The following is a 57,054-nucleotide window of genomic DNA, read 5'->3' as shown; positions in this document are numbered from 1 at the left end:
GGAGTAGATGATAGTACTTCTGCTCCAGTAGTAACCAATTCGGGTAACACATATTATTCTGTAAACGTAACAGCAGCAGGAAACCCATACGATGTAAATGTTAGTCAAAAGTTAGAAATAATTCAAGGTAACACATATACATTAAGTTTTGATGCTTGGTCAGATGTAAACAGATCTATCATAGCAGGTATAGGATTAAGTGCAGATCCATGGAATAATAATACAGAAACAGTAAACATAACATCTAGTGTTTCAACATATACATTAACATTAACAGCTACAGATTTTGGTGCTACAGATGCAAGAATAATATTCGATTTAGGTGCAGAAGTAGGAGAAGTTAATATAGATAATGTATCATTGTTTGTTAACTAATAATAGATGTTATTGTAATTATTAAAAAAAGAAAAAGATGAAAAATTTAAAAATAAATCTATTATTTATTCTTGCAATGTCGTTTTTGACATTTAGTTGTCAAGAAGACGATGCAGAATTTGGAGAAATTATAACACCAACCAATTTGCAAATAAGTGCAGAAATTATTGGTGTAGATGCAAATAATCCTTATGGTGATGGAAGCGGTATGGTTATATTAACTGCTACTTCTGATAATGCTATTACTTATGATTTTGAGTTTGGTGATGGACAAAATCAAATGGTTCCTTCAGGAGAAGTTAACCATCGTTTTAATCTAGTTGGTGTAAATTCATATAACGTAGTTGTAAGTGCTGTAGGTACAGGTGGTAATGCAACTACAGGAAGTATAACTATTGAAGTTTTTAGTTCTTTTGATGATTTTGAAGCTAAAGAATTATTATCAGGTGGACCAGGAAGCTCAAAAACTTGGTATTGGGCTGCTGCAGAATCTGCACACCTAGGTGTTGGACCTGCTAATGGATCAGTTGGTGATGGCTATTGGTATCCACAATGGTACGCAGCTCAACCTTTTGAAAAAGCAGGTTCAGCTGAAAGTAGTTGTATTTATGAAGATCAATTAGTTTTCTCTTTAGATTCAAACGAGCAATTAACTTATCAACTTAACAATAACGGGCAAACTTACTTTAACGGAGCTTATGAGTCTGTTGTTGGTGGTAGCGCTGGATATGATTTTTGTTACGATTTTGATACTTCAGGAACAAGTTTAGTGTCTCTTGCGCCAACTTCTATAGATTGGAGTACTGTGCCAGATGCAGATTTTACATCTAGAGGAACAGTAATGAATTTCTCTAACAATAACTTTATGGGATATTATGTTGGAGCTTCTAGCTATGAGATTATCGAGTTAACATCGTCTTTATTAAGAGTAAGATGTATAGATTCTCAAAATCCAGATTTAGCATGGTACCATACCTTTACAACTCAAGAACCAACGCAAGGTTTTACTTCAGATTATAATACACTTGCTTGGCAAGATGAATTTGATGTAGATGGTGCTCCAGATCCAACAAAATGGACTTATGATTTAGGAACTGGTGTAGATGGATGGGGAAATCAAGAAGCCCAAACGTATACAAGTAATACCGAAAATGTTGAAGTTTCTAACGGAAACTTAATCATTACTGCAATTAATACGGGTAGTGGTTATACATCAGCAAGAATTAAGTCAGAAAACTTATACGAATTCACTTACGGAAGAGTAGAAGTAAGAGCTAAATTACCAACTGGTGGCGGAACTTGGCCAGCAATTTGGATGCTTGGCGCTAATTATGATACTAATGCTTGGCCAGCTTGCGGAGAGATTGATATTATGGAGCATGTTGGAAATGATCAAAATACCATTCATGGTACCTTACATTACCCAGAAGCGTTTGCAGGTAACGCAGATGGTGGATCTACTACTGTAGAAACAGCAAGTACCGAATATCATAATTACACAGTAGAATGGTCTCCAACAGCAATTAAGTTTGTTGTAGATGATGTGGTGTTTCATACCTATGCTAACACAGGTTCATCGCCATTCAATAGTGATTTCTTCTTGATTTTAAATGTAGCAATGGGTGGAACTTTTGGAGGAGATATAGATCCTGCATTCACTCAAAGTTCAATGGAAATTGATTACGTAAGAGTGTACCAATAAAATGAAATATAATATTTTAAATGTATTATTGATTTGTGTTATTCTCGTTACGTCTTGCAAAAATAGTAGCGAGAGTAACCAATCAATAGACGATATAAAAACATCTAAAACACTTTCTGTTGAAGATAAGGTTGAGGCGTTACTTTCTAAAATGACCATAGAAGAAAAAATTGGTCAAATGAACCAGTATAATGGGTTTTGGGATGTAACTGGACCAGCGCCTTCAGATGGAGAAGCCGAAAAAAAATATGAGCATCTTCGTAAGGGTTATGTAGGTTCAATGATTAACGTTAAAGGCGTTAAAGATGTTAGAGCTGTTCAAAAAATAGCTGTAGAAGAAACTCGTTTAGGTATTCCTTTAATTATAGGTTTCGATGTTATTCATGGTTTTAAAACTACAAGTCCTATTCCTTTAGCAGAAGCAGCAAGTTGGGACTTAGAAGCTATTAAAAATTCTGCAGAAGTTGCAGCTAAAGAGGCAGCAGCATCAGGTATAAACTGGACGTTTGCGCCAATGGTTGACATTTCAAGAGATGCACGTTGGGGACGCGTTATGGAAGGCGCAGGAGAAGATCCGTTTTTAGGTTCTAAAATTGGTGTAGCTAGAGTACAAGGTTTTCAAGGTGAAGATTTGTCATCGCCATTAACTATTGCAGCATGTGCTAAACATTTTGCGGGTTATGGTTTTGCAGAATCTGGTAAAGATTACAATACTGTAGATGTTGGTACTTCAACACTAAATAATATTATTTTACCGCCTTTTAAAGCCGCTTCAGATGCAGGTGTAAGAACATTTATGAATTCTTTTAATGAGTTAAACGGAATTCCTGCAACCGGTAACAAGATGTTACAAAGAGACATTTTAAAAGAAAAATGGAACTTTGACGGGTTTGTAGTTTCAGATTGGGGATCAATTGCAGAAATGATTGTTCATGGTTACGCTAAAGATGGTAAAGAAGCTGCAAAATATGCTGCAAACGCTGGCTCAGATATGGACATGGAATCGTATTTATACGTAGAACATTTAGCTGCTTTAGTTAAAGAAGGTGAGGTAGATGAAGCCTTAATTGACGATGCAGTAAGACGTATTCTTAAAGTAAAATTTGAATTAGGCTTATTTGATGATCCTTACAAATATTGCAACGCAGAAAGAGAAAAAGAAGTTATTGGTAGTGAAGCAATCAACAACACAGTTTTAGATGTGGCTAAAAAATCTATCGTTCTTTTAAAAAATCAAAATCAGTTATTGCCTTTAAAAAAAGAAGGTCAAAAAATAGCAGTTATTGGTGCTTTAGCAGATGATAAAACAAGTCCATTAGGAAACTGGAGATTAGCTGCAGACGAAGGTACAGCAGTTTCACTTTTAGAAGGTTTAAAAAACTATACAGGTAATACAATTACATACGCTAAAGGCGCAGATGTAATCACAGAAAACACGTCATTTGCAAAAGAAGTAAAAATTAATGAAGATGATACTTCTGGTTTTGCAGAAGCTGTAGCTTTAGCAAAATCTTCGGATGTTGTAATTATGGCTTTAGGAGAGCATGGTATGCAATCTGGTGAAGGTAGAAGTAGAGCAAACCTTGGTTTACCTGGTGTACAACAGCAACTTTTAGAAGCGGTTTACAAAGTAAATAAAAACATAGTTTTAGTATTACATAACGGTAGACCATTGGCAATAGATTGGGCAGATCAAAATATTCCTTCAATTTTAGAAGTGTGGCAATTAGGTAGCCAAAGCGGTAATGCTATAGCGCAAGTATTATTTGGTGATTATAACCCAAGTGGTAAATTACCAATGACGTTTCCTAAAAACGTAAATCAAGTACCTATTTATTACAATTATAAAAGTACAGGAAGACCAAATATGCCAGCGCCAGACGAAGTGTTTTGGTCACATTACACAGATCAAACCAATTTACCATTATATCCATTTGGCTATGGTTTAAGTTATACGACGTTTAAATATGACAACTTAAAAGTAGAAAACACTTTTGCTGAAAATAAAACCGTTAAAGTTTCTGTTGAAATTAGCAATACTGGTAACTATAAAGGAAAAGAAGTTGCACAATTGTATATAAGAGACTTATTTGCAAGTGTAACAAGACCTGTAAGAGAATTGAAAGGTTTTGAAATGATCGAATTAGAACCAAACCAAACAAAAACTGTAACTTTTACTTTAACAGAAAATGAACTTGGGTTCTATGATAATTTAGGTGAATTTATTATTGAAAAAGGAGATTTCAAAGTATTTGTTGGAGGAGATTCTTCAGCAAAATTATCATCAGAATTTAAAATTTAAATGAAATATTTATTATTTATAATTAGTCTAATAACAATATTTTCTTGTAAAGAAGAAAAGCAGGAAAATATTGTTTTTTTTGAAGATTTTAACGCTGAAAATCTAGATAAAACATATTGGAATTACGAGTTAGGTAATGGTTGCCCAACCCTTTGTGGTTGGGGAAATAACGAAAGACAATTTTACACTAAAGACAATGTATCTTTAAAAGATGGTAATTTGGTGATTACTGCGACAAAAGATTCTACTAAATACTATTCTGGAAGAATAACAACTAAAGATAAAGTTCAGTTTACTTATGGAACAGTAGAAGTAAAAGCAAAACTACCTAAAGGACATGGTTTATGGCCAGCAATTTGGATGCTAGGATCAGATATTGAAGAAGTAGGTTGGCCTGCTTGTGGCGAAATTGACATAATGGAGTATGTTGGTAAAACACCTCATGAGATCCATACAACCTTACATACACCATCTAGTTTTGGTCAATCTATAAATACTAATGTAGAAACTTTAGAGAATATTGAAGAAGGTTTTCATGTCTATAAAACAAATTGGAGCAAAGATGCTATTCAATTTTATATAGATAATCAGTTGGTGTATACTTTTTCACCTGAAGAAAAAAATGAAAAGAACTATCCTTTTAATAAACCATTTTTTGTTATTCTAAATATGGCTATTGGAGGTAGTTTTGGTGGACCAGATGTGGACGATTCAATTTTCCCTCAACAATTTATTATAGACTATATAAAGATTTATCAATAATTAAAATTTACCTGAATAACTAACTATAATAAAAAAGGTGCAAATATATTTTTGCACCTTTTTTTATTTAAAAATTCTTTTCACTGTTTATTCAACTCTAAGTAAACCAGTTTCATCTTCAATTTTTATTTGCTTTCCTTTTGTACTAATTAATCCTTGTTTTTTAAATTGAGATAAGATTCTAATAGCACTTTCTGTAGCAGTACCAACAATACTGGCATAATCTTCTCTAGATAAGGTTAGTACCAAAAAACCATTTTCATCACTCCCAAATTTTTGATGAATGTAAACAAGCGTATTAGCAAGACGTTGCTTTACCGTTTTTTGTGCCATGTCTACAAGCTGATCATCTGAGTTTTTTAAATCTTTGGCCATATTTTTTAATACGTCCATAGAAAAATCAGGGTTTTTTTGTAAATCTTGGATAATTTCACTTCTAGGAACAAAGCAAACTTGCATATCATTTACAGCAGTAGCAGTAAGGTTAGATGGTTCTCCACTAACTAAAGAGCGTTGACCAATCATTCCGCCTTTAAGTGCAAGTTTTACAACTTGGTCTTTACCATTCTCACTTAATTTAGTCATTTTGCACACACCATCTCTAATGCAATAAATACCGTTTAGCGTGTCACCTTCTTCAAAAATGGTGTCACCTTTCTTAATTACCTGCGTTGTTTTACACGCAGATACACGCATTAACTCATCTTTTGTTAGAGTTTTTAAACTATTAAATTGCCTAACAATACACTGCTCACATTTGCTCATACCTAATAAAATATTCTTTCAATTCAAAAATATGTATATTATGACAAATATCATAAATTTAAAGGAAGGAAATTGTAACCTTTGTTACAGGTAAAATGAGCAAATTATGGACGCAAAAGTATGTTATCATTGTGGTGATGCATGTTCTGACACTAAAACAACAAAAGAAGAAAAAGTGTTTTGTTGTAATGGTTGTAAGACGGTTTACGAAATCCTTTCGGAAAGCGATTTAACATGTTACTATGACCTTCAAGCTTCGCCAGGAGCTGTTCCTAAAGAGATAGAAGGTAAGTACGATTTTCTTTCACAAGAAAAAATTATCGAAAAATTAGTAGAGTTTGACGATGGCAAAACACAAATTGTTACGCTTTACATTCCGCATATCCATTGTAGTTCTTGTATTTGGATTTTAGAAAATTTAAACAAATTAAATCCTGCTATTTCTCAATCTCAAGTCAATTTTGGAAAAAAAACTGTACGAGCAACGTATAATACAGAAACGTTTAGTTTAAAGGAACTTGTCTTGCTTCTTAGCTCTGTAGGTTATGAGCCGTACATTAGTTTAGACGATTATAAAACAGGAAAAGAAAACGTTAACCGAAGCTTAATATACAAGCTTGGTGTTGCTGGTTTTGCGTTTGGTAACGTAATGTTTTTATCGTTTCCTGAGTATTTTGAGGTAGACGAGTATTGGCTAGAAAAATACAAACATCTCTTTAGATGGTTGATGTTTGCGTATTCTTTACCTGTTGTGTTTTATGCGGCACAAGATTATTTTATTTCGGCGTATAAAGCTATTAAAACCAAGATTTTAAATATTGATATACCGATTGCTTTAGGTGCAATAGTATTGTTTTTAAGAAGTACGATAGAAATTATTTTCAACTACGGATCAGGATTTTTTGACAGCTTAACAGGGTTGATTTTTTTCTTATTACTTGGTAAATTCTTTCAGCAAAAAACCTATTCATTTTTATCTTTTGAGCGTGACTATAAATCGTATTTTCCAATTGCGGTCACAAAAATTATTAATAATGAAGAAGTGCCAGTTCAAGTTTATGATATTGAAAAAGGTGACCGATTATTAATAAGAAATCAAGAGTTAATTCCCGTAGATGGTATTTTAATAAATGGTAGCGCAAAAATTGATTACAGCTTTGTAACTGGCGAGTCTGAACCTGTAAAAAAAGCATCTGGAGATAAATTATTTGCAGGTGGAAAACAAACATCTGGAGTTATAGAAATGGAGGCCATAAAGTCTGTAGAGCAAAGTTATTTAACGCAATTATGGAGTAATGATGTCTTTAATAAAAATAAAGAAGATGGTTTTACAACGCTAACAAACGCTATAAGTAAGCGTTTTACAATCATTATTTTAAGTATAGCTTTTGTTGCAACTGCATATTGGCTTTATGCAGACTCTTCTAAAGCGATGAATGTGTTTACTGCTGTTTTAATCATTGCTTGTCCTTGTGCTATAGCGTTATCTGCTCCATTTACTTTCGGAAACTTGTTGCGTATTTTTGGTAAAAAGAAATTCTATTTAAAAAATGCCTCGGTAATAGAACAATTATCGCATATAAACACGATTATTTTTGATAAAACAGGAACCATTACTTCAAACAAAAAAAGTGAAGCAAAATATGAAGGTTTGCCACTTACTACTGAAGAAGAAATCTTACTAAAAAATACATTAAGAGGATCTAATCATCCTTTAAGTAGAAGTCTTTATGATATTTTAGACGAGCATAATATTATTACTTTAGATACTTATAAAGAACATTTAGGACAAGGTATAGAAGCTTCTCATGCTTCAAAAAACATAAAAATAGGATCTGCAAAATTTGTAGGTTATCAAACAGAAACAGAGGTTTTAAATACAGCTGTTCACGTAAGTTCTAATAGTATTTATAAAGGAAAATTCACCTTTTATAATAGCTATCGTAAAGGATTGTCTAAACTATTTAATAAGCTAAAAAAAGATTACGACTTAGCGATACTTTCTGGGGATAATTCAGGTGAAATGGAAAATCTTAAAAAACTACTGCCATCAAAAACCAAGCTGCTTTTTAATCAAAAACCAGACGATAAGTTAGAATACATAAAATACCATCAAACTGAGGGTGCAAAAGTACTTATGGTTGGTGATGGATTGAATGATGCTGGTGCATTAGCACAAAGTGATGTTGGTGTTGTGATTTCAGAAAATATAAATGTGTTTTCTCCGGCTTGCGATGCTATTTTGGATGCTTCTAAGTTTAATCACTTGTATAGTTATATCAAGGCTTCAAAAAGTGCATTAAAAATTATAAAATGGAGCTTTTTACTGTCATTCTTTTACAATGTTATAGGATTATATTTTGCTGTTACAGGACAATTAGCGCCAGTAATTGCAGCAATATTGATGCCTTTAAGTTCTATAAGTATTGTGATTTTCACAACAATAGCTACAAACTGGATTGGCCGAAAACTAAAATAATTTTAAACATGATAAATATCATCTTTTAAACAAGACATCTAAAGTAATTTTGAAACATAACTTCTAATTAGGTATGAGTGTTATATATATATTATTAACGGTAAGCATTATTGTAGCTGTAATTTTCTTTGTAGCCTTTATTATGGCTGTAAGAAACGGGCAATTTGACGATGGTTATACACCATCTGTAAGAATGCTTTTTGAAGACGAACTTATAAAAACAAACAAAACAATAACTAAAAACAACAAAGACTAATCACAATTATTATGGAAATGCAACAATTTTATTACGATAACAAGATTGTTAAAAAGTTTCTCTATGCAACAATGCTCTGGGGAGTAGTTGGTATGCTAGTAGGACTAATTTTAGCTTTCATGTTTTTATTCCCAAATATGACAGATGGGATTTCATGGTTAAGTTTTGGTCGTTTAAGACCATTACATACCAATGCCGTTATCTTCGCATTTGTGGGTAACGCAATTTTTGCAGGTGTTTATTACTCTTCGCAAAGATTATTAAAAGCCAGAATGTTTAGCGATTTACTAAGTAACATAAACTTTTGGGGATGGCAGTTAATTATTGTCGGTGCTGCAATTACTTTGCCTTTAGGGTTTTCAACATCAAAAGAATATGCAGAGTTAGAATGGCCAATTGATATTGCAATAGCACTTATATGGGTTGCATTTGGAGTTAATTTAATTGGTACTATGTTAAAACGTCGTCAACGTCACTTATACGTTGCAATTTGGTTTTACATAGCAACGTTTGTTACTGTTGCAGTATTACATATATTTAACAGTTTAGAATTACCTGTTAGTGCATTTAAGAGTTACTCAGTTTATGCAGGTGTACAAGATGCATTGGTACAATGGTGGTATGGTCATAATGCGGTAGCATTTTTCTTAACAACACCATTTTTAGGTTTAATGTACTATTTTGTGCCAAAAGCAGCCAATAGACCTGTATATTCTTATAGATTATCAATTATACATTTCTGGTCTTTAATATTTATTTATATATGGGCTGGTCCACACCATTTATTATATACCGCTTTACCAGAATGGGCTCAAAGTTTAGGAACAACATTCTCTGTAATGTTATTAATGCCTTCTTGGGGAGGAATGATTAATGGATTATTAACACTTCGTGGTGCTTGGGATAAAGTTCGTGTAGATCCAGTGCTTAAATTTATGGTAGTTGCTATTACGGGTTACGGTATGGCTACATTTGAAGGACCAATGCTTTCTCTTAAAAATGTAAATGCAATTGCTCACTTTACAGATTGGATTATTGCTCACGTCCACGTTGGTGCTTTAGCATGGAATGGTTTCTTAACCTTTGGTATGATTTATTATTTAGTACCAAAGTTATTTAAAACTAAATTACATTCGGTAGGATTAGCTAATTTACATTTCTGGATTGGTACCTTAGGTATTATAATGTATGCGTTACCAATGTATGTTGCTGGATTTACTCAAGCTAGTATGTGGAAACAATTTAATCCAGATGGTACGTTAGTGTATGGTAACTTCTTAGAAACTGTTTCAGAAATTATCCCAATGTACTGGATGCGTGCCATAGGAGGTACGTTATACCTTACAGGAATGTTAATCTTAGTATACAACATTGTTGTTACTATTGCTAAAGGTAGTAAAGTTGAAGACGAACTTGCTGAAGCAGCAGCATTGCAACGTGTATCTAAAAAACGTGTAGCTGGAGAAGGTTGGCACACTTGGTTAGAACGTAAACCAATTAGATTAACTATTTATGCTACTATCGCAATTTTAATTGGTGGTATTATTCAAATTGTACCGACAATAATGGTAAAATCTAATGTTCCAACTATTAGTAGTGTAGAGCCTTATACACCGTTAGAGTTAGAAGGTAGAGATATTTATATACGTGAAGGTTGTGTAGGTTGCCACTCTCAAATGGTACGCCCATTTAGAAGTGAAGTTGAGCGTTACGGTGAGTATAGTAAAGCAGGAGAATTTGTTTACGATCATCCATTTCTTTGGGGAAGTAAGCGTACAGGTCCAGATTTACATAGATTAGGAGGAAAGTATAATGATAACTGGCACTTCAACCATATGTATGATCCACAAAGTACATCATCAGGATCAATCATGCCAGCCTATAAATGGTTAATTGATAACGAGCTTGATAAATCTCAAACCGAAGCTAAAATGCGTGCAATGGTATCTTTAGGTGTGCCTTACACGGACGAAGATATTGCAAATGCTCAAGCTCAAATGACTGAACAAGGTACTCAAATAGAAAAAAACCTTTACAGCGATCCAGATTTTGCTTCTGCTTACGAAGCAAGTAAGAAAAATGCTGGTGCAGACTTTGTAGAAATGAAAAACAGAGAGATTGTAGCTTTAATAGCATACTTGCAACGTTTGGGTACAGATATTAAAGTAGAACAAACAGAAGAAACAACAGCTCAAAACTAATACGTCATGTTGAAATTTGTAAAAAATCATTTAGAGACAATAGCAGGTGTAGAGATATACCCAATATTATCACTTCTTATATTCTTTGGATTTTTTGTAGTTCTTTTTTGGTGGGTAATCACCGCCAAAAAAGACTACATCTCTAAAGTAAGTAATATACCGTTAGAATTAGACAACCAAAACGAATCAGAATCATGAGAAATTTATTCCCATCATATGTAAGAGTTCCTGTAATATTCTTCACAATATTCGGATTAATCGAGTATTTCGTGGATTCAGGAGACGAGCCAGCTTTTTTAAAGTATCCTGTTATCATGCTGTTCTTACTATTAATTTTATTAGTACTTATAGCAATAGAAGGAATAGTAGGTTCTATAGAAAACGTGCTTTTCCAAAGTTTAGATGAAGCTGGTAAAGAACGTTACTTAGCTAGTAAAACAAAAACGCCTCAATTTAAAGCCTTAAATAACATTTACGATAAATTAAAAGGTAAACAAAAACCAATTGAGGAAGAACATGAAATTATCCTAGACCACAATTACGATGGTATTAAAGAGTTAGATAATAACTTACCACCTTGGTGGGTATGGTCATTCTATATTTCAATTGTATTTGCAGCAGTTTACTTAGTAAGATTTCATGTTATTGGAACAGCAGATTTTGCAGCAGAAGAATTAGAAAAAGAATATGCACAAGCTAAAATTGAAATAGAAGAGTATAAGAAAACAGCTAAAAACTTAGTCGATGTTAATACGGTAACTCTATTAACAGATGCTGCCGATTTAAAAGCTGGTCAATCAATCTTTAATGCTAACTGTGTAGCTTGTCACATGGCAGATGGTGGAGGAGGAATTGGTCCAAACCTAACAGATAACTACTGGATTTTAGGAGGTGGAATTAAAAATGTATTCCATACCATTTCAGAAGGTGGACGATCTGGAAAAGGAATGATTTCTTGGAAAAACGATTTAAAACCAATAGAAATGGCGCAAGTAGCTAGTTATGTATTGTCTTTAGAAGGTACAACACCAGCAAATCCAAAAGAACCAGAAGGAGATATTTGGAAACCAGAAGGTGTTGATAATGTAGAAGTGCCAGAAGAAGTTATAGAAACAGAAGTTATTGAAGTAGAAACATCTACTCCAGCAGAAAATAACGATTAATAATAAGTTAAAATGGAAGCTCCAAACAACGAGAGTTTTAGAGACTCGATTGCAACAATAAACGAAGAAGGAAAACGCGCTTGGATTTTTCCAAAAAAACCAAGCGGTAAGTTTTATGATTACAGAAAGTACGTAAGTTACTTTTTGCTAGCCTTCTTATTTACAGCACCGTTTATTAAAATAAATGGCAATCAGTTTTTAATGTTCAATGTTTTGGAGCGTCGTTTCAACATTTTCGGCTTTCCGTTTTGGCCTCAAGATTTTCACCTGTTTGTAATCTCAATGATTATAGGTGTAATTTTTATTACTCTATTTACTGTAGCTTTTGGTCGTATTTTTTGTGGTTGGATTTGTCCGCAAACCATTTTTATGGAAATGGTTTTTAGACGTATAGAATATTGGATTGATGGTGATAGAGGAAAACAATTAAGACTTAAAAAATCTGGATGGACTAGCGAAAAAATAAGAAAAAGAGTTCTTAAACACACTATTTTTGTAATTATTTCATTTTTAATTGCCAATATCTTTTTAGCTTATTTAATTGGTAGTGATAAGCTTTTAGGATATATAAAAGAAGGTCCGTTAGCACATTTAGGTACATTAATTCCGTTACTAATATTTACAGGTATTTTCTACTTTGTTTTCTCTTGGTTTAGAGAGCAGGTATGTATCATTGCTTGTCCTTACGGTCGTTTACAAGGTGTGCTTTTAGACACTAAATCTATTGTTGTAGCCTATGACCATAAACGTGGAGAAGGCGAAAATGGACGCAAAAAATGGCGTAAGGATGAAGACAGAGAAGCTTTAGGACATGGAGATTGTATTGATTGTTTTCAATGTGTACATGTTTGTCCTACAGGTATTGATATTAGAAACGGTACACAATTAGAATGCGTTAACTGTACAGCTTGTATTGACGAGTGTGATACAATAATGGAAAAAGTTGGCTTACCAACAGGACTTATTAGGTATGCAAGCGAAGATAATATTGAAGACAAAGAGCCATTTAAGCTTACAGCAAGGCTTAAAGGTTATATTGTAGTATTAACAGTTTTAATAGGTGTTTTAATTGCAATGCTTCAATTAAGAAACGAACTTGAAGCACGCGTATTAAGGTTACCAGGACAGTTATACGAGCATAAAGAAAACAATATAATAAGTAACGTATTTACCTATAAATTGGTAAATAAAACAACAGAACCAGTTGAAGACGTTAGCTTTAAATTAAAAGATTATAAAGGTACAGTAAAACTAGTATCTACAGAAAATACAGTAACAGTGCCTAAACAAGGTTTAGAAGAAGGAACTTTATTTATAGAGCTTGACCAAAGTTTATTAAAAGGTGATAAGACCGAATTAACTATTGAAATTTTTAGCAAAGACAAATTAATAGAAACAACTAAGGTTAACTTTTTAGGTCCTAGAAGTTTCTAAAAAATAAACATTGAAAGAATAAAAAAATAATGGCAAGTATACCTTGCATTAAGGATTGAGGTATTGTTGGAGCGCCTTGTAAAGCGCGACTACCGAAAGCCTGACCTGAAGCTTGCGTAAGGTAATGCCATAAAAATATTAGAGATATGAAACTTAATTGGGGAACCGGAATTGTAATTGCATTTATTGGCTTTATTAGCTTTATAATGTACTTTGTTATCAATATGAATACTGACAAGAAGTTAGATCATGATTTAGTTACAGAAGATTACTATAAACAAGAATTAAAATACCAAAACGATATAGATAAAGAAAAAAATGCCAAAACACTGTCTGCTAACTTGAAGTGGCGAAAAACAGAAGAAGGCATGCTAATCAGTTTTCCTGAAAATTTAGAGCCAAGAAATATTTCAGGTAAAGTGTTCCTATATAGACCATCTAATAAACAATTGGACTTTGAAACCACAATTTCTCTGTCTAACCACAATTTGCTCATACCTGACAAACGTTTGTTAGATGGTCGTTGGAACATTAAAATAGATTGGAATTACAAAGGTAACAACTACCTTTATAAAGAAGAAATTTTATATTAAAATGCTACTTACGGCTATCATATTTGGTTTATTAGGAAGTTTTCACTGCGTAGGAATGTGCGGTCCTATTGCCTTTATGTTGCCTGTTGATAGAAGTAATTCTTTTAAAAAAATATCTCAAATTACAGCTTATCACATTGGTCGTTTACTAGCTTATAGTATTATTGGTTTAATCTTCGGTTTAATTGGTAAAAGCTTATATGTTTTTGGTTTACAGCAACGACTTTCTATCATTATTGGCGTTTTAATGATAGTTGTTGTTGTGTTTCCGTATAAAAAAATAGGACAAAACTTTGTAGTAAAACCTATTTACAAAGTGGTAGCTTTTGTAAAAAAACAAATGGGTGAAGCTTTAAAAAAGAAAACCGCAGATACTTTTTTAACCATTGGTTTTTTAAACGGGTTTTTACCTTGCGGATTAGTTTATATGGCAGTTTTTGGAGCAATAGCAACTGGTACATCTTGGCAAGGTAGTTTATATATGTTCTTTTTTGGATTAGGCACAATACCCTTAATGACTAGCGCTATTTATTTAGGTAAATTTTTAAATGTACAAGCCAAACAACGCATCCAAAAGGCAATACCTGTTTTTGTTGTGATTATTGGTGCGCTATTTATTTTAAGAGGTTTAGGTCTTGGTATTCCTTATATTTCTCCAGCTCCTGTTATAGAAATGGTAGAAGGCGCTATTAATTGTCACTAATTTCTTCTTATCTTTATTTTTTGAATTTCATGCTGAATTGAAATCTCAAAACCAATCTATTTTATATGAAAAACATTCTGTTACTTACTGATTTTTCTGAAGCTTCAAAAAACGCGATTCATTATGCTTTACAGTTATTTGAAAATAATGAAACAACGTTTCATTTAGTTTATGTGCATAAAGCATCTGCATTTACGTCTGCAGATTTGATGACAAGTAGCACAGATAATTTGTATGCAAGTATCGTAAAGTCGCCACAAGAAGATTTAGAAGACCTTGTAAACAGTTTAAAAACGTCATATAAAAACGATAAGCATACTATAAACTCTCATGTAGATTACGATGTGTTTACAGATGCAATCAATCAGTTAATACAGCTTCAAAATATAGACCTAATCGTTATGGGAACTAACGGTGTGACAGGTGCAGATGAGGTTGTTTTTGGTAGTCATACACTTAATGTAATTAGAAAAGTTAAATGTCCAACACTTGTTATTCCAAAGGATTTTAAGTTTGAAACACCTAACGAAGTTTTAATTCCTTTAGATGAAAAAGATCATTTAAATAAAACACGATTAAGCTTAATTTCTAGTCTTTTACATAATAAAGAAACTAAATTTCATGTTCTTAGAGTTATAGAAACTGAAAATGATAGCTTTAAAGAAGCAGATGTTGAGGTTTTAAATTCAAACTTTTCAGAAGAAAACTATAGCTATTTCAATATTACTAATGTGCCATTACACTATGTTGTAGATACTTATGTGCAAACAAATACTATAGATTTTGAGGTGTTTATTATACAGCAAACTACTTTTTTTGAAAGACTTTTTAAAGGATCACCAATTACAAAGCATAGTAAAGTAGCAAAAATACCTTTGTTTATTCTTCACGATTAAAACCAAAGACTTACAAAGCTAGAGATACCAATAATTAAGATTAGTATTAGTACAAAACTTCTAAATTGATCTTGAGATATTTTGTTTAGGATTTTTTTACCAATGTAAGTCCCAATAATACTAATTACCAATAGAATAGGGATGAGGTATAAAATGTCTTTTTGTATGTAACCATTGTTGTAATATACAACACTTCTGCTTAAATCTACGCCTAGATCTATAATTGCAGACGTAGCAATAAATTTTTCTTTATTCATTTTAAACGCAGAAAGAGTTATGCCTCTTATTGCTCCGCCAGTACCTAATAAACCTGCGCTAAAACCAGATAAAACACCTCCTAAAATGGCATTTTTATTAGATGCTTTTATGATTAATTTTTTAAAAATTAAAAAGATAAGACTAAGTACAATTAAAAATCCACCTAAAAAATAAGTGAGTAATTTGGTGTTGAAAAACTGACTTACGTAAGCACCAATAATAACAAAAACAACAGCAGGAATACCTAAATACAAAATGATTTGTTTATCAATTCCTTTTTTGAAAAAAGCTATTTTAACCAGGTTGCTAGATAAATGAAATAGCGCAGTAAGACCCAAAACAGTCTGAAAATCTAAAAAGAAATTAGCAACCGGAACAAAAAACACAGACGAGCCAAAACCTCCAACTGTACCTAAAATTTCGGCAAGTAGGACCAAAAATAAAAAAACACCAAAGTATTTTGATAACATGATTATTGAGGTGTTGGTATTATTGTTTCTTCCTCTAATACCAATATAACCATTTTAATGTAATCTTTTACGCTTTCTTTTATGCTAGTTGGATCAATAATATCTATATAACCTTTCCAGATTAGGTTTCTGTCTTTGTCAGGACATAAACAGTAAACGCTAGTTTCGGCATTATAAACATTGTAGTTTTCGTAATATGAAGGATTATAATATTGATCTTGATAAGCTATAAATTCTTCTTTAAAATTCTCTTGTTTTGTGTGGTCTTTATAATATTGGTCAGAGTATTTAATCTTGTTTTTTACACCAATAATTCTTGAAAAAATTACGGTGTCATAGTTTAATTTTATTAAAGAATCTTCAAATTTTTTAATTTCAGCTTGAGTGTATTTTCTGTTTAAAAAGTCTTTACCTAAAACCACTTGACTTTTATCTGCATCAATACCTAGTAATTGTAATTGTGTTTCAAATTCGTTTTCAAACTCTTCTTTTGCTTCTTGGTTTTTGGTCATACCAATTATCAAAACTTTATTTGGTGTATAGTTTTGAATTGTTGGATTTTTCCAATAGTCTACAAGCTGCGTTGTGTTTTCGCAGGTATATAAAAAGATTAGAGATAATATTGAAAACAGATATTTCATGTGTTTTATTTGATAAGGTGAGCCATTTTATCAATTTTGATAATGTCTTTTATCAGTTCAAAAATTTCAAATTTTACAGCTTTATAATCGTGGTAAAATGAACTTATTACACCAGTAATTTCTCTGTGTTCTTCTTTGTATTTGGTTTCTTTTTCAATTTCATCTTTACCATCTACCATTAATCTTAAATCATTTTCGTGTTGTACGATTTGATTTATTAGTTTTTCGCAACCTCTTTTGGTTCTGTATAAAGCAGTTGTAGCAGTTTGAGCTCTGGTTAAAGATTCGTCTTCTAATATTTTTTGAGTGTAATTAGTAATTAATTCTTCTAAAAAAACTTGTTCGTCTTTTATAAAATTTAAATCTGATAACCAGTTTTTAGACATTTCGTGCATACGTTCTGCACTGTACCATTCTACGATTGTTCCTTTATTAGTTTTCATCTTATTAAATTTTGGGTTAATAATTATATAATTAAAAGTACGTCTAATAGCTTGTAATAACTATGATAATTATCATGTAAAGCTTAGTTATCACTGTTGTGATTTGGGATAACTAAAAATGGTATTTGCGGATTAAAACCAATTTTTTTAATCACAGGTTCATTTATTATTTTTTCAAAAATGCTGTGTTTATAGTTAACCATGACTAGTAAACCAATGCTTAAATCTTTAATGAATGTATTGATGACTTCAGCTTTTTTATCAAAACTTGGTACGCTATGGTAATGAGTTTCAAAACCTTGTAAACTCTTTTTTAGAACAGATAAGTTATATTCTTGGATATTAGTTAGGGATGAGCCAGTTTCAATATGCATAACTCTTAGTGCTGCATTGTTATCATAAGCAACATCGTTGATAATTGTGAGTTCTTTTGTAGTATAAAAACGGTTTAAATCTGTAGAAAAAGCGATTTGTTGTATTGGTTTGTAATCATAATTATCTGGTATAATTAGTACAGGACATGACAATCTTTTATGCACTACATTAACACTATTAGTGCTAAAAAATGTAGTAAGATTATCTTTTGTACCTTTTGTACACATAACAACTAAATCTATAGAAAACTCTTTTACAGCTTCTTTTACAGCTAGAGTTAACGGTTGAAACTTGATAATAGTTTTAAACTCATGATTAGCATTATGATCACTAGTTTCAATTTGCTCTTTAAAAAGTTTTAGTTGGTCGTTACCTAATTTTAAAACGTTTTCTATATAAACTTCGTTAAGAGAAGCTAGTATTTCTGGATCCAAAACTTCTGTGTGTAACAAATAAAAAGTACACAATTCATGTTTATATAACTTTACTGCATATACAAGTCCAGTCCAAGAATTATCTGAAAAATCTACAGGAACTAAAATATGTTTCATAACCTTAAGTTTTTGATTTACTTAAAATTAGTTGAAATTATTCTAACAAAATATGACAACTGTTAGGAAATAAAAAAGCCAGCATAAAAAGCTGGCTTTTTAAATGTATTTAAAATATAATTACTTGATTTTAAAAGTAATAACTGGTAATGAAGCATGATTTGCAATATCTTCTGAAATACTTCCAGATAAGAAATGTGTAAATCCTGTACGACCATGTGTTGCTACAGCTATTGCATCTGCACCAGAAACGTTAGCAAAGTTTAAAACACCTTTTTCTACTGTGTAATCTGCTACGTACTTTACTTTGTCTAATTGACTTAAATCACCATCTGCTTTCTTTAAAAAGTCGGCAACAGTTTGCTCAATTTCTTGAGAGCTTTTAAAGTTGTCTCCTGGTGTATTTACATATAATAAATGTAACTTAGAACCTAAGCTTTTAAATAACTGAGTAGCGTTTAAATAAGGTGTTACACTTTTTTCTGTAAAATCTGAAGCAAATACCACATTATCAAAACTTAAAGTAGCAGGTTGGTTTTTAACAACTAATACAGGTATATCTGCATGTCTAACAACTTTTTCTGTGTTAGATCCTACAAATATTTCTTTAATACCGCTACTACCATGAGATCCCATTACAATCATGTCTGCATTTTGTTCTTTAGCAACATCATTTACTTCGCTAAATACTTTAAAGTGTTTAACAATTGGTGTTACACTAATACCTTCTAAAAAGTCTTGCTCTAAAAACTCATTAAACTTCTTTTCTGCAAGTTTTATGAAGAAAACAGTTTCGTCTTGTAAAGCTGTTTCTCCTTTTGTTAATATAGTTTCAGAGATTTCTAACATGTGTAATGCTAAAATTTCTGCATCATATTTTTTTGCTAATTGTGCTGCAGCTTGTAAAGCATAATTTGAATGTTCGGAAAAATCTACTGGGACGATTATTTTTTTCATCGGTTTGTTTTTTAAGAGTTATTTATAAGGTTTGTTTATTTCAATATTCACGTAAAGTTAAAGCTATTTTTTATTTATGTTAGAAAAATGGCTAAATAGTCATAGAAAAAAGTTGTGTTTCTGGCTTATTTCGTTGTAACAACATGTCAAAAGCCATGCAAATATTTCTAACAAAAGGTTTTCCTTTTTCTGTTACAAAGATTTGGTTTAATTCTATATGTACTAAGTCATCATCTTGCATTTCTTGTAATTTGATTAAAATCTCTGGTATTTCATCAAAATACAAGCCATTTGCCATCCATTCTGTTTTAAAATGACACATTAAATTTAAAATGTGTTGTCTAATAATTAGATCTTCTTTGGTAAGAATATGACCTCTAAATACAGGAATTATATCTTCATCTAAAAGCTGATAATAATCTTCTAAATTTTTTACATTTTGAGCAAATGCGTACCAACTATCGCTTATTGAAGATACACCTAAACCAATCATCGCTTTGGTTTTTGATGCAGTGTAACCCATAAAGTTACGGTGCATTGTTTCATTTTTACTGGCTTTATATAAACTGTCTGTTTGTAAAGCAAAATGATCCATACCAATATCATAGTAACCAGCATCTGCCAACAGTTTTTTACCTAATTGGTATTGGTTTTGTTTGCTATCTGCTTTTGGTAAGTCGCTGTCTTTAAATCCGCGTTGTCCGTTTCCTTTAATCCATGGGACATGCGCATAACTGTAAAATGCAATACGGTCTGGTAATAGTGCTTTTGTTTTTTTTATGGTTTCTTCTACGTGCGCTTCTGTTTGAAAAGGTAAACCAAAAATAATATCATGTCCGACAGAGGTATAACCAATTTCTCTAGCTTGTTCTGTTACGCGTTTTACGTTTTCAAAAGGTTGAATACGGTGTATTGCCTTTTGCACAGTAGGATTATAATCTTGTACACCAAAACTAACACGTCTAAATCCTAAATTGTATAAGGTTTGTAAATGTTCTTTTGTGGTGTTATTTGGATGACCTTCAAAACTAAATTCATACTCATCAGCAAGTTCTGCTTTTGCTTTAAGACCATTAATTAAAAGGGTTAAATTTTCTGGTGAAAAAAATGTTGGTGTTCCGCCACCTAAATGAAGTTCTTTAATAATTGGTTTTTCATCAAACAATTCGCAGTATAAATCCCATTCTTTTAAAACAGCTTTAATATATGGCGATTCTACTTCGTGACGTTTGGTTATACGCTTATTGCATCCGCAGAAAGTACATAAACTTTCACAAAAAGGTAGATGAATGTATAGGCTTATACCTTCTTCTTGATTACTTTCATTAAAAGCTTTAATAAGGCTTTCTTTCCATTGATTTAATGAAAATGCTTCTGTATTCCAATAAGGAACCGTAGGATAACTTGTGTATCTAGGTCCTGCTACATTGTATTTATTTACTAATGAAAAGCACATAACTAATTTTTTATAGGTCAAAATTAGTGCGGAAAAACAGTTTAAAATATGACATCCGTCATAAGCCGAAAAATTAAATAAGTGACTTTATTTTTTGATAAGGTATTTGTTTAAAAGAAGTTATTACTAAATCGGCTTTAGAATAGTCTTGGTTTTTAGAGTGTAAACTATCATAACCAATACAGTAACTACCAGCAGATTTTGCAGCTTCTATGCCGTTTGTAGAGTCTTCAATTACAATACATTCAGATTGTTTTGTATTGGCTAATTGTGCTGCTTTTTCAAAAATTTCTGGATGTGGTTTTGATGCTTTTAAAGTAGCGCCGCTAATTTTTGCCTTAAAAAATGAATCTAATTTAAATCGTGTAAATACTTTTTCAATAGTGCTATTTGATGCAGAAGATGCTAAAACTAAAGTTAAACCATTGTTATAATAATCAACAATTATATCATAAACACCATCTAATAATTGTAGGCTTTCATCAGTTTCAAAAAGACTATTAAAATGACTGCGTTTACATAATTCTAAATCTTTAGGATGTGCCTCTAAACTAAAATGATTAACTAATCTAGTACACACGTTTTTAGTAGATTGACCTGTAAAACTTTCGTACAAATCTTTATCTACAACAATCTTGTAATCCTCAAACATTTTATGGTAAGCTTTGTAGTGTAAAGGCTCAGTATCTACAATAACACCATCCATATCAAATAAAATAGCTTTTAGCATAAACAGGTATTAAATTTTAGCAAACTTAAACTTAATATTACTTAAAATACATAACTTTACGTAGAAAAATTATTCTAAAATGATAGAAGAGCTTAAGCAGCATTATGGCTATTTATTTGAAGATGAATTACTTCAAGAAATAAACAATGTTGGTACTTATAGAGATATTCCAGAAGGACTTAAATTGATAGAAATAGGAGACTACATAAAATCTATGCCACTATTAATTAGCGGAGCCATTAAGATTTTAAGAGAAGATAAAGAAGGAGATGAGCTTATTCTTTACTTTATAGAACAAGGTGATACTTGTGCAATGACATTGTCGTGTTGTTTAGGAGATTCTAAAAGTGAAATAAGAGCAATAGCCGAAACAGATGCAAGATTAATAATGGTGCCAGTTCAAAAAATGGAAGAGTGGCTAGGCAAGTATAAGTCATGGCGTAATTTTGTGTTGCAAAGCTATCAAAACAGAATGACCGAGCTTTTAGAAGCTATAGATACTATTGCTTTTTTAAAAATGGACGAAAGACTATTTAAGTACCTTAAAGATAAAGCAATGGTAAATCATAACGAAGTGATACATGTTACACATCAAGAAATAGCTTCAGACTTGCATACATCAAGGGTTGTAATATCAAGACTACTTAAAGCTCTAGAAATAAATGGTCGCATAGAGCTACACAGAAATAATATTAAAGTACTTGACTTATAAACCTGTAACAAATGTTACAAAAAAACAAGCTAATCATTATTAGTTTTGAGTACTAACTCTTAACTATGGAAATACAATATATACTTGGATACATAGGCGCATTACTAATAGGTCTTGTTTTAGGCTTAATTGGTGGTGGCGGATCAATACTTACAGTTCCTATATTAGTCTATCTTTTAGGGATCAATCCAATTACAGCTACAGCATATTCTTTATTTGTGGTTGGTAGTTCTGCTTTAGTTGGAGCTTTAAAAAACATTCAAAAAAAATTAGTAGACTTTAAAACAGCAATTGTTTTTGCAGTTCCTGCATTTACAGCAGTATTTTTAACACGTAAGTATTTAGTGCCAGCAATACCAGAACAATTTTATAAAATAAACAATTTTATAATCACAAAAGATATTGCAATAATGTTACTATTTGCAGTATTAATGCTTTTAGCTTCAATATCTATGTTAAAAAGTAAAAAAGAAGTTATAGAAGAAGATGTAAGCCTTAATTTTGTGGTTTTCTTTTTTCAAGCGGCATTTATAGGTGTCTTAACAGGATTAGTTGGTGCTGGTGGCGGATTTTTAATCATTCCAACACTAATGTTTTTTGCTAGAATGTCTATAAAAAATGCTGTAGCAACTTCGTTATTAATCATAGCTATTAACTCGTTAATAGGATTTATTGGAGATGTTCAAAATATAGAAATAGATTGGTTGTTTTTATTAAGTTTTACATCCATCTCTATTATTGGTATATTTATCGGCACGTATCTTTCAAAATTTATTGAAGGCGCAAAACTTAAAAAAGGATTTGGATGGTTTGTACTCGTTATGGGAATATATATAATTTTCAAAGAGTTAACTAAATGATAATTGTAACTTTTGTTACATCTATATAATTACAAATCAATTAATTTTATAACCCATTAATAATCAATTTTTAAAATTGAATCAGAACATAAAATAACATGAAAGTAGAACAAATTTATACTGGTTGTTTAGCTCACGCAGCGTATTACATAGAAAACAATGGAGAAGTAGCAATAATAGATCCGCTTCGCGAAGTTCAGCCATATATTAATAGAGCAAAATTAGACGATGCAAAAATCAAGTATGTTTTTGAAACGCATTTTCACGCAGATTTTGTTTCTGGTCACTTAGATTTAAAAGAAAAAACAGGAGCAAGCATTGTTTTTGGTCCAACAGCCAAACCAAATTACGATGCTATTGTAGCAGAAGACGGACAAATTTTTGAAGTTGGTAACTACAAGATAAAAGTAATCCATACACCTGGTCATACTATGGAAAGCACCACGTATCTTTTAATAGATGAAAATGGTAAAGAACATGGTATTGTTACTGGTGATACATTATTTATTGGTGATGTTGGTCGTCCAGATTTGGCTCAAAAAGTTGTTGCAGATTTAACTCAAGAAAAGTTAGCAGGTTATCTATATGATTCTTTACGTAACAAAATTATGCCATTAAGTGACGATTTAATTGTGTATCCAAATCACGGTGCAGGATCTGCGTGTGGTAAAAATATGAGTAAAGAAACTACAGATACACTTGGTCATCAAAAAGAAGTAAATTACGCTTTACGTGCAGATATGACCAAAGAAGAATTTATAGAAGAAGTACTAGATGGTTTATCAGAGCCACCAGGATATTTTCCTCAAAACGTAATGATGAATATTACTGGCTACGAAAGTTTTGATAACGTTATCACAAAATCTAATAACCCTTTATCACCAGAAGCTTTTGAAGCTGCAGCAAATGAAACTGAAGCTATTATTTTAGATGTACGTCATCAATCAGAATTTGTAAAAGGACACATTCCTCGTTCAATCTTTATTGGTATAGATGGTGGATTTGCTCCCTGGGTTGGTGCTTTAATTGTAGATGTAAGTCAGCCAATACTTTTAGTAGCTCCAGAAGGAAGAGAAGAAGAAGTGGTAACACGTTTATCTCGCGTTGGTTTTGATAACGTAATAGGTTATTTAGATGGTAGTTTTCAATCTTGGAAAAATTCTGGTAAAGAGTATGATACTATAACTTCAATTTCAGCAGAAGAATTCGCAAACCGTTTTGAAGATAATAAAGACGTTGTATTTGATGTACGAAAAAATGGAGAGTTTACTGCCGAACATGTTGACGGAGCAAAAAGTACACCATTGGATTACATAAATAATTATTTACAAGAATTTCCTGATAACAAAACATTTTATGTGCATTGTGCAGGAGGATATAGATCTGTAATAGCAGCTTCTATTTTAAAAAGTAGAGGCATCCACAACTTAATAGATGTTGGTGGTGGTTACGGTGCTATCAAAAAAACAGATATACCAGTAACAGACTATGTTTGTCCATCAACATTAAAGTAGTTTTAAGTTTTTTAGTTAGTTAAAAGTGTGTGTTACAAATCTGTAACACACACTTTTTTTGTAACAAAGGTTACCAACAATAGTAACAAATTGACGTAATTTTATAGAAATTTTTATAGATGAAATACATACTCATTATGTCAATATTTTCATTTTTATTCGGAAATAATTCAGTACAAGATAAACCAATAAAAGTATTATCTCCAGAAGAATTTAAAGCCCAAATACAAGATAAAGACGTGCAATTAATAGATGTACGTACGCCAGCTGAATTTGAAGCAGGTCATATTGAAGGCGCTAAAAATATAGACTTTTTTTCAGGGAAATTTAATGTAGAATTTGACAAATTAGACAAAGAAAAACCAGTTTACATTTATTGTAAAAGCGGAAATAGAAGCAGACAAACAGCCAACAAATTAGCAGAAAGAGGTTTTAAAGACATCTATGATTTGGAAGGCGGAATTTTAAATTATAAATAAAAACAAATATGAAAACATCAATAATAGTTCAAAACCTAAAATGTGGTGGTTGTGCAAATACCATTTCAACTAAATTATCAGAAATTGAAGCAATTTCAAATATAAATGTAGATGTAGAAGAAAGTAAAGTCACTTTTGATTGCCCAAATCCTGAAGATGCAATAGAGGTAAAACAAAAACTAAGAAGTTTAGGTTATCCATCTATAGAAGATGAAAACGGATTAGTATCTAAAGCTAAATCTTTCGTGAGTTGCGCAACGGGTAAAATGTCAAAATAATCATGAAACAGTTACTTATAATTTCAGTGTTAGCGATCACTTTTTTTAGTTGTAAAGATTCAGAAAAGAAAGAATATTCTGCATTAGAAGTACAATTACAAGCTAACAATCATCCAGGTAAAAAGCTAATGGAAAAACATTGTTACGTTTGTCATAGTCCAACTGCTAGTCATGACGATCGGATTGCGCCACCAATGGTTGCAATAAAAAAGCATTACATAGATTCTGATACATCAAAAGAAGATTTTGTAGCTGCAATGCAAGCTTGGATTAAAAACCCAAATAAAGAAGATGCAAAAATGTTTGGTGCTGTAAAACGCTTTGGTGTCATGCCAAAACAATCTTTCCCAGAAGAAGATATTAAGCAAATTGCAGAATATATGTTTGATTTTGATATTGATCAACCAGAATGGTTTGAAGATCATTTTAAAGAAGAACAAGGCAAACACAAAGGGCAAGGCATGGGTAACGGAAAAGGTAAAGGAATGGGACAAGGTATGCACAAACAACAAGCAGAAGTTAACTATCAAGATTTACCTTACGGCGAACGTGGTTTAAAATATGCATTAACCACAAAAGCAGTTTTAGGAAAAAACTTGATGGGAACCATCCAAAAAAAAGGAACTTTAGAAGCGTTAGCATTTTGTAATGAGCAAGCTTATCCGTTAACAGATAGTATGAGTGTTGTGCATAATGCTAATATTAAAAGAGTTTCAGATAAACCAAGAAACCCTAATAATAAAGCAAACTCTATTGAGCTTGATTACATCAATACCTTTAAAAAACAGTTGGCAAACCAAGAAGATATTAGTCCAATTGTAAAAGAAGATGCAGATCAAGTTCACGTGTATTATCCAATCGTTACAAATAGTATGTGTTTACAATGTCATGGTAAACCAAATGAAAATATTAAACCCGAAATAATAAAAAAGTTAACTTTGTTATATCCAGAAGACCAAGCTATTGGTTATACAACAGACCAAGTTAGAGGTATTTGGAGTATCGCTTTTGATAATTAAAAACGTTTAGGTATGAGCAAGTTTTCAGATATTATTAATCAAGACAAACCTGTTTTGATAGATTTTTTTGCAGAATGGTGTGGACCATGCAAAATGATGAGTCCTATTTTAAAAGAAGTAAAAGACAACTTAAAAGACCGTATTTCTATAATAAAAATTGATGTAGATAAAAATCAAGCATTAGCTGCAAAATATCAGGTTAGAGGCGTACCTACACTTATGATTTTTAAAAACGGAAAACAAGTTTGGCGTCAATCTGGAGTACTTCAAAAAAATGAAATTATTAACATCATCACAAATTTAGATTAATGGATTTATCTGAAGAATTTTGGGATAATAGATATAAAAATGAAGATACAGGTTGGGATTTAGGTGAAGTTTCGCCTCCGCTAAAAGCTTATTTTGATCAGTTAGAAGACAAAAACTTAAAGGTTTTAATTCCTGGCGGCGGTAATAGTCATGAAGCAGAATATTTACACCATCAAGGTTTTACAAATGTTTTTGTGGTAGATGTTTCAAAAACTGCGTTAGAAAATTTTTTAAAAAGAGTGCCTAACTTCCCAAAAAATCACTTAATACAAGAAAACTTTTTTGATATAGATACAACTTTTGATCTCATTGTAGAACAAACTTTTTTCTGTGCGATAAACCCTAATTTAAGAGCAGCTTACGCAGCAAAAGCTTATGACTTACTAAGCCAAAATGGTAAAGTTGTTGGATTGTTATTTGATGCGCCTTTAAATACAGATAAGCCACCTTTTGGAGGTTGTAAAGAAGAATACGTAAATTACTTCAAACCGTATTTTAAAATTGTCATTATGGAAGATTCTCACAACTCAATACAACTAAGAGCTGGTAGAGAATTATTTTTTAGAATAGATAAAATAGAAAAAGAGACTACTGTTTTTTAGTTTTTGATAAAAAACTACGCTTAAAGCTGTTAAAACATTAGTATTCTATTGGTTATGTAACAAAAGTTACAATTTTTGTCTTAAAACACTATTATTTTTATCAAGATTGAAAACTAACAAACTCACTAAATAAAAATAATAATGAAATCTCACTATCAAATTTTAGTAATTGGAGGTGGAACAGGAGGAATCATGACTGCTGCCAATTTACTTTCCAAAGACAAATCTTTAGACATAGGTATAATAGAGCCAGCAGATTGGCATTATTACCAACCAGCATGGACATTAGTTGGTGCAGGTACATATGATTTTGAAAAAACAAAACGTCCTATGTCATCTGTTATGCCTAGTGGTGCAGATTGGATAAAAGATTACGCTACAGTGTTTAAACCAGAAGAAAACACGGTTGAAACTAAAGAAAACGGAGCAATAACGTATGATTTTTTAATCGTATCTCCTGGTTTAGTTATGGACACAACTTTAATTGAAGGTCTGACAGAATCTTTAGGAAAAGGTGTAGTTTGTAGCAATTATACAGATCCAAAACATACTTGGGACGTGTTAAAGAATTTTAAAGGAGGAAATGCTGTGTTTACGCAACCAACAACACCAATAAAATGTGGTGGAGCACCTCAAAAAATAGCTTATTTAGCAGCAGATTATTTCAAGAAAAACGGATTGAAAAATAAAACTAATGTTGTGTTTGCAACACCTGGTTCTGTTATTTTTGGAGTAAAAGAAATTAGAGAAAGTTTAATGCAAGTAATTAGTAGATACGGTATTCATTTTAAACCATTCTACGCGCCAATTAAAATTGATGGTGAAAACCAAATTGTAACCTTTAAAGGTGTTGGAACTGGCGAAAATAAATGTGTAATAAATGAAGATAACGAACTAAGAGAAATCATGTCTGGCGAGTCTATTATAGAAATGCCTTTTGATATGCTTCACCTTGCGCCACCACAAACAGCGCCAAAGTTTGTTAAAGATTCTCCACTAGTAAATGAAGCTGGTTGGCTAGACGTAGATAAACACACTTTACAACATAATACGTATGCTAACATTTTTGGTTTAGGTGATGTTGCGGCTTTGCCAACAGCAAAAACAGGCGCAGCAATACGTAAGCAAGTACCTGTAGTTTCAGATAATATTTTACAATTAATAGCGCATAGTAAAAAAGGAAATAAATCATACAATGGGTATTCATCTTGTCCATTAGTAACAGGATATGGTAAAATGATTTTAGCCGAATTTGATTATGATAATAACTTTATTCCAGATCCAAAACTTAAACAAATGCTAGTTTTTAATAGTGAAAAAGAGCATTGGCGACTTTGGATGCTTAAAAAATATGGATTACCTTATTTATACTGGAACAAAATGATGAAAGGGAAAGAAGTTTAAATTTCATCAACTTAATTAATAGTGCTAAGCATCTGAAAGTTTTCAGATGCTTTTTTTGTTTTAATGATAAATGTCATATTTCTTAAGATAAATCAATTCTATCTTTACACTGTAATAATTAAAGACTAAACTAATCAATTATGGTATCTCAAAATATATCTCTATATAGCTGGAGTAACGGCGTAATAATGATAATTGTTTTTGGTATTGTTTGTTTAACGCTTATAGGCTTTGCCATAAAGTTTATGAGTGGTGGAAAGAAAAATGACGATACTAACGAGTAATTTTTTTTATTCATTTAGATTTGGTTAAAGAGCGCAAGAAATTGCGCTCTTTTTTTATAAAGTTCTGTTAAAAAACCAGCTTTTGTAACAAATGTTTCAAATAGAATTAATCTATTGTTTTATTTTTATGCAATAGAATTTAAATATTAAAATATAATATATTATGGAAACAAACACAGAAGCAAACCAAGTAAACACAATGCCAAGAATTGGCGATCAAGCACCAGATTTTGAAGCAGTAACTACTAAAGGAAAAATTAAATTTTCTGACTTTGCAAAAGATAAATGGGTAGTTATGTTCTCTCATCCAGCAGATTTTACTCCAGTATGTACAACAGAAATGAGCGGATTTGCAACAAGAAAACCAGAATTTGATGCACTTAACACAGAACTTATCGGCTTAAGTATAGACAGTATACACGCACATTTAGGTTGGGTACAAAACGTAAGAGAAAATACAGGTGTATATTTTGATTTTCCTATTATCGCAGATATAGATATGAAAGTATCTAAGCTTTACGGAATGTTACAACCTAACGAAAGTGAAACAGCAGCTGTACGTGCGGTTTTCTTTATAGATCCAAGTAAAAAAATACGTCTTGTAATGTATTACCCATTAAATGTTGGTCGTAATATGGACGAAATTTTAAGAGCTTTAGAAGCACTTCAAACGTCGGATAAATACAAAGTAGCGATGCCTTTAGATTGGAAAAAAGGTGATAAAGTAATTGTTGGACCACCAAAAACTTTAGACGAGTTAAATGAAAGAATTAACGACGATTCTCTTGAAAAAGTAGACTGGTATTTAGCAAAGAAAAACCTATAAAATACTCTTAAAATATCGGTCTTTTCATCAAGTTAAGACCGATTTTTTTTATCTTATTTTCATCTAAACCAAAACTAAATAAAATGAATATTACTCAATTTGAAGACAAGCCATTAGCGCATTATTCTTATGCAATAATTAGCGATAATAAAATGGCAATTGTAGATCCTTCCAGAGATCCAAAACCTTACTATAAATTAGCCGAAAAAGAAAATGCAAAAATCGTTGCGGTTTTCGAGACGCATCCGCATGCAGATTTTGTAAGTAGTCATTTTCAAATACATAAAGAAACTGGCGCAACCATTTTTGTAAGTAAATTAGTTGGTGCTAATTATCCACACAAAACTTTTGATGATGGCGATGTTTTTAACCTAGGAAGCGTTCAGTTTTCTGCAATAAACACACCTGGTCACTCACCAGATAGTATCACAATTATTGCAAAAAATAACGCAGATTATGCGATGTTTTCTGGCGATACGTTATTTATAGGCGATGTTGGTCGTCCAGATTTACGTGAAAAAGCTGGAAATATGAAAGCTAAACGCGAAGAATTAGCCAAAAGTATGTATCAAACCATGCAAACAAAATTTAACGATTTACCAGACAATACCATTGTTTATCCAGCACACGGCGCAGGTTCGCTTTGCGGTAAAAATATGAGTAAAGATGCATCAAGTACTTTAGGTCGAGAACGTGAAGAAAATTGGGCGTTTAAAAATTTATCTGAAGACGATTTTGTCAATCATATTTTAAAAGATCAACCATTTATTCCTTCATATTTTGGATATAACGTAGATATAAATAAAGTGGGCGCAAAAGATTATGAAAAGGCAATTTCAGAAGCAAACTTTCAATTTAAAGCAGATAGTTTTGAAGACAACGCCTTAATTATTGATGTTAGAAATGAAGCCGATTTCAAAAAAAATCATCTAAAAGGTAGTATAAATATTATGGCAAAAACCGAAAATGATAAGTTTGAAACTTGGTTAGGATCTATCGTCAAACCAGAAGAAGCATTTTATGTGGTTTTAAATTCAGTTGAAGATAAAGATGAAATATTACATCGTATAGCCAAAATTGGTTATGAAGATCAGTTGCAAGGCATTCTTACTTTAGATGATTCATCTTTTGAAAGTACAGAAAAAATAGATTTATCAGACTTTAAAAATAATCCAAATCAATACACAATTATTGACATAAGAAATAAAAGTGAAGTAGAAGAAGGTAAGTTTTTTGAAAACACTATATCAATTCCTTTAAACGAATTAAGAGATTCTGAAAATCAAATACCAACAGACAAACCAATAGTTGTTCATTGTGCTGGTGGATACCGTAGCGCAGCAGGAAGCAGTATTATTTCTAACTTTAAAAATGACGCTAAGGTCTATGATTTAAGTGATGCTGTTTCGGAGTTTAAATAGCATGTAGATATATTTAAAAGTATTTAAAACCAGTTGAAATTTATGTGTTTTAACTGGTTTTTTATTTATAAATGTTAAAGTTTAAAATATGTAATATTTGTTACTTATAGCCAACAATCTGTATCGTATTTTTGTTATAAACTTACAATTATGGATGTAGAAATCTTAGCCCGAATTCAATTTGCCTTCACTGTTGCTTTTCATTACATCTATCCGCCATTAAGCATTGGTATTGGATTAATCATGGTTATTTTTGAAGGTTTATATCTTAAAACCGGTAAAAAAGAATACGAAATTTTAACTCGTTTTTGGTTAAAGATTTTCGCCATAACCTTCGGTATTGGTGTAGCAACCGGAATCATAATGGAGTTTGAATTTGGTACCAACTGGTCTGTATATTCCAAATATGTTGGTGATATTTTCGGAAGTGCTTTAGCAGCAGAAGGATTGTTTGCTTTTGGACTAGAAAGTACCTTTTTAGGTATTTTAATTTTTGGGTGGAATCGGGTATCGCCTAAAGTACATTTTATTTCTACAATAGGCGTCTTTTTAGGATCAATGTTTTCGGCAGTTTGGATTGTTGTAGCTAACAGTTGGCAGCAAACACCAGCAGGTTATCATATTGTAGGAGAAGGATTAAATGCTAGAGCAGAAGTAACCGATTTTTGGGCAATGGTTTTTAATCCATCTAGTGTAGATCGTATAATTCACGTTTGGCAAGGCGCATTTTTAGCTGGTGCATTTATGATTTTAAGTGTTCATGCTTACTATTTATTAAAAGGAAGGTATGTAGAAGTTTCTAAAAAAGCTTTTAAAATAGCATTATCTGTAGCTACAATAATTTCGTTAACACAATTAGTGTCAGGTCATAGTTCTGCAGATGGTGTTGCAGTAAATCAACCTGCAAAATTAGCTGCTATGGAAGGTCATTACGAGCCATCTGCTGCTGCCGATTTATATTTGTTTGGTTGGGTTGATCAAGCTTCAAAAACTGTTACAGGTATTGGTATTCCTGGCGGATTATCATTTTTAGTGCATCAAGATTTTAACGAACCTATTGCAGGTTTAAATGCGTTTCCTGAAGATGAAATACCGACGCAAGTCAACGCTGTTTTTCAATTTTATCATATCATGATTTCTATAGGTATGTTTTTTATCGGGTTAACATTATATGCTAGTTATTTATGGTGGCGTGGTAAGTTGTTTGATAAAAAGTGGTTACTTAAAATATTTGCATTTTCGGTATTACTGCCTCAAATAGCCAATCAAGCTGGTTGGTTTGCTGCCGAAATGGGACGACAACCATGGGTTGTTTATGGTCATTTAAAAACAAGCCAAGCATTTTCTCAAGAGGTATCTGCTAATCAAATTCTATTCTCATTAATTTTGTTTTTTGTGGTTTATGCCATCTTATTTTTACTGTTTTTATACTCATTAAACAAGAAGATAAAGCATGGTCCTTATGATGAATCTGAAAATCCAAATGAATTTTTAAAGTACACTTAATAGAAGATTATGGAAACATTTTTAGGTATAGATTATCCAACATTATGGTATTTAGTAGTAGGACTTTTGTTTTCTGGTTATGCTATTTTAGAAGGTTTTGATTATGGTGCTGGCGCATGGCATTTATTTTTAAAAAAAGATATAAGTAGGCGTATAGCCATAAATGCAATTGGTCCACTTTGGGATGCCAACCAAGTATGGTTAATTATTGGTGGCGGCGCATTGTTTGCAGGTTTTCCGGTCATGTATGCAACAATGTTATCGGCAATGTATATTCCGTTTATGTTGTTTTTAATGCTATTGGTATTACGTTCTGCTGCTATAAAATTTAGAAGTGCTGAAGAAATGAAATGGTGGCGAAAAACTTGGGACATCATTTACTTTACATCAAATACATTAATAGCTTTTTTACTTGGCGTTGTTTTAGGTAACGTATTACAAGGTTTTGAATTACACGAAAACTTTATTTATAAAGGTGGTATTTTCTTTGCGTTTTTAAACCCATATTCATTAATGGTTGGGTTTACAACATTATCCATTTTTATGACACAAGGAGCTATTTTTCTTCTTTTAAAAACAGAAGGAAAACTGCATGATAGATTATCTTTTTTACTAAAAAGAGGAATGGTGTTCTTCATTGTCAGTTTTGCAGTTACATCTTTTTACACGTTAACGTATCTTCACGGTGTAACCGATAAATTTAAAGAACAACCTATATTTTTCGCATTACCAATTTTAGCATTTTTAGCAGTAGCCAATGTGCCAAGATTAGTATCTAAAAAGAAATACTTTTATGCATTAGTATTTTCGTCATTAATTATGGCATTTTTATTAATGTTAGTAGCTTTTCAATTGTATCCAGTGTTGTTGCCTTCAACTATAAATCCAGAATATAGTGTAACTATTTACAATGCAGCATCATCACAAAAATCATTAGGGATCATGCTTACTATTGTACTAATTGGTGCGCCACTTTTAGCATTTTATTTCTTGTTTTTATACAAAACGTTTAATGGAAAAGTAAAGTTAGATGATACAAGTTATTAAATAAATAGATTAAAAATAATCAAACAGAGTTGTGTTTGATTATTTTTTGTACATTTGTTAACCACTTGGTTAAACCATATAGTTAAAATGAAAAAAACAAAAGACGAAAATACCGAAGAACAGATACTTGAAGCTGCCAAAAGCGTATTTCAATCCAAAGGAATGGATGGCGCACGAATGCAAGAAATAGCAGATAAAGCTGGAATTAACAAAGCCATGCTTCATTATTATTATAGAAGTAAACAACTATTGTTTGAAGCGGTTTTTAACAATGCGTTTTCATTATTGGCACCTCAATTAAACGCCATTTTAAATGATGATTCTTCTATTGAAGACAAGATTAAAAACTTTACTTCTAACTATATATCATTCATTGTAAAGCATCCATATTTGCCAAATTTTATCATTCAAGAATTGAATAGAAATCAAGATTTTATTTTAAAATTAAAAGACAAAGGTTTTCCAAATATTGAAAAATTCAAAAAACAAGTAAATGAAGACGTTGCTAAAGGACTTATAAAACCAATTAGTGCAGAACAATTATTTATAAATATAATGGCTCTGAATATTTTCCCTTTTGTGGCAAAACCTTTAATCATGGCATTTACAAATTCAGATGATAAAAATTATAAATTACTAATGGAAGATCGTAAAACAGAAGTTGCCAATTTTATTATTAATTCCATAAAGACGACATAAAATGAAACAGTTAATAGTGATTTTCGCAATCTTAATCACGCTACCAAGTGTTGCACAGCAAAGCATCACCTTAGAGCAATGTTACCAATTAGTGACAGAGAATTATCCTTTAGCAAAACAGACGCAACTATTAGATGCACAAAACAAATTGGATAAAGAAGTGGTTTCTACATCAAAATTACCACAATTAAGTTTAGATGCACAAGCAACATATCAGTCTGATGTGATTGAAATTCCTATTCCAAATGCTGGTATAGAACCTTTAAACAAAGATCAATATCGTGCTACATTATCTGTTAATCAACTTATTTATAATGGAGGTGCAACTGATGCAACATTAGATTTAAAATCGGCACAACTTAAAACCAAACAAAAGCAGGTTGAAGTCAGTTTGTATCAATTAAAACAGCAAATCAATCAATTGTATTTTTCAATTTTATTAGTACAAGAATCAGAGTTGTTACTAAACGCCAAAAAAGAACAATTAGAAGTTAAACTGAAAGAAGTACAATCTGGAATAAAGTATGGTGTTATTTTACCATCGTCCGATAAAGTTCTGGAAGCCGAATTATTAAAATTAAGCCAACAATTTAAAGAACTTGAAAGTAACAAAACAAGTTTTATTGCAACGCTTTCTAGTTTAATAAGTCAACCATTAAATGATTCTGTAGTATTTCAAAATCCACTAGTAGAAACCGATTTACAAACCGATTTAGCTAGACCAGAATTGGAATTATTTCAACTTAAAAAAGAAGAAATTACAACTTCAGAAAATGTATTGTCTAAGCAAAACGCACCTAAATTACTAGGTTTTGCAACAGGTGGTTATGGTAATCCTGGATTGAATATGTTGGATAATTCCTTTCAACCTTTTTATACAGTTGGTGTAAAATTGAACTGGAATGTTTTTGATTGGAATTCTAATAAAAAACAACGTGAATCTTTAGCAATCAATAAAGATATTGTGGAAAATGAAACCGAAATTTTTAAACTAAATACAAACATTCAACTAAATCAACAACAAAAAGAAATTGATAAAATTGAAGAATTTATTGCATCAGATCTAGAAATCATCAACTTAAGAAAAGAGGTTCTCAAGTCAACAGATTCACAACTCAAAAATGGCGTGATTACATCTTCAGCATACATTACAGAACTCACCAATTTATATGAAGATGAAAATACGTTGGTAAAACATAAAATTCAGTTACAACTCGCAAAAGCTAATTATAATGTTATTAAAGGTCAATAAAATAATTCAGATGAAAAACTACAAATACATAATAGGATTTAGCATCATAGCAATCAGTTTATTGTCTTGTGGAGATGATAACGGAAAAGCAGATGGTTACGGAAATTTTGAAGCTACAGAAATAACCATTTCTGCCGAAAATAACGGAAAATTGATGCAATTTGACGTAAATGAAGGTGAAATTGTCGAAAAAAATACATTTTTAGGATATATCGATACAATTCCGCTAACATTAAAACGCGAACAATTAGAAGTCTCTAAAGCTGTAATTAGTTCAAAATCTAAAGGTGTTTTATCTCAAATTGCTGTGTTGAATTCTAAATTAAAAACAGCAAACACCAATAAAACACGAGTAGAAAATTTAATAAAAGACAACGCAGGAACACAAAAACAATTAGATGATGTTACCGGAGAAATAGATGTTATTAAGCAACAAATTAGAAGTGTTGAAATCCAAAACGCACCTGTGGTAAACGAGCTAAAATCTATTGACGTGCAGTTAAAACAGATAGATGACCAAATTGAAAAAAGTAAAATTATAAATCCAGCAAACGGAACCGTTTTAACCAAATACGCAGAACCAAACGAGATTACTGCTTTTGGAAAACCATTGTATAAAATTGCCGATTTAAACACCATGCAACTACGCGTTTACATCAGCGAAACACAATTAGCCAATATAAAAATCGGACAAGAAGTAACGGTTAAAATTGATGATGCAGATACAATGAAATCTTTTAATGGTAAAATTAGTTGGATTGCTTCGGAAGCAGAATTTACACCAAAAATAATTCAAACTAAAGAAGAACGCGTCGCATTGGTTTATGCTGTAAAAGTAGATGTAATAAACGATGGAAGCTTAAAAATAGGCATGCCTGCTGAAATTTGGTTAACTAAAGAATAAATGAGCATTCATATTTCTAACATATCAAAATCATACAAAAACGTAAAAGCCTTACAAGACATTTCTTTTGATGTGAATGCAGGTGAACTTTTCGGATTAATTGGTCCTGATGGCGCAGGAAAAACTACGCTATTCAGAATTTTAACAACATTGCTAATTGCAAACGAAGGTACAGCAACAGTTGCAGGTTTTAATGTAGTTTCAGACTATAAAAACATTAGAAATAGCGTTGGTTACATGCCTGGAAAATTTTCGCTATATCAAGATTTAACTGTCGAAGAAAACTTAGAATTTTTCGCTACCATCTTCGGTACAACCATTGAAGAAAATTACGAGTTAATCAAAGATATCTACGTGCAAATAGAACCTTTTAAAGCTCGTAGAGCTGGTAAACTTTCAGGAGGAATGAAGCAAAAACTCGCTTTATGTTGTGCTTTAATCCATAAACCCAAAGTGTTGTTTTTAGACGAGCCAACCACAGGAGTTGATCCAGTTTCTAGAAAAGAGTTTTGGGACATGCTAAAACGTTTACAACAAAAAAACATCACCATTTTGGTATCCACACCTTATATGGATGAAGCCGCTTTGTGTGATAGAATTGCCTTGATTCAAGATGGGAAAATTTTAGAAATAGATACACCAGAAGCGATTGTAAAACATTATCCAAAACCTATTTATAACGTGAGCGCAAATAATATGTACCAACTTATTAATAGTTTAAATGCTTATAAACACAATCATAGTGTGTACCCTTTTGGCGAATTTGTGCATTATACAGATAATAGAACAGATTTTAATCCTGAAGATTTAAAAGTGTATTTAGAATCTAAAAATTTATCAAACATAAACATTGATAAAACAGTAGCAACCATTGAGGATACCTTTATGGAATTAGCAAAATAAAAAATAGCCCTCACAGGTTTTTAAAACCTGTGAGGGCTTAAAAAAAATGAAGAATAACAACGTCATACAAGTAGAAGGCTTAACCAAAATGTTTGGAGATTTTACTGCTGTAAATGCTATAACTTTTGAAGTTAAAAAAGGCGAAATATTTGGTTTCTTAGGCGCAAATGGAGCAGGAAAAACCACAGCTATGAAAATGCTGATAGGAATTTCCAATCCTACCTCTGGAAAAGCAAATGTAGCTGGTTTCGATGTGTTTACACATGCTGAAGACATCAAGAAAAGCATTGGTTATATGAGTCAGAAATTTGCCTTGTACGACGATTTAACAGTGAAAGAAAATATTACTTTTTTTGGAGGTATTTATGGATTATCCAGAAAACGAATCAAAGAAAAATCGGCAATTTTAATTGAGGAATTAGGATTAGAAAAAGTAGCAAACAAACTCGTTGGCGCATTGCCCTTAGGCTGGAAACAAAAACTATCATTCTCTGTATCCATGATTCACGACCCTAAAATTGTGTTTTTAGATGAACCAACAGGAGGCGTTGATCCGATTACCAGACGTCAGTTTTGGGAAATGATTTACAAAGCAGCCAACCAAGGAACAACGGTTTTTGTTACCACACATTATATGGATGAAGCAGAATATTGCGACCGAGTTTCCATTATGGTTAATGGTAAAATAGAAGCTTTAGATACTCCAAAACAATTAAAAGCGCAGTTTGAAGTAGATAATATGAATGATGTGTTTTTAAAACTAGCAAGAGGATGAAAATGTTTCCCGCAGATTTCACAGATTTACGCAGAAAATAGATTTAAAAAATCTGCGCTTATTTGCGAAATCAGCGGTAGAAAAAAATAAAATAATTATGGAATAAAAAACAGAAAAAGAATTATCCTTTATCATCAGAGGAGCGATTTTTAAAGTCTTTAATGAATTAGGTCCTGGTTTATTAGAATCTGTATATGAAACCGTTTTAATGTATGAATTAGAAAAACAAGGATTATCTGTAAAAAGACAAGTAGCATTACCAATTTTTTATGATGATATTGAATTAGAAATTGGTTACAGATTAGATTTATTAATAAATAATGAGGTAATAATCGAAATCAAATCAGTAGAAACTTTAGCAAAAGTTCATCATAAACAAGTTCTAACTTATTTAAAAATTTCAGAACTGAAGTTAGGCATTTTAGTGAATTTCAATGTCGATGACATCACAAAAGGCATTTACAGAAAAGTAAACGGACTATAAAAACAAAAAAAATCTGCGGTAATCAGCGTAATCCGCGGGAATATATTATGAAAAGATTCATAGGCTTCATAAAAAAAGAATTCTACCACATCTTTAGAGATAGACGTTCATTGTTTATACTCTTTGGAATGCCAATAGCACAAATTATGTTGTTTGGTTTCGCTATTACTAACGAAATAAATAATGTAGATATCGCCATTTTAGACCATTCTAAAGATGTAACAACAGAAGAAATTATCAATAAAATTTCAGCTTCAAAATATTTCAGTATCAATCAATTTATTGAAAAAGAATCTGACATTGAAACCGTTTTCAAAAAAGGAAAAGTAAAAGCAGTTTTAAATATCGAAAAAGATTTCAGCAAAAATCTAATCAAAGAACACAAAGCAACAATTCAAATAATTACAGATGCTACAGACCCAAATACAGCAAATACCATAAGTAATTATGTAAACGCCATTCTTATTCAATATCAAAAAGAATTGAACAAAGAAATCACAATCACCTATCAAACAGTTCCACAAACAAGAATGGTTTACAATCCCGAATTAAAAAGCGTGTATATGTTTGTTCCTGGAGTTATGACCATCATTTTGATGTTAGTTTCTGCAATGATGACTTCTATTTCTATAACAAGAGAGAAGGAATTAGGCACTATGGAAATACTTTTGGTGTCTCCATTAAAACCATTCCAAGTTATTGTCGGAAAGGTGTTTCCTTATATTTTTCTGTCCATAATCAATGCAGTAGTTATTGTATTGTTGAGCATTTTTATTTTCAAAATGCCAGTACAAGGAAGCTTGTTTTTATTAGCTTTAGAAAGTATATTGTTTATCATTAGTGCTTTGGCTTTGGGTATATTAATCTCAACCATTTCGGCAACCCAACAAACAGCAATGATGATTTCCTTGATGGGATTAATGCTTCCTGTTATTTTGCTTTCTGGCTTTATTTTTCCAATATCAAGCATGCCATTACCATTGCAAATCATTAGTAATATCATTCCTGCAAAATGGTTTATCATCATTATAAAAGGCATTATGCTGAAAGGTGTTGGCATTCAATTTATATGGAAAGAAACATTGATTTTAGTTGCTATGACCATCTTTTTCATCGGTTTAAGTGTGAAGAAATATAAAATCAGACTCGAGTAATGAAAACAATTCTATACATCATACAAAAGGAATTCAAGCAAATCTTTAGAAATAAAGGCATGCTTCCTATCATTTTTGTTTTACCAATATTACAACTCGTCATTTTATCTAATGCTGCCACTTTTGAAGTTAAGAATATCAAATTCGGTTATATCGATAACGACCATACATCAACCTCCAGAGCCTTAGTAGAAAAATTTAACGCCTCAACTTATTTTAACGTATTAACCGATTTTCCTTCAGAAGCATTGGCAAGTGCTGCCATGCTAAAAGGAGAAGTGGATGTGCTTTTGGAAATTCCGAATTATTTTGAACGCGATTTACAAAACGAAAAACACAATGCTTTAGGTGTTACTATTAACGCAATTGATGGTGCTGCAGCTGGAGTAGAAAATGTATATGTTTCACAGATTGTGCAACGTTTTAATCAAAATTTAAAAGTGGATTTGATGCAGGTTTCAGACCAGCAAATTCAGCCCGTAAATATTGAAACTATTCCTTTATTTTGGTATAACGAAACACTAAATTATAAAACCTTTATGGTTCCTGGAATATTGGTTTTACTAGTCACTATGATTACATTATTCCTGTCTGGAATGAATATTGTTCGCGAAAAAGAAATCGGTACTTTAGAGCAAATAAACGTGACGCCAATTAAAAAAAGCCAGTTTATTATCGGAAAACTCTTTCCGTTTTGGGTTATAGGAATGGGTTTGTTAACCATTGGTTTAATCTTGGCAAAAGTTATATTTAATGTGCCAATGATTGGTAGTTTGCCACTCATGTATTTATACACTTCCATTTATATTTTTGTAGTATTAGGTATTGGATTATTCATTTCAAATTTCACCGAAACACAACAACAAGCCATGTTTATTGCTTGGTTTTTTACGGTTATATTTATATTAATGAGTGGTTTATTTACACCAATAGAAAGTATGCCAAAATGGGCACAAACCATAACGGAGTTTAACCCAATTAAATACTTTGTAGAAGTAATGCGCATGGTCATGCTAAAAGGCTCTAACATAAATGACATTTTACCACAACTAATCAAAACAGCGTTATATGCCTTTATAATGAATGGGTTGGCAGTTTGGAGTTACAGGAAAACAAATTAAAAATCTTATGTAACAAAAGTAACTGTATAAACTTTAGCTTAAAGTTACCTTTACAGAAGGATTAAAAAAGTATACACTTCACTTTTTAATCGTAACTAACTCATAATCTGAATCAAAATGTCTAAAATTGTCATTTTAGGAGCAGGAATTTCTGGTCATGTGGCAGCTTCACACTTACGAAGAAAGCTATCTAAAGATCACGAAGTTTTAGTAGTATCTCCTAACAGTAATTACCAATGGATACCTTCTAATATTTGGGTAGGAATTGGTAGAATGAAATCTAAAAAAATCTTATTTCCATTAGCACCATTATATAAAAAGAAAGGTATTGGGTATAAACAAGCAAAAGCCATTTCATTTTTTCCTGAAGGTGATAAAAATGAAGAGAAGCCTTACGTTTTAGCCGAATATGTTACAGGTGAAAACAAAGGAACTCAAGAAAAAGTCACTTACGATTATTTAATAAACGCAACAGGTCCAAAACTTAATTTTGAAGCGACTGAAGGTTTAATACCTGGTCAAAACAAAATCTATTCAGTTTGTACTTACACACATGCAGATCATGCTTGGGAAGGCTTAAATGAAGTCATTAAACAAATGAAAGCCGGTAAAAAAGCCAAAATTTTAATAGGTACTGGTCATGCCAAATCAACCTGTCAAGGTGCTGCATTTGAATATATTTTGAATGTAGAACAAGAGTTACGTAGACATAAAGTACGTGATATGGCTGAAATTACTTGGATATCTAATGAATTTCTATTAGGAGATTTTGGTATGGACGGTATGTTAATGAGTTACGGAAGCATGACGATGAAGTCTAATGAGATGATAGAAATGATTTTTGAAGACCGAGATATAAAATGGATTACAGGAGCAGGTGTAAATAAAATTGAAGATGGCATAGCGCACTACGAAAATTTAGATGGCGAATACAAAACCGAAACTTATGATTTTGCAATGTTAATTCCAGCATTTTCAGGTCACGGTTTTAAAGCTTACGATAAAAATGATAACGACATTACAGACAAGCTATTTAAAGGCTTTATGATTGTAGATGCTGATTATACACCAAAACCTTATGAGCAATGGAGTGTGCAAGATTGGCCAGAAACGTACCAAAACCCAAGCTATAAAAATATTTTTGCACCAGGTATTGCATTTGCGCCGCCACATACAATTTCTAAACCTAGAAAAAGTAAAAATGGAACTGATATATTTCCTGCTCCACCAAGAACAGGTATGCCATCAGGTATTACAGCAAAATTAGTAGCAGATAACATTATCGATAGTATAAAATCCGGTAAAGAATCTTTACACCATAAAGGATCAATGGGAAATATGGGAGCAGCATGTATAGCTTCTGCTGGTTATGGTATGACTCAAGGAAGTGGTGTAAGTATTACCACATACCCAATTGTACCAGATTATAATAAATATCCAAAAACACAAGGTAGAAAACTAGGGAAAACCTTTGGAGATATAGGTTTAGCAGGACATTGGTTAAAATTAGCCTTACACTACGCCTTTATTTACAAAGCAAAAATGAAACCGTTTTGGTGGTTGATCCCTGAATAAAAAAATTAAGATTATGACACAAAGAATATCAAAATATCAGCGTTTTAAAATGATGAATCCTATTATACAATTTTTTAAATTCATCTATTTAAGTATCAAAATAATGATTGTTGTAGCTGGCGGACATGGCGGCACAAGAAAAGTAAACTGACGTGGTTGTCAGTGATTTTGGTTGGTTTTTAATTGAAAAAGGGCATTTTAAAAATGCCCTTTTTCTATATGATTTAGCAATCAAAATAGCGTCAGTTCACGTGATTTTTAGTGTTTGCTTAGTGTAGTCGAAGCAGAACTAAAAAATTGTATCAAGAACTTTTAATAAATAACGGACATGTTTTTATTAAAATTGATACTGCACAAAAGCAGAAAAGTTACGTCCTGGTTCTGTAATAGGTGTTCTTCCAAAATCAGCTTGATTAGTAAAACTAAAGTTTAAGTGGTTATTATAGGCTTCATCAAAAATATTTAATGCTGCAATACCTAATGTTAAGTTTTTGAGTGGTTTTACACCTAATTTTACATCTAAAGTTTCATAACCAGCTGTTGTAGTTTCTCCAAAACTTTCTGCAATATTCTCTTGTTTGCTTGTGACGTTATATTGCACTTTTGCCCAATATTTTTCACGATTAACACCTAAAGAAAACGTGCTATTTAATGGCGGTGTAAGTGGTAAAGATTCACTTAAATCATTGTTTTTTGCATACACGTAAGCCAATTCAGTTTTAAAATAAAAATCATTTAAAAAGTTAACTTTCGCCATAGCTTCAAAACCAGTTTTATAAGCGTTATCTAAATTTCTAAACACTTTTACTTCTTGTGGCATTGCAGTTGGCATATACTTGCGTGTAATTGTTGGATCAACAACTGCTACTATATAATTCTCGAATTTAGAATAGTAAAAACTAGCCGCGTAATTAAAGTTGTTTTTATTGTTTTTTCCTTTAAAACCAATTTCAAATTGATTGTTAACTTCTGGATTTAGATTTGGGTTTCCTAAATATTCATAAGGATCTTGACCAACAGTAAAATGATTAATATAACGCTCTATCATATTAGCACTTCGTACGCCACGACCATAAGCAGCTTCTAACGTAAAATTATTTGTAACTAATCGCTTGATAGAGACTGTTCCGCTTACATTGTTATCTGTTTTTTCTTCTAAATCGTAACGCGCAGCAAAGTCGTCTTCTGGATCTTGTATATCACTTTTTACTAGGTCATAACGCATACCAGCAGTTAATACTGTGGTTGGGTTAATTGCCCATTTTGCTTCTGTAAATACACCATAATCGTTAATGTAAGAATCTTGCCAAACCTTGTCGTTAAACACCATTGGCATAGCAAGTGACATACCCATCATGTTTAACTTTATGGTTCTGGTTCTTCCACCATCTCTTGCAATGGTCATAGCATCCAAACCACTAAAAATTGTCAGGTTTTTTGCTGGTTGCCAGTTTAATTCTAATTTTCCTCCAATAGTTGTAGATTCAACAGAAGATTCTGCCGCCATACGCGCAAAAGAAGGTCTGTCAAAATTTGTCATTAAATGATCTACGTAGCTGTAATACGCTTTCGCGGAAAAGCTTTTAACAGTTTCACCTAAATCAGAAATTTTATAATCTAAAGACAGGATACTACTATCATCATATTCGGTATCCATCATTAGCGCAGCATGTTGTACATCACGACCAAAAGATTGACGCCAATGCGCTTGTAAACGTTGATTGTCTGTAAAATTATAGCCTAACTTTACACCATAATCGGTGCTTCTAAAAGATGAAGGAGTTTCAACACCATTTCCGTCTTCATAGCTTCCAAAATCTCTATAACCAACATTACCTACAATGTCATATTTGTCTTCAATATATTGTAATTGAAGCATGTTTACCATCGAGTTTCCGTTGGTTTCATATCCAGCAGAAGCTTTACCATGAAAGCCTTTATCTAAATAATTTGGTTTTTGAGTGACTAAGTTTACAATACCGCCAAATGTTGCGCCATAACGTACGGTGTACGGACCTTTAATAATTTCAATTTTTGAAATTTCTTCAGGAATCACATGTGTTGTTATTGGATCCATACGGTTTGGGCAAGCGTGCATTGCTTTAGTTCCGCCATCATATTGCACGTTTAATTGCTCGTATTGACTAGCTCTAAAACTTGGGTCTATAGCGTAATTACCTCTTTTAATAACAGAAAAACCGTTAATATCATTAAATAAATCGGCTACGTTTTTAGGTTGAACAATTGTTTCATCATACTTATTAGTAACAATAGTATGTATCGGATCTGTTTTTAAATTTCCGGTTACAATAACTTCGTCTAAAGTTGTTACTTTTTGTGTAGTTGTATCTTGTGCTTTATGGTTTATTTGAGCAATAGATACGGTTGTGATTAGCGCACATAATAATGCACTATAAAATGTTTTCATCTTATAATTTTATTTGAAAATTTGTAATAAGTCAGTGGTTTTAATACTGAAAAACAGTATTAAAACTAAAATAATAGTATGTAGACTTAAACTTGTGGAGGATGAAAACAGGAAGATTTATAACTAAAGTTATAAAGGTTAAGATAAGTAAAGTTTTCCCTTTTTAAACTATAAAAGTTTGCTTGTAATTTATAACCTGTAATGTCTTGTTTAAATAGAAGTAACTCTTCAAAATTTACAATTTTAACAGGCTCATTTTTGTCACCAGTAGTTTGAGCTACTTTTTTTAAATGACACTTTCCGTTACATTGTAATTCTGGTTTGTCTTTATTTTCGCAAAGCTCTTCAATAAAGCCAATAGGATCTAATTCGTAGTATATAAAAGTAAAAGAGACTCTTAGCATATTAAATATAATAAGAGCGCTTAAACTAACAGCAAAAAAGAAAATCCATTTTTTCATGTCACAAAAATAAATTGTAGAGATTAATTTAAATGTGACAAAAGTCACATTAGGCTATCATTTTATCTAGGTAACATATGTTACTGACATAGGTGTTTTCTAAACGTACATTTGTATCTGTAAAAATTGAAAAATGAAACATTTAATTAACTTATCAATCCTATCAGTATTTATTTGGTCTGCCTCAACACAAGCTCAAGAGTTAAAACCAATAAGTAAAAGTGAAGTTTTGACTCAAGTTTCAGAAAACAATACATCAATAAAAATTTCTGAAGAAGAATTTAACCAAGCTAAAGCAGATTATAGACAGACCAATGCTATTTTCTTGCCAAATATTACAGCTAGTCACACGGGTATTTCTACAACAAATCCTTTAATGGCTTTTGGTTCTAAATTAAATCAAGAAATTTTAACAAGCAATGATTTTAATCCAGCATTGTTAAACGATCCAGAAACAACACAAAACTTTGCAACTAAGCTAGAAGTACAACAACCATTAATTAATGTAGATGGTATATTTCAGCGTAAAGCAGCCAAATCTAAAATGGAAGCTATGTCACTAAAGACAAAGCGCACAGAAGATTATATTGCTTTTGAAGTTGATAAAGCCTACATGCAATTACAATTAGCATACAAAGCTGTAGATGTTTTAGAAAAAGCTTTAGAAGCTGCTAACGCAAACAAAAAATTAGCTGATGATAGTTATGAGCAAGGGTATTTACAACGTGCAGATGTACTTAATGTAGAAGTGCGTGTTACCGAAGTAAAAAACCAATTACAACAAGCTAAAAGCAACGTGCAAAATGCGTCTAATTATTTATCATTTTTAATGAATGACGACACATTTATAACCTACAAACCAAGCGATACATTAACACCTTATGTGCGTACAATTGAGTTAAAAACGTTTACTGAAAATCGTAGCGATATCAAAGCAATGCAGTTAGCAAGTAAAGCTTATGAAGCAATGAGTAAAGCAGATAAAATGGCGTTTTTACCACGTTTAAACGCTTTTGGAAGTTACGAAATGTATGATGATAAAATCTTTCAAGCAGATGCCAACGGATACATAGTTGGTGCGCAATTAAGTTGGGATATTTTTCAAGGATCAAAGCGTTTTGGAAAAGCTCAGAAAAGTAGAGCCGAGTTTGAAAAATCTAAACTAGAATACAATCAATATGTATCAAAAAGTAAGTTAGAATTAAATAAAGCCAAACGAATGCTTATTGATGCCGAAAACAAATTAGACCTATCAAAATTAGCTTTAGATCAATCTGAAGAATCACTTCGTATTCGTACCAATCGTTTTAAAGAAGGTTTAGAAAAAACATCAGATTTATTGATGGCAGAAACCCAATACGCACAAAAACAATTAGAATATTACCAAACCATTTTTGAGTACAATTACGCTTTAGCGTACGTTAATTTTTTAACTAAAGAATAGTGTTTAGTTAGCAGTATGCAGTAGCAGTAATCAGTAAATATGAATAAAAATTAGCTCAGAAAAACATTCGTGAATTCGAGGCAAACAAAAAAATAAACTCAATTAAAATGAAAAAACTATATACCATCTTATCTCTTTCAACCGCAATACTAATAGCAAGTTGTGGTAGCGAAGACAAAAAAGAAGTTGCAGATAATTCGCCAGCTATTCCAGTAAAAGTTGCACAGGTTAGCGACAATAATGACAGTCCATTTTTAGCGGTAAGCGGAAAAATTCAAGCCGAAAACAGTGCGAATTTAAGCACAAGAATGATGGGTTATGTCAATAACGTACCTGTAAATGTTGGCGATAAAGTAAGCAAAGGACAATTGTTAGTAGCTATTAATAATGCCGATTTACAAGCGCAAAAAGCACAAGTAAACGCAAATATCACAAAAGCTACAGCAGCATTTAATAATGCTAAAAAAGACTATGAGCGTTTTCAAGTACTTTTTGCAAAAAGCAGTGCCTCTCAAAAAGAAATGGATGATATGACAGCCAATTATGAGATGGCAAAAGCTGGTCTTGAAGCCGCAAAACAAATGAAAAACGAAATTAACGCACAATTTGCTTATACCAATATTACTGCACCATTTAGCGGAGTTATTACAAGCAAAAATGTAAAGAAAGGAGATATGGCAAATCCAGGTCAGCCTTTAATTTCAATAGAAGCACCAGGCGATTTTGAAGTGGTTGCAATGGTTCCAGAAACCGAAATTTCAGACATAAAAAAAGATATAAAAGTAAGTGTAAATGTAAAATCTATTAACCAAACTATTTCTGGAAAAGTAACCGAAGTAAGTACATCTGCAGCACAAACAGGTGGGCAATATTTAGTAAAGATAACCTTAGATAAAACCGATGCAAAAATTCTATCAGGAATGTTCACAACGGTGCAATTTCCTGTAGAAAGAAAAGCTGAAACTTCAATGGTTTTAATACCAAAAGAAGCTATTGTAAACAACGGTCAATTAAGCGGCGTTTATACGGTAAGCCAAAGTAATACAGCTATTTTGCGTTGGTTGCGTTTAGGTAGAACGTTTGGAAATGAAGTAGAAGTTTTATCTGGTTTAAACGCCAATGAAAGTTACATCGTTTCAGCAGAAGGAAAGTTGTATAACGGAGCGAAAATAAGTAAGCAGTAATTCAGTTTGCAGTAGGCAGTAAATAGTACTGAATTTTAAATTAATAACAAGATTGAATTAACAGTTCAAAGTAGCGTTAGGGATAGAAGCGGCATCCTTTTTATTGTCACATTGAGCGCAGTCGAAATGTAAGACAATAAAAAGATATAGCGAATAGCCCGTTAAAACGCCCAAAAAATAAGAAATCAAAATGAAAGAAGGTTTAGCAGGAAAAATTGCCAAAGTCTTTATGACATCGAAGCTTACAGTGCTTTTAATGATTGTTTTTATGGTCATTGGTGTGTACAGCTCGTTTTTAATTCCTCGAGAAGAAGAGCCGCAAATTGATGTGCCTATGGCAGATATTTTTGTAGGTTATCCTGGTGCAAGTCCAACCGAGGTTGAATCTAGAGTGATCAAGCCTTTAGAGCAATTAATTTCGAATATAAAAGGTGTGGAATATGTATATTCTACGTCTATGAAAGAACAAGGAATGGTCATCGTTCAGTTTTATGTGGGCGAAGATATCGAGCGTTCTTTTGTAAAACTTTACAACGAAATCAATAAGCATATGGATGAAATGCCTGAAGGCGTAACGTTTCCATTAGTAAAAACACGTGCTATTGATGATGTACCGATGTTGGGTTTAACGTTGTGGAGTGAGACTTATGACGATTTCCAATTAGGGCAAATGGCTCAAGAATTAGAAGCCGAAATTAAGAAAGTAAATGACGTTGCAATTACACACAAAATAGGTGGAAGAGAACGTCAAATACGTGTCGTTTTAGATAAAGATAAATTAGCAAGTGCAGGCTTAGACTTTCTATCGGTTTCTGAAATGATTAAAGCCAACAACGCACAATTAAATAGCGGAACTTTTGATAAAAATGATACCGAATTTGTGGTAAACACAGGCAAGTTTTTAGAATCGATGACTGATGTTGAAAATCTAGTCGTTGGTGTTCAGCAAAATCAGCCAATTTATTTAAAGCAAGTCGCAAAAATTGTTGATGGTCCAGAAGTGCCACAAAATTATGTTAGTCTTGGTTTTGGTCAGGCTAGCGAAAAAGCAAACGATTACAAATCAGAATATCCAGCTGTAACTATTTCGGTAGCAAAACGAAAAGGTGCAGACGCGATGAAAATTGCAGACGTCATCATTGATAAAGTAGAGCATTTGCGCAAAACCTTAATACCTGATGATGTTCACGTAGAAATTACTAGAAACTATGGCGAAACTGCGTCTCATAAAGTATCAGAATTATTATTACATCTTATTGGTTCTATCATAGCAGTAACATTTGTAGTGATGTTGGCAATGGGTTGGCGTGGTGGATTGGTCGTGTTTTTATCGGTACCAATTACCTTTGCATTAACGCTGTTAAGCTACTATATGCTCGATTACACGCTTAACCGAATTACCTTATTCGCATTAGTATTTGTAACAGGTATTGTGGTAGATGATTCCATTATTATTGCCGAAAATATGCATAGGCATTTTAAAATGAAACGCTTGCCATTTAAACAAGCCGCATTATATGCCATTAATGAAGTAGGTAATCCAACTATTTTAGCAACCTTTACCGTAATTGCATCGGTATTGCCTATGGCATTTGTGTCTGGATTAATGGGCCCATATATGGCGCCAATGCCAATTGGAGCGTCTATTGCAATGATACTGTCGTTATTTGTAGCCTTAACTATAACACCGTATTTAGGGTATATTTTCTTGCGTGAAAAAGACAAGAAAGGTGTAGTTGAGAAACCTAAAAAACCATTAGAAGACACTAAAATTTACAAGTTCTACGAGAAATTTGAACGTCCGTTAATTGAAAGTTCTTCAAAACGTTGGTTGTTTTTAGGGTTGACTTTCATTTTGTTAATGGGAACAATGGTAATGTTCTTTACCAATTCGGTCGTTGTAAAAATGTTACCGTTTGATAACAAAAACGAGTTTCAAGTAGTTATTGATATGCCTGAAGGAACCACTTTAGAACGTACGGCTGTTGTGGCTCAAGAAATTTCACAATACTTATCAACGCGACCAGAAGTGGTTAACTATCAAAATTATATTGGGACTTCGGCACCAATTACCTTTAACGGATTAGTACGTCATTACGATTTACGTGGCGGAAGTAATATGGCAGATATACAAGTGAATTTAATTGATAAAGGAGAACGTAGTGCGCAATCTCACGATATTGCAAAATTATTGCGTCCTGACATTCAAAAGATAGCTTCAAAATATAATGCGAATGTTAAGGTTGTTGAAGTTCCACCAGGTCCACCTGTATTATCAACTTTAGTGGCTGAAATTTATGGTCCTGATTACGATAAGCAAATGGAGATTGCTAACGAAGTTCAGAACATTTTGAATAATACAGAAGATGTTGTTGACGTCGATTGGATGGTAGAAGCTGATCAAAAAGAATTTCAATTCACCATAGATAAAGAAAAAGCAATGCTTTACGGTGTAGCACCAAAACAGATTGCTTATACCATGAATATGGCATTGTCGAACAGACCTTTAACCGTGTTGTATGATGAAGATGCAGTAAATCAAATAGGTTTAGTGTTAGCTTTAGATGAAAAGGAAAAGTCAACCATTCAAGATATTTCACAGTTAAAGGTAAAATCGCAACAAGGTAATCTAGTTCCGATTGTAGACTTGGTTGATATTACTGAAACCACAAGTGCAAAAAGCATCTACCGTAAAAACCAAAAACGTGTAGTTTATGTGTTAGCAGATATGGCTGGTAAATTAGAAAGTCCTGCGTATGTTATTTTAGGAATGGAAGAGAAGCTAAAAGCGATTAATTTACCACAAGGCTATGAGATTAATGAAATGTATTTGGGACAGCCAGAATTTGAAGATGATTACACCGTAAAATGGGATGGAGAATGGCAAATTACCTTGGAAGTATTTAGAGATTTAGGAATAGCATTTTTAGGAGCAATTGCTTTAATCTACATCTTAATTGTAGGTTGGTTCCAAAACTTTAAAGCACCAATAGTAATGATGGTTGCCATACCATTATCGATGATTGGTATTATTTTAGGTCACTGGTTAATGGGCGCATTTTTCACCGCAACATCATTTATTGGTATGATTGCTTTGGCGGGAATTATGGTACGTAATTCGGTATTGTTAATTGACTTTATAAACCTAAGATTAGAAGAAGGCGTGCCATTAAAACAAGCCGCAATCGAAGCAGGAGCAGTGCGTACAACACCAATTTTATTAACTGCTGGAACAGTAGTCATAGGTGCATTTGTTATCCTATTTGACCCGATCTTTCAAGGATTAGCTATTTCGTTAATGGGCGGAACTATTGTTTCAACTGTATTAACCTTATTAGTTGTGCCTTTAGTGTATTATATGATAGAACGTAAAAACCATAAATAAAAAGCTGGCCGAGCATGATTGAGTGTCATGAGAGTTCAAAAAAAATCTTAGTTGTGCTCATTTGGCCAGTAAAGTTGAAAGATATGAAATTACTATTAGTAACCGCAGTAGAAGAGTTTCATAAGGATGTGATAAAACTCTTTAAAAAAGCAGGCATTGAAAATTTTAGCGAATCTGATATAGATGGTTATAAAAACAACCATGCTTTAATTATGTCTACCAATTGGTTTGGAGCAGAAAATGCAAGTAATGAGTCTACAATGTTTTTCTCATTTACAGAAGACATGTTTATTGATACTCTTTTTGATTTAATAAAAGAGTTCAATAACAATTTAGAAACCAACAATCCTATTAAAGCGATTGTTGTACCTATAGAAAGAGCAATTTAAATTTAAATAAATAATAGTTATGTTAAACAGGTATATAAGAGCAATAGCAGGAGTTTTTGTTATAATAAGCGTATTATTAGGTATGTACGTTAATCAAAATTGGTTGTGGTTTACAGTGTTTGTAGGCGCTAATTTATTTCAGTCTGCAATCACTAAATGGTGTTTGATGGAAGATATTTTAACTAAAATATTCAAAATCAAAAACTAATAATAGTTCTATTTATTAAAAATAGGTATTAATTTCCATAAATTAATTATAGCGTGTACTTTTGCGTAAATTTGATTTATGGATTTTTTTTTACAACCATGGTCATGGTTGCTCTCAGGATTTTTAATAGCGCTTACTATGTTTTTCCTTTTAATAATGGGGAAAACTTTTGGCATGTCTTCTAATTTACGCACTTTTTGCGCCATGTGTGGTGGCGGTAAGTTTAGTCAGTTATTTAATTTTAATTGGCGACAACAAAGTTGGAATCTTTTAGTTGCTGTTGGAGCAATTTTAGGAGGATTTGTAGCTAAGAATTTTATGACTGATGGAAAGACGCCTCAAGTTAGTCAAGCTACAAAAGAAGGTTTAAAACAAATTGGTTTTTCTGAGGATAACACTTATTTACCTAAAGAATTGTTTTCTACAGAAGCTTTACAAGAACCAAAAACGCTTATTATTTTAATTGTTGGCGGTTTACTAATAGGTTTTGGTACACGCTATGCAGGTGGTTGTACTTCGGGGCATGCAATATCTGGATTAAGTAACCTTCAAAGACCTTCGTTATTAGCAGTAATAGGTTTTTTTATTGGAGGTTTAATCATGGTACATTTATTATTTCCTTTAATTTTTTAGTACAATGAAAAAAGTATTCATCTATTTAGTAGTCGGTTTCTTTTTTGGAATAATTATGTACAAATCTGAAGCAGCATCGTGGTTTAGAATTTATGAAATGTTTAGGTTTGAGTCTTTTCATATGTACGGAATTATTGGGACAGCTTTGTTTTTTGGGATCATCTTCACTCAGCTTATAAAAAGAAAAAAAATAAAGTCTATTGATGGTAATCCAATATTAATTCCTGATAAAGAAAAATCAATCTATCGCTATCTGTTTGGCGGAACCATTTTTGGCTTAGGTTGGGCTTTAGCAGGTGCATGTCCTGGACCAATGTTTACTTTAGTAGGAGCAGGATTTTTACCTATATTAATTGTTATTGTTTCAGCAGTTGTTGGTACTTTTATTTATGGACTTTTAAAAGACAAACTTCCTCATTAACAATAAATTATTGTTTTATTTTTAAAAATTTGTAACTTTTTTGATAATGATGCGTCCTATAAGTGTCAATCATCAAAAACAATACAACTATGCAAGAAAATAAACAATTAATAGTACTGACTCATCTTAGTCAATTAGTAACTTTAATAATAGGTTTTGGTAGTTTATTATTGCCTTTAATTATTTGGTTAACCCAACGAGATAAGGTTTTAGAGTTAGACCAACATGGTAAGAACATTGTCAATTTTCAATTAAGTTTATTAGTTTATTTTATAATATGTATACCATTAATTTTATTACTGGGCTTAGGTTTTATCGGATTTATGGTTTTAGGATTAATTTCAATAATTTTCCCTGTAGTAAATGCTATTAAGGCAAGTCACGGCGAAACACCAAAATACCCTTTATCTTTTAATTTTATTAGTTAGTTAGTTTTTAGATAGAGTTAAAAACGCAATCTTTTTAAGATTGCGTTTTTTTGTTTAGAAAAAAAACAACTGCTTACAGAAAAAACAAAGCTTGATTAGCTAATTAAATATTAAGTTTGCTAATTATAAGCTATGCGATTAATAATTAGATACATACTTTTAGTTGTTTTATTTGGTTTTGGAAGCTCTATCGAGGCACAAAACCCAGTGGTACAACACATGTCTAAAATATCTAATTTACCTGATGTAGAATTTTATGATATTTTAGAGGATGATGACCATTATATCTGGCTTGCAGCAGATAAAGGCTTGTATAGGTACAACGGAAAAAACTACAAAAAGTTTACAAATCCAAACCAAAAAGTAAACTCATTATTTCAATTAAAATTAGATGAAACAGGTAGACTTTGGTGTATCAACCTTTACGGTCAAATATTTTATATTGAAAACAATACATTAACCCTTTTTTATGATGCTAATAAGCTAGTAAAAGGGCAATTATCACCTTTCGAAATTACGGACAAAGCCATACGTTTATTTACCGTAGACGGTATTTATGACATTGATTTTGAAGATAAAAGCATTGTTAAGCTTTTTGAAGGTATGTCCGTTAGCGAGAGTTCTTATAATAAATTGTCTTATGTTATTAAGATGGACTCTGATGATAGACCTTCAAAAGAGAAGCAAAATTGGTATCAAATTAAGGATGATAAACTAAAACTACTAATAGAGCTGACTTCAAAGTTCAGAATGCAGTCACCAAAGGTATATGCTTTTAAAAATTCAGCACTTTTAAATTTTAAAGAACAAGGTAAAAATCAACTTTATTATTACAACACTCAAGCTGATAAAGTCAAGCAGCTAACAACACCAAAAAACCTTGAAGATGTAACTATTTACAACATTATATCTTTAAATAATGACTATTGGTTTTTAACAACTTCTGGTGTTTTTATATTTCAATTAAAACAAAATCAATTAATTTTTAAAGAACAATTATTTAGTAACGAATCTGTTACTGATGTGTTAGTAGATTTCAATAAAAATTATTGGTTCACTACCTTAGATAATGGTGTTTTTGTGTCATCTAATTTAAGCATAAGACGTCTTAATTTAGACCTTACAAAAGATAAAATCACAGCAGCTTGTGCGCTAAATAATAATCAATTTTTACTTGGTACCAATAGTGGTAAATTGTTATTTTATAACAATAAAGAAGTGTTTAAAACCCTAAAATTACCAGGCTCTAAGATTATTGGTAATTTGTTTTTTGATGCCTCACAAAACCATGTTATTGTTAGTATTAATGCTTCTGAATCTTATAGTGTAGACTTAAATACATTCACTTTAAAAGACCAAAAAAATAAATACTCTGTAGCCAAAACATTTTCTAAAATAAATGAAGAAAACCTTTTTTATGGTAGTTATAAGGAAGCTGTAGTTTACAATAAACCTTACACTTCAGATTCAATACGAATTATTAGAGAAAGCAGAGTGAAAACTTCTGAAGTCTTAGAAGAAAAAATTTTCGTTTCTTTCATTGATGGATTATATCAATTTGATGTAAAGAATTTTAATTCAAAAGAAATTAAATTAGAAAATGAAAGTGTTTTAGTTAATTCAATTGCAAAGATTAATAATGAAGTTTGGCTTGCCACACAACACAATGGTTTGTTGTGTTTTAAGGACAATCAATTGATTTCAAAACAAGATATTTTACCAAAACAAGTTCAGATAAATACACTAAAATCTGATGGTGAATTTCTATGGATTTCAACAGATGAAGGTTTTTATAGATTTCAACCAAAAACCAATCAAATTAAGAGTTTAAATACGCAAGATGGATTGACTTTATCGGTTGATAAATTTATCATTCTTCAAGATTATTTGGTCGCAACTTTCCCCAATTCATTTTATTTAATGCCTAAAAATGAAGCACTTTTTAAAGACTTTAAAACTTCTAAAGTGTGGATGGAATCTGTAAAAATTAATGATAAAGATACCGTAGTCAATACCAATTATAATTTACCATATAATTTTAATAATTTAAGGTTTGACTTTAACTCTAATGGCTTTCAATCTAACAAGCATGTTGGTTACAAATACCGCATAAAACCTATTGATACTACATGGCGAGACGTTCCTTTAAACACACATTTTGTAGTGTTTAATAGTTTGTCTAGCGGTAAATATACTTTTGAGTTACAAGGTCAAAATATTGGTAGTAAAGACATACAGTTTGCAAGTCCAATCACCTTTATTATCAATAAACCTTTTTGGGAAACATACTGGTTTTATGCGCTTATTTTATTGGTCGTAGCAGGTTTAATTTGGTTGTATTTTAGATGGCGACTAAGACAAAAAGAAGCACAACGAATTGCCGAAATCGATAAAATATTAATCGACAAAAAAATAACTAATTTGAAGTTAGAAAATCTGCGATCTCAAATGAATCCGCACTTTATTTTCAATGCTTTAAATTCCATTCAAGATTATATTATTTCCAATGAAAAAGATCTGGCAAGTTCATATTTAGTAAAGTTCAGCAGATTAATCAGAATGTATTTGGATTATAGTCAGCAAAACGAAATTACTTTAGAAGAAGAACTAAATGCCTTAAAACTGTATTTAGAATTAGAAAAAGTTAGATTTGAAGACGAGCTAACGTATAGTTTAAATGTAGATGAAAAACTAAATGTTAGACAAATAAAAGTTCCGTCGTTATTCATTCAACCTTATGTGGAAAATGCATTAAAACATGGGCTTTTACACAAATCTGGTGAACGATTATTAAATGTTGAAGCTAACGCAACCAATGAAAATACGCTTGTAATTACAGTAGAAGATAACGGAATTGGAAGACAGCAATCTGAAGCCTTAAAACGAAGTGATAAACCACACAAGCCCTTTGCTACCAAAGCAAACGAAGAACGTGTAAGGCTTTACAAAAACAAATTAAAACGAAATATTAATATAGAAATTATAGATTTATATAATTCTAACCAACAACCAACTGGTACAAAAGTGGTAATTACCATGCCAATACAATAAATTATGAAGGCTATAATCATTGACGACGAAAAGCGCGCAAGACATTTATTATCTAATTTAATAACAGATCATTGTCCAAGTATAAGTGAGATTTATGAAGCTTCAGACCTAAAACTAGGGGTAGATTTAATTAAAACAGAGCATCCAGATATCGTATTTTTAGATATTGAAATGCCAAATCAGTCAGGTTTAGATATTTTAGAATATTTCCCTAATCAGATAGATTTTAAAATCATTTTTGTTACAGCATATAACCAATATGCTATAGATGCCTTTAAACTTTCGGCAGTAGATTACTTATTAAAACCTGTAGATATAACAGAACTTAAAGAAGCAGTCTTAAAAGCAAAAGACGCTGTAGAAACCAATAATTTAAGCGAAC

At 31.8% G+C, this 57,054-nt stretch carries 57 protein-coding genes (1 of these 57 cut by a window edge); 47 read left to right on the top strand and 10 right to left on the bottom strand.

Translation table 11 applies throughout. From position 1 onward, the window contains the following. The 4 genes from WA327_RS13045 to WA327_RS13030 form a co-directional block, all read left to right on the top strand. Positions 1 to 375: carbohydrate binding domain-containing protein (locus WA327_RS13045; protein ID WP_336070431.1), on the top strand; the 375-nt coding region annotated here is incomplete at its 5' end. A 37-nt stretch (positions 376 to 412) separates the two neighbouring features. Next, positions 413 to 2,077: a family 16 glycosylhydrolase gene (locus tag WA327_RS13040; RefSeq protein WP_336070429.1), complete on the top strand. Its 1,665-nt coding sequence runs from the start codon at positions 413 to 415 to the stop codon at positions 2,075 to 2,077. Position 2,078: 1 nt separating this feature from the next. After that, positions 2,079 to 4,379, top strand: coding sequence for a beta-glucosidase BglX (gene bglX / locus WA327_RS13035; protein ID WP_336070427.1), 2,301 nt, complete (start codon positions 2,079 to 2,081; stop codon positions 4,377 to 4,379). Then, the gene (locus WA327_RS13030) at positions 4,380 to 5,141 is read left to right on the top strand and encodes a glycoside hydrolase family 16 protein (protein ID WP_336070426.1); all 762 of its coding nucleotides are present in this window, start codon (positions 4,380 to 4,382) and stop codon (positions 5,139 to 5,141) included. It abuts the gene before it with no gap. Between the two features lie 87 nt (positions 5,142 to 5,228). Here the strand turns inward: WA327_RS13030 and WA327_RS13025 are convergent, their stop codons facing one another. Continuing rightward, complete coding sequence (locus WA327_RS13025; RefSeq protein WP_336070424.1) at positions 5,229 to 5,837, bottom strand: Crp/Fnr family transcriptional regulator; 609 nt, start codon at positions 5,835 to 5,837, stop codon at positions 5,229 to 5,231. Positions 5,838 to 6,012: 175 nt separating this feature from the next. Here WA327_RS13025 and WA327_RS13020 point away from each other — a divergent pair, with 175 nt between their 5' ends. From WA327_RS13020 to WA327_RS12980, 9 genes are all read left to right on the top strand, one after another. Then, a complete protein-coding gene (locus WA327_RS13020; protein WP_336070422.1) occupies positions 6,013 to 8,385 on the top strand; it encodes a heavy metal translocating P-type ATPase metal-binding domain-containing protein in 2,373 nt (790 codons plus the stop codon). Between the two features lie 73 nt (positions 8,386 to 8,458). Further along, positions 8,459 to 8,641, top strand: coding sequence for a cbb3-type cytochrome oxidase assembly protein CcoS (gene ccoS, locus WA327_RS13015; protein WP_027879816.1), 183 nt, complete (start codon positions 8,459 to 8,461; stop codon positions 8,639 to 8,641). 11 nt (positions 8,642 to 8,652) lie between these two features. Continuing rightward, positions 8,653 to 10,842 (top strand): cytochrome-c oxidase, cbb3-type subunit I, encoded by a 2,190-nt coding sequence (gene ccoN / locus WA327_RS13010; RefSeq protein WP_336070419.1) that lies wholly within the window; start codon positions 8,653 to 8,655, stop codon positions 10,840 to 10,842. 6 nt (positions 10,843 to 10,848) lie between these two features. Further along, positions 10,849 to 11,040 (top strand): cytochrome c oxidase subunit IV, encoded by a 192-nt coding sequence (locus WA327_RS13005; protein WP_027879818.1) that lies wholly within the window; start codon positions 10,849 to 10,851, stop codon positions 11,038 to 11,040. After that, positions 11,037 to 12,005: a cbb3-type cytochrome c oxidase N-terminal domain-containing protein gene (locus tag WA327_RS13000; protein ID WP_106678554.1), complete on the top strand. Its 969-nt coding sequence runs from the start codon at positions 11,037 to 11,039 to the stop codon at positions 12,003 to 12,005. The genes WA327_RS13005 and WA327_RS13000 overlap by 4 nt, the downstream gene beginning before the upstream one ends. Before the next feature lie 12 nt (positions 12,006 to 12,017). Beyond that, positions 12,018 to 13,439 (top strand): cytochrome c oxidase accessory protein CcoG, encoded by a 1,422-nt coding sequence (ccoG, locus tag WA327_RS12995; protein WP_336070416.1) that lies wholly within the window; start codon positions 12,018 to 12,020, stop codon positions 13,437 to 13,439. Between the two features lie 146 nt (positions 13,440 to 13,585). Then, positions 13,586 to 14,032, top strand: coding sequence for a FixH family protein (locus WA327_RS12990; protein WP_304145286.1), 447 nt, complete (start codon positions 13,586 to 13,588; stop codon positions 14,030 to 14,032). 1 nt (position 14,033) lies between these two features. Continuing rightward, entirely contained in the window at positions 14,034 to 14,735 is a 702-nt protein-coding gene (locus WA327_RS12985; RefSeq protein ID WP_336070413.1) for a sulfite exporter TauE/SafE family protein, read from the top strand. Positions 14,736 to 14,800: 65 nt separating this feature from the next. Next, positions 14,801 to 15,631, top strand: a complete 831-nt coding sequence (locus WA327_RS12980) for a universal stress protein (RefSeq protein ID WP_336070411.1) — start codon at positions 14,801 to 14,803, stop codon at positions 15,629 to 15,631. Here WA327_RS12980 and WA327_RS12975 read toward each other — a convergent pair. The 7 genes from WA327_RS12975 to WA327_RS12945 all read right to left on the bottom strand — a co-directional run bounded on the left by WA327_RS12975 (position 15,628) and on the right by WA327_RS12945 (position 21,512). Continuing rightward, positions 15,628 to 16,359 (bottom strand): sulfite exporter TauE/SafE family protein, encoded by a 732-nt coding sequence (locus WA327_RS12975; RefSeq protein ID WP_336070409.1) that lies wholly within the window; start codon positions 16,357 to 16,359, stop codon positions 15,628 to 15,630. The two genes, WA327_RS12980 and WA327_RS12975, sit on opposite strands and share 4 nt — an antisense overlap. A gap of 2 nt (positions 16,360 to 16,361) precedes the next feature. Next, positions 16,362 to 17,000, bottom strand: coding sequence for a hypothetical protein (locus WA327_RS12970; RefSeq protein ID WP_336070407.1), 639 nt, complete (start codon positions 16,998 to 17,000; stop codon positions 16,362 to 16,364). Positions 17,001 to 17,005: 5 nt separating this feature from the next. Beyond that, a complete protein-coding gene (locus WA327_RS12965) occupies positions 17,006 to 17,443 on the bottom strand; it encodes a hypothetical protein (protein ID WP_336070406.1) in 438 nt (145 codons plus the stop codon). A gap of 83 nt (positions 17,444 to 17,526) precedes the next feature. Further along, a complete protein-coding gene (locus tag WA327_RS12960; RefSeq protein ID WP_336070404.1) occupies positions 17,527 to 18,369 on the bottom strand; it encodes a universal stress protein in 843 nt (280 codons plus the stop codon). A gap of 120 nt (positions 18,370 to 18,489) precedes the next feature. After that, complete coding sequence (locus WA327_RS12955) at positions 18,490 to 19,326, bottom strand: universal stress protein (RefSeq protein WP_336070402.1); 837 nt, start codon at positions 19,324 to 19,326, stop codon at positions 18,490 to 18,492. 91 nt (positions 19,327 to 19,417) lie between these two features. Further along, positions 19,418 to 20,782, bottom strand: a complete 1,365-nt coding sequence (gene hemN, locus WA327_RS12950; RefSeq protein WP_336070400.1) for an oxygen-independent coproporphyrinogen III oxidase — start codon at positions 20,780 to 20,782, stop codon at positions 19,418 to 19,420. A 73-nt stretch (positions 20,783 to 20,855) separates the two neighbouring features. After that, positions 20,856 to 21,512, bottom strand: a complete 657-nt coding sequence (locus WA327_RS12945; protein WP_336070398.1) for an HAD family phosphatase — start codon at positions 21,510 to 21,512, stop codon at positions 20,856 to 20,858. A gap of 79 nt (positions 21,513 to 21,591) precedes the next feature. Between WA327_RS12945 and WA327_RS12940 the strand changes: the two genes are divergently transcribed. The 24 genes from WA327_RS12940 to WA327_RS12825 all read left to right on the top strand — a co-directional run bounded on the left by WA327_RS12940 (position 21,592) and on the right by WA327_RS12825 (position 42,791). Further along, positions 21,592 to 22,224, top strand: coding sequence for a Crp/Fnr family transcriptional regulator (locus WA327_RS12940; RefSeq protein WP_336070396.1), 633 nt, complete (start codon positions 21,592 to 21,594; stop codon positions 22,222 to 22,224). A 65-nt stretch (positions 22,225 to 22,289) separates the two neighbouring features. Next, a complete protein-coding gene (locus WA327_RS12935) occupies positions 22,290 to 23,084 on the top strand; it encodes a sulfite exporter TauE/SafE family protein (protein ID WP_027879833.1) in 795 nt (264 codons plus the stop codon). A 98-nt stretch (positions 23,085 to 23,182) separates the two neighbouring features. Next, on the top strand, positions 23,183 to 24,598 hold the full coding sequence (locus tag WA327_RS12930) for an MBL fold metallo-hydrolase (RefSeq protein WP_336070394.1): 1,416 nt from the start codon (positions 23,183 to 23,185) through the stop codon (positions 24,596 to 24,598). Between the two features lie 119 nt (positions 24,599 to 24,717). After that, positions 24,718 to 25,077, top strand: coding sequence for a rhodanese-like domain-containing protein (locus tag WA327_RS12925; protein ID WP_244906276.1), 360 nt, complete (start codon positions 24,718 to 24,720; stop codon positions 25,075 to 25,077). An 8-nt stretch (positions 25,078 to 25,085) separates the two neighbouring features. After that, on the top strand, positions 25,086 to 25,355 hold the full coding sequence (locus tag WA327_RS12920) for a heavy-metal-associated domain-containing protein (RefSeq protein ID WP_336070389.1): 270 nt from the start codon (positions 25,086 to 25,088) through the stop codon (positions 25,353 to 25,355). Between the two features lie 2 nt (positions 25,356 to 25,357). Continuing rightward, entirely contained in the window at positions 25,358 to 26,374 is a 1,017-nt protein-coding gene (locus tag WA327_RS12915; protein ID WP_336070387.1) for a DUF3365 domain-containing protein, read from the top strand. A gap of 12 nt (positions 26,375 to 26,386) precedes the next feature. Beyond that, positions 26,387 to 26,683, top strand: coding sequence for a thioredoxin (gene trxA / locus WA327_RS12910; RefSeq protein ID WP_336070385.1), 297 nt, complete (start codon positions 26,387 to 26,389; stop codon positions 26,681 to 26,683). Then, complete coding sequence (locus tag WA327_RS12905) at positions 26,683 to 27,285, top strand: methyltransferase domain-containing protein (RefSeq protein WP_336070383.1); 603 nt, start codon at positions 26,683 to 26,685, stop codon at positions 27,283 to 27,285. Before trxA ends, WA327_RS12905 begins: the two co-directional genes overlap by 1 nt. Positions 27,286 to 27,426: 141 nt before the next feature. Next, positions 27,427 to 28,689: an FAD/NAD(P)-binding oxidoreductase gene (locus WA327_RS12900; protein WP_336070382.1), complete on the top strand. Its 1,263-nt coding sequence runs from the start codon at positions 27,427 to 27,429 to the stop codon at positions 28,687 to 28,689. A 140-nt stretch (positions 28,690 to 28,829) separates the two neighbouring features. Continuing rightward, positions 28,830 to 28,973 carry a hypothetical protein gene (locus WA327_RS12895; protein WP_336070380.1) on the top strand — a complete coding sequence of 48 codons (144 nt, stop codon included), beginning with the start codon at positions 28,830 to 28,832 and terminating at the stop codon, positions 28,971 to 28,973. 163 nt (positions 28,974 to 29,136) lie between these two features. Further along, positions 29,137 to 29,799: a peroxiredoxin gene (locus WA327_RS12890; protein WP_336070379.1), complete on the top strand. Its 663-nt coding sequence runs from the start codon at positions 29,137 to 29,139 to the stop codon at positions 29,797 to 29,799. Between the two features lie 83 nt (positions 29,800 to 29,882). Next, a complete protein-coding gene (locus tag WA327_RS12885; protein ID WP_336070377.1) occupies positions 29,883 to 31,220 on the top strand; it encodes a rhodanese-like domain-containing protein in 1,338 nt (445 codons plus the stop codon). Between the two features lie 150 nt (positions 31,221 to 31,370). Next, complete coding sequence (locus tag WA327_RS12880) at positions 31,371 to 32,726, top strand: cytochrome ubiquinol oxidase subunit I (RefSeq protein ID WP_336070376.1); 1,356 nt, start codon at positions 31,371 to 31,373, stop codon at positions 32,724 to 32,726. Between the two features lie 9 nt (positions 32,727 to 32,735). Further along, a complete protein-coding gene (gene cydB, locus WA327_RS12875; protein ID WP_336070374.1) occupies positions 32,736 to 33,773 on the top strand; it encodes a cytochrome d ubiquinol oxidase subunit II in 1,038 nt (345 codons plus the stop codon). Between the two features lie 87 nt (positions 33,774 to 33,860). Then, the gene (locus WA327_RS12870; protein WP_027879845.1) at positions 33,861 to 34,472 is read left to right on the top strand and encodes a TetR/AcrR family transcriptional regulator; all 612 of its coding nucleotides are present in this window, start codon (positions 33,861 to 33,863) and stop codon (positions 34,470 to 34,472) included. 1 nt (position 34,473) lies between these two features. Continuing rightward, positions 34,474 to 35,724, top strand: coding sequence for a TolC family protein (locus tag WA327_RS12865; protein WP_336070372.1), 1,251 nt, complete (start codon positions 34,474 to 34,476; stop codon positions 35,722 to 35,724). A gap of 10 nt (positions 35,725 to 35,734) precedes the next feature. Continuing rightward, positions 35,735 to 36,628: an HlyD family efflux transporter periplasmic adaptor subunit gene (locus WA327_RS12860; RefSeq protein WP_336070371.1), complete on the top strand. Its 894-nt coding sequence runs from the start codon at positions 35,735 to 35,737 to the stop codon at positions 36,626 to 36,628. Further along, positions 36,629 to 37,531, top strand: a complete 903-nt coding sequence (locus tag WA327_RS12855) for an ABC transporter ATP-binding protein (protein ID WP_106678501.1) — start codon at positions 36,629 to 36,631, stop codon at positions 37,529 to 37,531. A 46-nt stretch (positions 37,532 to 37,577) separates the two neighbouring features. Beyond that, a complete protein-coding gene (locus WA327_RS12850; protein ID WP_106678499.1) occupies positions 37,578 to 38,306 on the top strand; it encodes an ABC transporter ATP-binding protein in 729 nt (242 codons plus the stop codon). Between the two features lie 130 nt (positions 38,307 to 38,436). Further along, positions 38,437 to 38,790, top strand: coding sequence for a GxxExxY protein (locus tag WA327_RS12845; RefSeq protein WP_336070619.1), 354 nt, complete (start codon positions 38,437 to 38,439; stop codon positions 38,788 to 38,790). 47 nt (positions 38,791 to 38,837) lie between these two features. Continuing rightward, positions 38,838 to 39,944: an ABC transporter permease gene (locus WA327_RS12840; protein WP_106678497.1), complete on the top strand. Its 1,107-nt coding sequence runs from the start codon at positions 38,838 to 38,840 to the stop codon at positions 39,942 to 39,944. Then, positions 39,944 to 41,065, top strand: coding sequence for an ABC transporter permease (locus WA327_RS12835; RefSeq protein WP_106678495.1), 1,122 nt, complete (start codon positions 39,944 to 39,946; stop codon positions 41,063 to 41,065). Before WA327_RS12840 ends, WA327_RS12835 begins: the two co-directional genes overlap by 1 nt. A gap of 117 nt (positions 41,066 to 41,182) precedes the next feature. Then, complete coding sequence (locus tag WA327_RS12830) at positions 41,183 to 42,640, top strand: FAD/NAD(P)-binding oxidoreductase (protein WP_336070365.1); 1,458 nt, start codon at positions 41,183 to 41,185, stop codon at positions 42,638 to 42,640. Positions 42,641 to 42,653: 13 nt separating this feature from the next. Beyond that, entirely contained in the window at positions 42,654 to 42,791 is a 138-nt protein-coding gene (locus WA327_RS12825) for a hypothetical protein (RefSeq protein ID WP_165353716.1), read from the top strand. A 186-nt stretch (positions 42,792 to 42,977) separates the two neighbouring features. Here the strand turns inward: WA327_RS12825 and WA327_RS12820 are convergent, their stop codons facing one another. Then, positions 42,978 to 45,068 (bottom strand): TonB-dependent receptor domain-containing protein, encoded by a 2,091-nt coding sequence (locus WA327_RS12820; protein WP_336070361.1) that lies wholly within the window; start codon positions 45,066 to 45,068, stop codon positions 42,978 to 42,980. Between the two features lie 86 nt (positions 45,069 to 45,154). Beyond that, positions 45,155 to 45,529, bottom strand: coding sequence for a hypothetical protein (locus tag WA327_RS12815; protein ID WP_336070359.1), 375 nt, complete (start codon positions 45,527 to 45,529; stop codon positions 45,155 to 45,157). A 133-nt stretch (positions 45,530 to 45,662) separates the two neighbouring features. Between WA327_RS12815 and WA327_RS12810 the strand changes: the two genes are divergently transcribed. The 10 genes from WA327_RS12810 to WA327_RS12765 form a co-directional block, all read left to right on the top strand. Then, positions 45,663 to 46,973: a TolC family protein gene (locus WA327_RS12810; RefSeq protein WP_336070357.1), complete on the top strand. Its 1,311-nt coding sequence runs from the start codon at positions 45,663 to 45,665 to the stop codon at positions 46,971 to 46,973. Between the two features lie 107 nt (positions 46,974 to 47,080). Further along, the gene (locus WA327_RS12805; RefSeq protein ID WP_336070355.1) at positions 47,081 to 48,157 is read left to right on the top strand and encodes an efflux RND transporter periplasmic adaptor subunit; all 1,077 of its coding nucleotides are present in this window, start codon (positions 47,081 to 47,083) and stop codon (positions 48,155 to 48,157) included. 190 nt (positions 48,158 to 48,347) lie between these two features. Then, positions 48,348 to 51,542 carry an efflux RND transporter permease subunit gene (locus tag WA327_RS12800; RefSeq protein ID WP_336070353.1) on the top strand — a complete coding sequence of 1,065 codons (3,195 nt, stop codon included), beginning with the start codon at positions 48,348 to 48,350 and terminating at the stop codon, positions 51,540 to 51,542. Between the two features lie 83 nt (positions 51,543 to 51,625). Beyond that, positions 51,626 to 51,931 (top strand): hypothetical protein, encoded by a 306-nt coding sequence (locus tag WA327_RS12795; RefSeq protein WP_336070351.1) that lies wholly within the window; start codon positions 51,626 to 51,628, stop codon positions 51,929 to 51,931. A 19-nt stretch (positions 51,932 to 51,950) separates the two neighbouring features. Beyond that, positions 51,951 to 52,139, top strand: coding sequence for a DUF2892 domain-containing protein (locus WA327_RS12790; protein WP_336070350.1), 189 nt, complete (start codon positions 51,951 to 51,953; stop codon positions 52,137 to 52,139). A 78-nt stretch (positions 52,140 to 52,217) separates the two neighbouring features. Further along, a complete protein-coding gene (locus WA327_RS12785; protein ID WP_336070348.1) occupies positions 52,218 to 52,772 on the top strand; it encodes a YeeE/YedE thiosulfate transporter family protein in 555 nt (184 codons plus the stop codon). Positions 52,773 to 52,776: 4 nt separating this feature from the next. Then, the gene (locus WA327_RS12780; RefSeq protein WP_336070347.1) at positions 52,777 to 53,193 is read left to right on the top strand and encodes a DUF6691 family protein; all 417 of its coding nucleotides are present in this window, start codon (positions 52,777 to 52,779) and stop codon (positions 53,191 to 53,193) included. A gap of 89 nt (positions 53,194 to 53,282) precedes the next feature. Next, the gene (locus WA327_RS12775) at positions 53,283 to 53,621 is read left to right on the top strand and encodes a DUF4870 domain-containing protein (RefSeq protein WP_336070345.1); all 339 of its coding nucleotides are present in this window, start codon (positions 53,283 to 53,285) and stop codon (positions 53,619 to 53,621) included. Between the two features lie 132 nt (positions 53,622 to 53,753). Further along, positions 53,754 to 56,672, top strand: coding sequence for a histidine kinase (locus tag WA327_RS12770; protein WP_336070343.1), 2,919 nt, complete (start codon positions 53,754 to 53,756; stop codon positions 56,670 to 56,672). A gap of 3 nt (positions 56,673 to 56,675) precedes the next feature. After that, positions 56,676 to 57,054 carry the 5' portion of a LytTR family DNA-binding domain-containing protein gene (locus WA327_RS12765; protein ID WP_336070341.1) on the top strand. The gene runs 374 nt beyond the window's last position, so only the first 379 of its 753 coding nucleotides appear in the window; its start codon is at positions 56,676 to 56,678; its stop codon lies off the right edge, out of view.

Source organism: Mesoflavibacter sp. CH_XMU1404-2, from assembly GCF_037029465.1.
Lineage (GTDB): Bacteria > Bacteroidota > Bacteroidia > Flavobacteriales > Flavobacteriaceae > Mesoflavibacter.
This window is presented reverse-complemented; position numbering and strand designations above follow the sequence as displayed.

Coding starts and splice junctions, on each gene's coding strand:
- WA327_RS13040 (WP_336070429.1), top strand. CDS start 413: ATGAAAAATTTAAAAATAAATCTATTATTTATTCTTGCAATGTCGTTT.
- bglX (WP_336070427.1), top strand. CDS start 2,079: ATGAAATATAATATTTTAAATGTATTATTGATTTGTGTTATTCTCGTT.
- WA327_RS13030 (WP_336070426.1), top strand. CDS start 4,380: ATGAAATATTTATTATTTATAATTAGTCTAATAACAATATTTTCTTGT.
- WA327_RS13025 (WP_336070424.1), bottom strand. CDS start 5,837: ATGCGTGTATCTGCGTGTAAAACAACGCAGGTAATTAAGAAAGGTGAC.
- WA327_RS13020 (WP_336070422.1), top strand. CDS start 6,013: ATGGACGCAAAAGTATGTTATCATTGTGGTGATGCATGTTCTGACACT.
- ccoS (WP_027879816.1), top strand. CDS start 8,459: ATGAGTGTTATATATATATTATTAACGGTAAGCATTATTGTAGCTGTA.
- ccoN (WP_336070419.1), top strand. CDS start 8,653: ATGGAAATGCAACAATTTTATTACGATAACAAGATTGTTAAAAAGTTT.
- WA327_RS13005 (WP_027879818.1), top strand. CDS start 10,849: ATGTTGAAATTTGTAAAAAATCATTTAGAGACAATAGCAGGTGTAGAG.
- WA327_RS13000 (WP_106678554.1), top strand. CDS start 11,037: ATGAGAAATTTATTCCCATCATATGTAAGAGTTCCTGTAATATTCTTC.
- ccoG (WP_336070416.1), top strand. CDS start 12,018: ATGGAAGCTCCAAACAACGAGAGTTTTAGAGACTCGATTGCAACAATA.
- WA327_RS12990 (WP_304145286.1), top strand. CDS start 13,586: ATGAAACTTAATTGGGGAACCGGAATTGTAATTGCATTTATTGGCTTT.
- WA327_RS12985 (WP_336070413.1), top strand. CDS start 14,034: ATGCTACTTACGGCTATCATATTTGGTTTATTAGGAAGTTTTCACTGC.
- WA327_RS12980 (WP_336070411.1), top strand. CDS start 14,801: ATGAAAAACATTCTGTTACTTACTGATTTTTCTGAAGCTTCAAAAAAC.
- WA327_RS12975 (WP_336070409.1), bottom strand. CDS start 16,359: ATGTTATCAAAATACTTTGGTGTTTTTTTATTTTTGGTCCTACTTGCC.
- WA327_RS12970 (WP_336070407.1), bottom strand. CDS start 17,000: ATGAAATATCTGTTTTCAATATTATCTCTAATCTTTTTATATACCTGC.
- WA327_RS12965 (WP_336070406.1), bottom strand. CDS start 17,443: ATGAAAACTAATAAAGGAACAATCGTAGAATGGTACAGTGCAGAACGT.
- WA327_RS12960 (WP_336070404.1), bottom strand. CDS start 18,369: ATGAAACATATTTTAGTTCCTGTAGATTTTTCAGATAATTCTTGGACT.
- WA327_RS12955 (WP_336070402.1), bottom strand. CDS start 19,326: ATGAAAAAAATAATCGTCCCAGTAGATTTTTCCGAACATTCAAATTAT.
- hemN (WP_336070400.1), bottom strand. CDS start 20,782: ATGTGCTTTTCATTAGTAAATAAATACAATGTAGCAGGACCTAGATAC.
- WA327_RS12945 (WP_336070398.1), bottom strand. CDS start 21,512: ATGCTAAAAGCTATTTTATTTGATATGGATGGTGTTATTGTAGATACT.
- WA327_RS12940 (WP_336070396.1), top strand. CDS start 21,592: ATGATAGAAGAGCTTAAGCAGCATTATGGCTATTTATTTGAAGATGAA.
- WA327_RS12935 (WP_027879833.1), top strand. CDS start 22,290: ATGGAAATACAATATATACTTGGATACATAGGCGCATTACTAATAGGT.
- WA327_RS12930 (WP_336070394.1), top strand. CDS start 23,183: ATGAAAGTAGAACAAATTTATACTGGTTGTTTAGCTCACGCAGCGTAT.
- WA327_RS12925 (WP_244906276.1), top strand. CDS start 24,718: ATGAAATACATACTCATTATGTCAATATTTTCATTTTTATTCGGAAAT.
- WA327_RS12920 (WP_336070389.1), top strand. CDS start 25,086: ATGAAAACATCAATAATAGTTCAAAACCTAAAATGTGGTGGTTGTGCA.
- WA327_RS12915 (WP_336070387.1), top strand. CDS start 25,358: ATGAAACAGTTACTTATAATTTCAGTGTTAGCGATCACTTTTTTTAGT.
- trxA (WP_336070385.1), top strand. CDS start 26,387: ATGAGCAAGTTTTCAGATATTATTAATCAAGACAAACCTGTTTTGATA.
- WA327_RS12905 (WP_336070383.1), top strand. CDS start 26,683: ATGGATTTATCTGAAGAATTTTGGGATAATAGATATAAAAATGAAGAT.
- WA327_RS12900 (WP_336070382.1), top strand. CDS start 27,427: ATGAAATCTCACTATCAAATTTTAGTAATTGGAGGTGGAACAGGAGGA.
- WA327_RS12895 (WP_336070380.1), top strand. CDS start 28,830: ATGGTATCTCAAAATATATCTCTATATAGCTGGAGTAACGGCGTAATA.
- WA327_RS12890 (WP_336070379.1), top strand. CDS start 29,137: ATGGAAACAAACACAGAAGCAAACCAAGTAAACACAATGCCAAGAATT.
- WA327_RS12885 (WP_336070377.1), top strand. CDS start 29,883: ATGAATATTACTCAATTTGAAGACAAGCCATTAGCGCATTATTCTTAT.
- WA327_RS12880 (WP_336070376.1), top strand. CDS start 31,371: ATGGATGTAGAAATCTTAGCCCGAATTCAATTTGCCTTCACTGTTGCT.
- cydB (WP_336070374.1), top strand. CDS start 32,736: ATGGAAACATTTTTAGGTATAGATTATCCAACATTATGGTATTTAGTA.
- WA327_RS12870 (WP_027879845.1), top strand. CDS start 33,861: ATGAAAAAAACAAAAGACGAAAATACCGAAGAACAGATACTTGAAGCT.
- WA327_RS12865 (WP_336070372.1), top strand. CDS start 34,474: ATGAAACAGTTAATAGTGATTTTCGCAATCTTAATCACGCTACCAAGT.
- WA327_RS12860 (WP_336070371.1), top strand. CDS start 35,735: ATGAAAAACTACAAATACATAATAGGATTTAGCATCATAGCAATCAGT.
- WA327_RS12855 (WP_106678501.1), top strand. CDS start 36,629: ATGAGCATTCATATTTCTAACATATCAAAATCATACAAAAACGTAAAA.
- WA327_RS12850 (WP_106678499.1), top strand. CDS start 37,578: ATGAAGAATAACAACGTCATACAAGTAGAAGGCTTAACCAAAATGTTT.
- WA327_RS12840 (WP_106678497.1), top strand. CDS start 38,838: ATGAAAAGATTCATAGGCTTCATAAAAAAAGAATTCTACCACATCTTT.
- WA327_RS12835 (WP_106678495.1), top strand. CDS start 39,944: ATGAAAACAATTCTATACATCATACAAAAGGAATTCAAGCAAATCTTT.
- WA327_RS12830 (WP_336070365.1), top strand. CDS start 41,183: ATGTCTAAAATTGTCATTTTAGGAGCAGGAATTTCTGGTCATGTGGCA.
- WA327_RS12825 (WP_165353716.1), top strand. CDS start 42,654: ATGACACAAAGAATATCAAAATATCAGCGTTTTAAAATGATGAATCCT.
- WA327_RS12820 (WP_336070361.1), bottom strand. CDS start 45,068: ATGAAAACATTTTATAGTGCATTATTATGTGCGCTAATCACAACCGTA.
- WA327_RS12815 (WP_336070359.1), bottom strand. CDS start 45,529: ATGAAAAAATGGATTTTCTTTTTTGCTGTTAGTTTAAGCGCTCTTATT.
- WA327_RS12810 (WP_336070357.1), top strand. CDS start 45,663: ATGAAACATTTAATTAACTTATCAATCCTATCAGTATTTATTTGGTCT.
- WA327_RS12805 (WP_336070355.1), top strand. CDS start 47,081: ATGAAAAAACTATATACCATCTTATCTCTTTCAACCGCAATACTAATA.
- WA327_RS12800 (WP_336070353.1), top strand. CDS start 48,348: ATGAAAGAAGGTTTAGCAGGAAAAATTGCCAAAGTCTTTATGACATCG.
- WA327_RS12795 (WP_336070351.1), top strand. CDS start 51,626: ATGAAATTACTATTAGTAACCGCAGTAGAAGAGTTTCATAAGGATGTG.
- WA327_RS12790 (WP_336070350.1), top strand. CDS start 51,951: ATGTTAAACAGGTATATAAGAGCAATAGCAGGAGTTTTTGTTATAATA.
- WA327_RS12785 (WP_336070348.1), top strand. CDS start 52,218: ATGGATTTTTTTTTACAACCATGGTCATGGTTGCTCTCAGGATTTTTA.
- WA327_RS12780 (WP_336070347.1), top strand. CDS start 52,777: ATGAAAAAAGTATTCATCTATTTAGTAGTCGGTTTCTTTTTTGGAATA.
- WA327_RS12775 (WP_336070345.1), top strand. CDS start 53,283: ATGCAAGAAAATAAACAATTAATAGTACTGACTCATCTTAGTCAATTA.
- WA327_RS12770 (WP_336070343.1), top strand. CDS start 53,754: ATGCGATTAATAATTAGATACATACTTTTAGTTGTTTTATTTGGTTTT.